This window comes from Rhizobium sp. 05N49, assembly GCF_056396805.1.
Window position 1 is genome coordinate 1 of the sequence record NZ_JBFTME010000019.1, and the last position, 57,671, is coordinate 57,671.

General features: G+C 58.6%; 46 protein-coding genes, 1 tRNA gene and 1 pseudogene (1 of these 48 running past the window's edge). 22 read left to right on the plus strand and 26 right to left on the minus strand.

What is annotated here, in order from left to right:
* Positions 1-4,103: N,N-dimethylformamidase beta subunit family domain-containing protein (locus AC1DF8_RS28370; RefSeq protein WP_478155848.1), on the minus strand; the 4,103-nt coding region annotated here is incomplete at its 3' end.
* A 627-nt stretch (positions 4,104-4,730) separates the two neighbouring features.
* Here AC1DF8_RS28370 and AC1DF8_RS28375 point away from each other — a divergent pair.
* Together AC1DF8_RS28375 and poxB are read left to right on the plus strand one after the other, a co-directional pair.
* Positions 4,731-6,590 (plus strand): TPR end-of-group domain-containing protein, encoded by a 1,860-nt coding sequence (locus AC1DF8_RS28375; protein ID WP_478155966.1) that lies wholly within the window; start codon positions 4,731-4,733, stop codon positions 6,588-6,590.
* Between the two features lie 225 nt (positions 6,591-6,815).
* On the plus strand, positions 6,816-8,543 hold the full coding sequence (gene poxB / locus AC1DF8_RS28380) for a ubiquinone-dependent pyruvate dehydrogenase (RefSeq protein ID WP_478155849.1): 1,728 nt from the start codon (positions 6,816-6,818) through the stop codon (positions 8,541-8,543).
* 101 nt (positions 8,544-8,644) lie between these two features.
* Here poxB and AC1DF8_RS28385 read toward each other — a convergent pair whose 3' ends face one another.
* The 5 genes from AC1DF8_RS28385 to AC1DF8_RS28405 form a co-directional block, all read right to left on the minus strand.
* Entirely contained in the window at positions 8,645-9,748 is a 1,104-nt protein-coding gene (locus AC1DF8_RS28385; RefSeq protein WP_478155850.1) for an ABC transporter ATP-binding protein, read from the minus strand.
* Positions 9,748-12,339 (minus strand): GH116 family glycosyl-hydrolase, encoded by a 2,592-nt coding sequence (locus AC1DF8_RS28390; protein ID WP_478155851.1) that lies wholly within the window; start codon positions 12,337-12,339, stop codon positions 9,748-9,750. The genes AC1DF8_RS28385 and AC1DF8_RS28390 overlap by 1 nt, the downstream gene beginning before the upstream one ends.
* 19 nt (positions 12,340-12,358) lie before the next feature.
* Positions 12,359-13,210: an ABC transporter permease subunit gene (locus tag AC1DF8_RS28395; RefSeq protein ID WP_018114471.1), complete on the minus strand. Its 852-nt coding sequence runs from the start codon at positions 13,208-13,210 to the stop codon at positions 12,359-12,361.
* A complete protein-coding gene (locus AC1DF8_RS28400) occupies positions 13,207-14,115 on the minus strand; it encodes a carbohydrate ABC transporter permease (protein ID WP_478155852.1) in 909 nt (302 codons plus the stop codon). Before AC1DF8_RS28400 ends, AC1DF8_RS28395 begins: the two co-directional genes overlap by 4 nt.
* A gap of 123 nt (positions 14,116-14,238) precedes the next feature.
* Positions 14,239-15,522, minus strand: a complete 1,284-nt coding sequence (locus AC1DF8_RS28405; RefSeq protein ID WP_113015581.1) for an ABC transporter substrate-binding protein — start codon at positions 15,520-15,522, stop codon at positions 14,239-14,241.
* Between the two features lie 207 nt (positions 15,523-15,729).
* Between AC1DF8_RS28405 and AC1DF8_RS28410 the strand changes: the two genes are divergently transcribed.
* Together AC1DF8_RS28410 and AC1DF8_RS28415 are read left to right on the plus strand one after the other, a co-directional pair.
* Complete coding sequence (locus AC1DF8_RS28410) at positions 15,730-16,755, plus strand: LacI family DNA-binding transcriptional regulator (protein WP_113145082.1); 1,026 nt, start codon at positions 15,730-15,732, stop codon at positions 16,753-16,755.
* A 134-nt stretch (positions 16,756-16,889) separates the two neighbouring features.
* Positions 16,890-17,723 carry an inositol monophosphatase family protein gene (locus AC1DF8_RS28415; protein ID WP_113117771.1) on the plus strand — a complete coding sequence of 278 codons (834 nt, stop codon included), beginning with the start codon at positions 16,890-16,892 and terminating at the stop codon, positions 17,721-17,723.
* Positions 17,724-17,729: 6 nt separating this feature from the next.
* Here AC1DF8_RS28415 and AC1DF8_RS28420 read toward each other — a convergent pair whose 3' ends face one another.
* The 5 genes from AC1DF8_RS28420 to AC1DF8_RS28440 all read right to left on the minus strand — a co-directional run bounded on the left by AC1DF8_RS28420 (position 17,730) and on the right by AC1DF8_RS28440 (position 23,257).
* Positions 17,730-18,809, minus strand: a complete 1,080-nt coding sequence (locus AC1DF8_RS28420; RefSeq protein WP_478155853.1) for an ABC transporter ATP-binding protein — start codon at positions 18,807-18,809, stop codon at positions 17,730-17,732.
* A gap of 23 nt (positions 18,810-18,832) precedes the next feature.
* On the minus strand, positions 18,833-19,654 hold the full coding sequence (locus AC1DF8_RS28425) for an ABC transporter permease (RefSeq protein WP_018115319.1): 822 nt from the start codon (positions 19,652-19,654) through the stop codon (positions 18,833-18,835).
* Positions 19,651-20,541 carry an ABC transporter permease gene (locus tag AC1DF8_RS28430; RefSeq protein WP_018115320.1) on the minus strand — a complete coding sequence of 297 codons (891 nt, stop codon included), beginning with the start codon at positions 20,539-20,541 and terminating at the stop codon, positions 19,651-19,653. The genes AC1DF8_RS28425 and AC1DF8_RS28430 overlap by 4 nt, the downstream gene beginning before the upstream one ends.
* Entirely contained in the window at positions 20,541-21,686 is a 1,146-nt protein-coding gene (locus AC1DF8_RS28435) for an extracellular solute-binding protein (protein ID WP_478155854.1), read from the minus strand. Before AC1DF8_RS28435 ends, AC1DF8_RS28430 begins: the two co-directional genes overlap by 1 nt.
* 233 nt (positions 21,687-21,919) lie before the next feature.
* Positions 21,920-23,257 (minus strand): epoxide hydrolase family protein, encoded by a 1,338-nt coding sequence (locus AC1DF8_RS28440; RefSeq protein WP_478155855.1) that lies wholly within the window; start codon positions 23,255-23,257, stop codon positions 21,920-21,922.
* Positions 23,258-23,507: 250 nt separating this feature from the next.
* Here AC1DF8_RS28440 and AC1DF8_RS28445 point away from each other — a divergent pair, with 250 nt between their 5' ends.
* Entirely contained in the window at positions 23,508-23,891 is a 384-nt protein-coding gene (locus AC1DF8_RS28445) for a nuclear transport factor 2 family protein (protein ID WP_018115323.1), read from the plus strand.
* A 69-nt stretch (positions 23,892-23,960) separates the two neighbouring features.
* Here the strand turns inward: AC1DF8_RS28445 and tkt are convergent, their stop codons facing one another.
* Both tkt and AC1DF8_RS28455 read right to left on the minus strand, forming a co-directional pair.
* A complete protein-coding gene (gene tkt / locus AC1DF8_RS28450; protein WP_478155856.1) occupies positions 23,961-25,991 on the minus strand; it encodes a transketolase in 2,031 nt (676 codons plus the stop codon).
* A gap of 167 nt (positions 25,992-26,158) precedes the next feature.
* Positions 26,159-29,185: an alpha-mannosidase gene (locus AC1DF8_RS28455; protein WP_478155857.1), complete on the minus strand. Its 3,027-nt coding sequence runs from the start codon at positions 29,183-29,185 to the stop codon at positions 26,159-26,161.
* Between the two features lie 212 nt (positions 29,186-29,397).
* Here AC1DF8_RS28455 and AC1DF8_RS28460 point away from each other — a divergent pair, with 212 nt between their 5' ends.
* Positions 29,398-30,534, plus strand: a complete 1,137-nt coding sequence (locus tag AC1DF8_RS28460) for an ROK family protein (protein WP_478155858.1) — start codon at positions 29,398-29,400, stop codon at positions 30,532-30,534.
* Between the two features lie 16 nt (positions 30,535-30,550).
* Here the strand turns inward: AC1DF8_RS28460 and AC1DF8_RS28465 are convergent, their stop codons facing one another.
* Positions 30,551-31,597 carry a Gfo/Idh/MocA family protein gene (locus AC1DF8_RS28465; protein WP_478155859.1) on the minus strand — a complete coding sequence of 349 codons (1,047 nt, stop codon included), beginning with the start codon at positions 31,595-31,597 and terminating at the stop codon, positions 30,551-30,553.
* Between the two features lie 276 nt (positions 31,598-31,873).
* Here AC1DF8_RS28465 and AC1DF8_RS28470 point away from each other — a divergent pair, with 276 nt between their 5' ends.
* The 6 genes from AC1DF8_RS28470 (at position 31,874) to AC1DF8_RS28495 (ending at position 38,257) form a co-directional block, all read left to right on the plus strand.
* Positions 31,874-33,172, plus strand: a complete 1,299-nt coding sequence (locus AC1DF8_RS28470) for an extracellular solute-binding protein (protein WP_018115328.1) — start codon at positions 31,874-31,876, stop codon at positions 33,170-33,172.
* 68 nt (positions 33,173-33,240) lie between these two features.
* On the plus strand, positions 33,241-34,170 hold the full coding sequence (locus AC1DF8_RS28475; RefSeq protein ID WP_029616497.1) for a carbohydrate ABC transporter permease: 930 nt from the start codon (positions 33,241-33,243) through the stop codon (positions 34,168-34,170).
* On the plus strand, positions 34,167-35,009 hold the full coding sequence (locus tag AC1DF8_RS28480) for a carbohydrate ABC transporter permease (protein WP_018115330.1): 843 nt from the start codon (positions 34,167-34,169) through the stop codon (positions 35,007-35,009). The genes AC1DF8_RS28475 and AC1DF8_RS28480 overlap by 4 nt, the downstream gene beginning before the upstream one ends.
* Positions 35,010-35,049: 40 nt before the next feature.
* Entirely contained in the window at positions 35,050-36,288 is a 1,239-nt protein-coding gene (locus AC1DF8_RS28485) for an ROK family transcriptional regulator (RefSeq protein ID WP_112971509.1), read from the plus strand.
* A 31-nt stretch (positions 36,289-36,319) separates the two neighbouring features.
* Positions 36,320-37,174 carry a sugar phosphate isomerase/epimerase family protein gene (locus AC1DF8_RS28490; RefSeq protein ID WP_478155860.1) on the plus strand — a complete coding sequence of 285 codons (855 nt, stop codon included), beginning with the start codon at positions 36,320-36,322 and terminating at the stop codon, positions 37,172-37,174.
* Positions 37,175-37,195: 21 nt separating this feature from the next.
* The gene (locus AC1DF8_RS28495; protein WP_112971511.1) at positions 37,196-38,257 is read left to right on the plus strand and encodes an ABC transporter ATP-binding protein; all 1,062 of its coding nucleotides are present in this window, start codon (positions 37,196-37,198) and stop codon (positions 38,255-38,257) included.
* A 198-nt stretch (positions 38,258-38,455) separates the two neighbouring features.
* Here AC1DF8_RS28495 and AC1DF8_RS28500 read toward each other — a convergent pair whose 3' ends face one another.
* Positions 38,456-38,839: a hypothetical protein gene (locus AC1DF8_RS28500; protein ID WP_478155861.1), complete on the minus strand. Its 384-nt coding sequence runs from the start codon at positions 38,837-38,839 to the stop codon at positions 38,456-38,458.
* 205 nt (positions 38,840-39,044) lie between these two features.
* Between AC1DF8_RS28500 and AC1DF8_RS28505 the strand changes: the two genes are divergently transcribed.
* The 6 genes and pseudogenes from AC1DF8_RS28505 (at position 39,045) to AC1DF8_RS28530 (ending at position 43,829) form a co-directional block, all read left to right on the plus strand.
* A complete protein-coding gene (locus AC1DF8_RS28505) occupies positions 39,045-39,974 on the plus strand; it encodes a J domain-containing protein (protein WP_112971513.1) in 930 nt (309 codons plus the stop codon).
* A gap of 2 nt (positions 39,975-39,976) precedes the next feature.
* Positions 39,977-40,306 (plus strand): chaperone modulator CbpM, encoded by a 330-nt coding sequence (locus AC1DF8_RS28510; RefSeq protein WP_478155862.1) that lies wholly within the window; start codon positions 39,977-39,979, stop codon positions 40,304-40,306.
* 225 nt (positions 40,307-40,531) lie between these two features.
* A pseudogene (locus tag AC1DF8_RS28515) lies at positions 40,532-40,705 on the plus strand (alcohol dehydrogenase catalytic domain-containing protein); the annotation flags it as partial.
* A 306-nt stretch (positions 40,706-41,011) separates the two neighbouring features.
* Entirely contained in the window at positions 41,012-42,034 is a 1,023-nt protein-coding gene (locus tag AC1DF8_RS28520; protein WP_113015597.1) for an ABC transporter substrate-binding protein, read from the plus strand.
* Positions 42,031-43,071 (plus strand): FecCD family ABC transporter permease, encoded by a 1,041-nt coding sequence (locus AC1DF8_RS28525; protein WP_113202788.1) that lies wholly within the window; start codon positions 42,031-42,033, stop codon positions 43,069-43,071. The genes AC1DF8_RS28520 and AC1DF8_RS28525 overlap by 4 nt, the downstream gene beginning before the upstream one ends.
* A complete protein-coding gene (locus AC1DF8_RS28530; RefSeq protein WP_478155863.1) occupies positions 43,068-43,829 on the plus strand; it encodes an ABC transporter ATP-binding protein in 762 nt (253 codons plus the stop codon). The genes AC1DF8_RS28525 and AC1DF8_RS28530 overlap by 4 nt, the downstream gene beginning before the upstream one ends.
* Positions 43,830-43,912: 83 nt before the next feature.
* On the opposite strand, the gene AC1DF8_RS28535 is transcribed toward AC1DF8_RS28530, so the two are convergent.
* Together AC1DF8_RS28535 and AC1DF8_RS28540 are read right to left on the minus strand one after the other, a co-directional pair.
* Positions 43,913-44,491, minus strand: coding sequence for a hypothetical protein (locus AC1DF8_RS28535; protein WP_478155864.1), 579 nt, complete (start codon positions 44,489-44,491; stop codon positions 43,913-43,915).
* Between the two features lie 313 nt (positions 44,492-44,804).
* Positions 44,805-45,698: a DUF3313 domain-containing protein gene (locus AC1DF8_RS28540; RefSeq protein WP_478155865.1), complete on the minus strand. Its 894-nt coding sequence runs from the start codon at positions 45,696-45,698 to the stop codon at positions 44,805-44,807.
* Between the two features lie 285 nt (positions 45,699-45,983).
* Here AC1DF8_RS28540 and AC1DF8_RS28545 point away from each other — a divergent pair, with 285 nt between their 5' ends.
* From AC1DF8_RS28545 to AC1DF8_RS28555, 3 genes are all read left to right on the plus strand, one after another.
* Positions 45,984-46,190, plus strand: a complete 207-nt coding sequence (locus AC1DF8_RS28545) for a hypothetical protein (RefSeq protein WP_478155866.1) — start codon at positions 45,984-45,986, stop codon at positions 46,188-46,190.
* 2 nt (positions 46,191-46,192) lie between these two features.
* Positions 46,193-46,315: a hypothetical protein gene (locus tag AC1DF8_RS28550; protein WP_018115344.1), complete on the plus strand. Its 123-nt coding sequence runs from the start codon at positions 46,193-46,195 to the stop codon at positions 46,313-46,315.
* Between the two features lie 981 nt (positions 46,316-47,296).
* On the plus strand, positions 47,297-48,322 hold the full coding sequence (locus AC1DF8_RS28555) for an NAD-dependent epimerase/dehydratase family protein (RefSeq protein WP_478155867.1): 1,026 nt from the start codon (positions 47,297-47,299) through the stop codon (positions 48,320-48,322).
* Between the two features lie 14 nt (positions 48,323-48,336).
* Here AC1DF8_RS28555 and AC1DF8_RS28560 read toward each other — a convergent pair whose 3' ends face one another.
* Positions 48,337-48,951: a class I SAM-dependent methyltransferase gene (locus AC1DF8_RS28560; protein ID WP_478155868.1), complete on the minus strand. Its 615-nt coding sequence runs from the start codon at positions 48,949-48,951 to the stop codon at positions 48,337-48,339.
* 159 nt (positions 48,952-49,110) lie between these two features.
* Here AC1DF8_RS28560 and AC1DF8_RS28565 point away from each other — a divergent pair.
* A tRNA-Val gene (locus tag AC1DF8_RS28565) sits at positions 49,111-49,186 on the plus strand.
* Between the two features lie 240 nt (positions 49,187-49,426).
* Here the strand turns inward: AC1DF8_RS28565 and AC1DF8_RS28570 are convergent.
* The 8 genes from AC1DF8_RS28570 to AC1DF8_RS28605 all read right to left on the minus strand — a co-directional run.
* Positions 49,427-50,575 carry a Kelch repeat-containing protein gene (locus AC1DF8_RS28570; RefSeq protein WP_478155869.1) on the minus strand — a complete coding sequence of 383 codons (1,149 nt, stop codon included), beginning with the start codon at positions 50,573-50,575 and terminating at the stop codon, positions 49,427-49,429.
* Between the two features lie 180 nt (positions 50,576-50,755).
* Positions 50,756-51,442, minus strand: a complete 687-nt coding sequence (locus AC1DF8_RS28575) for a class I SAM-dependent methyltransferase (RefSeq protein ID WP_478155870.1) — start codon at positions 51,440-51,442, stop codon at positions 50,756-50,758.
* 285 nt (positions 51,443-51,727) lie between these two features.
* Positions 51,728-52,735, minus strand: coding sequence for a fatty acid desaturase family protein (locus AC1DF8_RS28580; RefSeq protein ID WP_113212122.1), 1,008 nt, complete (start codon positions 52,733-52,735; stop codon positions 51,728-51,730).
* A gap of 121 nt (positions 52,736-52,856) precedes the next feature.
* On the minus strand, positions 52,857-53,732 hold the full coding sequence (locus AC1DF8_RS28585) for a hypothetical protein (RefSeq protein ID WP_478155871.1): 876 nt from the start codon (positions 53,730-53,732) through the stop codon (positions 52,857-52,859).
* Positions 53,733-54,420: 688 nt separating this feature from the next.
* Positions 54,421-55,290 (minus strand): FkbM family methyltransferase, encoded by an 870-nt coding sequence (locus tag AC1DF8_RS28590; RefSeq protein ID WP_478155872.1) that lies wholly within the window; start codon positions 55,288-55,290, stop codon positions 54,421-54,423.
* A 32-nt stretch (positions 55,291-55,322) separates the two neighbouring features.
* A complete protein-coding gene (locus tag AC1DF8_RS28595; protein ID WP_478155873.1) occupies positions 55,323-56,054 on the minus strand; it encodes an FkbM family methyltransferase in 732 nt (243 codons plus the stop codon).
* On the minus strand, positions 56,051-56,827 hold the full coding sequence (locus AC1DF8_RS28600; RefSeq protein WP_478155875.1) for a class I SAM-dependent methyltransferase: 777 nt from the start codon (positions 56,825-56,827) through the stop codon (positions 56,051-56,053). Before AC1DF8_RS28600 ends, AC1DF8_RS28595 begins: the two co-directional genes overlap by 4 nt.
* A protein-coding gene (locus AC1DF8_RS28605; RefSeq protein WP_478155877.1) for a glycosyltransferase family 2 protein crosses the window boundary here: on the minus strand, positions 56,827-57,671 show its 3' portion. It continues 475 nt past the right edge of the window; 845 of the gene's 1,320 nt are visible here — the last part of the coding sequence; its start codon lies beyond the right edge, outside the window — the gene reads right to left on this strand; its stop codon occupies positions 56,827-56,829. The genes AC1DF8_RS28600 and AC1DF8_RS28605 overlap by 1 nt, the downstream gene beginning before the upstream one ends.

Genomic DNA, 57,671 nt, shown 5'->3' on the forward strand with positions numbered 1-57,671 from the left:
GTCTTGGTGTCGCCGGCATCCGGATCGGTGTCGTTGGTCAGCACGTTGCCGCTCGCAACCACACCGCCCGAACCATTGGCAACCCCACCCTTCTCGGTCGCGTCGCCAGCATCGGCAACCGCCGTTGGCGTCGTATTGCCGGGCGTCGATACGGCGATGCTGAAGGTCTCGTTGGCCGAAAGACCACCGAGGTCTGTCGCCGTTACCTTGACACCATAGCTTCCGCCTGTCGTCGGCGTGCCGGAGAAGGTCCGCGTCGTGGCGTTGAAGCTCAGCCAGGTGGGCAGCGCCGTACCGTCGGCGGCCGTTGCCGAGTAGGTCAGTGTCTCGCCGCTGTCGACATCGGTGAAGGTCGTCGTCGGCACCGCGAAGGAAAAGGCAGAGCCGACGGTGGCGTTCTGGGTCGCCGTCTGAACGGCGAGCACCGGTGCGTCATTGGCGCCATGGATGGTGATGGTCAGGCTGGCCGTGGCGGTGGCCCCGGCCGTGTCGCGCATCGTGTAGCTGAAGACATCGCTCAGCGTATTGGTCGACTGGCGCAGCCCCTGGACGGCGGCATTGGTCTCGTTGACGGCATAGCTATAGGCACCCGATGCATTGAGCACGAGGCTGCCATAGGTGCCGTTCAGCGCCGTGCCGAGCGTGCCCGATGCCGAGCCGAAGACCACGGCCGTGACCGTCTTGGTGTCGCCGGCATCCGGATCGGTGTCGTTGGTCAGCACGTTGCCGCTCGCAACCGCACCGCCCGAACCATTGGCAACCCCACCCTTCTCGGTCGCGTCGCCAGCATCGGCAACCGCCGTTGGCGTCGTGTTGGAGCCCGGCGTGGTGAACATCACGTCGACCCAATAGTTGGTCTGTTCGAAAGTGCTCGTAGGGAAGAGGCTGTTGCTGCCATAGGCATATACGCCGTTGCCACTGGCCGGCGCCGTCAGGGAGCCGCTCGTCACGTTGGAGACGAAGTAATTGGCGGTTGTCGAATAGTGGCCGGTATCGGTGTGGTAGGACGCCGTGTAGGTCTGACCGGCCGTCAACGCCACCGGGCTCGAAAAATAGGCGATCTGCCAGCCGCTGGCAGTTTCGTTCGTGAAGGTGAGGGTCGCAAGCCGCGTACCGGTGCTCGACCAGAGTGAACCGGTATGCGTACCGGTATCCTGGCTGCCCTTGTAAAAGCGAATGCCGGTGACGGTGCCCGCCGCGGAGGTCTGAAATTTGACCCCGAGCTCAACAGCCGACGTATCGTCGGTGTTGACGATAGCCGGCGTCGCCGAGCCGAAGAGCGACGTGTAGCTCGCCCCGGTGACGGTGACCGTGCGTCCCGCCGAAGGGGTCTCAAGGTTGATGCTGTCGTCGACGGCCCGTGACCGGATCGTATAGCTGCCCGCCACCTGCGGCGACCATGTATATGTCCAGTTCTCATCGCCCGTCGCCGGATGCCAGCTCGCCCCATTGTCGGTCGAGACCTCGACACCGGCAATGACCCCGCCGCCCGTGTCGGTGGCGGTCCCCGTGATCGTGACCGTGGAGCCAACGGTCGCCGTTGATGGCACGGTGATGATGGAAGTCGGCGCGACGTGATCGGTGGAGCCTGTCGTGGCGACAAGGCCGGACTGCAGCGTCCCGGGCTGAATGCCCATGTCGGCCAGCAGATTGACCATTGCCTGCTGTACGCGGGGATCGGTCGGGGTTGCCTCATTATCGTGATTGTTGCTTAAGCCCCATGTCCAGTAGACTGTACCGGCACCGAACACCAGTGCGCCGCTCGGCGCACGATAGAGCGTCAGATTGTGGGTCGCGGTCGCGTTGCCGGTCGTGTTTCCGTAATCAAGCAAATAGGTGCTGACCGGAAGCGTCGTCGACGACAGCTTGACGAGGCCGGCGGGATCAAAGCCGTTGTCAGGCGCTTCGTCCCATTCGTAACCAAGATAGTTCTTGGTCAGCGTTGCCGTCTGGCCGGGCTGAAGATTGGCGACGCTGGTATTGCGCCAGAAACGCAGGTTGGCATCATCATATCCAACGGTGATCGCGCTGAGATTGCTGCCGACATCATCGACCTTGAACAACTGTCCGGTCAGCGAGTTTTCCGGGTTTCCGCCGCCGATCGCGGGTGGGCTGAGACGCGGATCGCGGAAGGTACCCGTCCACTGGTTGGAAGGATCGATGCTGGCGCCGGGCGACCAGGTCTCCTTGTAGGAAATCAGGGTCCGATAAGGCGTGCCGTCGGCGCTGTAGGCATTGCCCCAACGGGTGCGCCAATAGACCTCGTTACCGCTCCAGAACATCAGGTTGACGCCCGCATCACGCGCGGCTTCGACATTCGTCCTCTGCTGACCGGACCAGTATTCGTCATGCCCGGCATCAATATAGGTTTTGTGATTGAGCAGCAGGCTGCCATAGCGGTCGACGTCCACACCTGACAGGTACGAAACATCGTAGCCGTTCTGCTCCAGCCAGTAGATGCCTGCATATTCAGCGCCGAACAGGTAGTCCTGCGGACCGGCATACGTGCCAACCCCGCCACGGGTCGCAATCGGCCTGTTGTAACTGACAGCATAGGCGCGACCAGCGCCCTGCCCCGTTGCCGGACCATTGCCGCCGTAGAAGTTTGCACCACCCCAGCCGTTATAGGCTTGCCAGGTCTGGTCAGCGGTCTGGAAGACGATATCGCTGTGGCTGTCGTCGTCGCGCACGATGAACGGGATCTGATTTTCGCCGAAGGTGCCGTCCTGTCGCACGAGCTTGGCGATATAAACGCCTGAAACGGCATCTTCAGGCACGGTCCAAGAGGCCGACACGGCCCAGTTGCCGGCATCCACGGTGCCGGTCGTGGCATTGCGCAACGGATTGGGTTGGTTCTGCACGCCGGTGTGCTGAATGGTCGTGACCTTGCGCGCACCCATGCCGCCATAATAGCCGAGGCGGTAGATATCGATCCGGTAATTGTTGGAATCGGTGTCGATCTTGAAGCTGATCGTCTTGCCGTTATCGACGCTGATATCGGTCGCGAATCCCTCGATATTGGAGCTGCCGGCGCCGTCGATGCCCCACTCGCTCTCCGGATTGCCCTGCAGCAGATTTTCCGCCACGACCTTGTTGGCGGGCGCCGCTGCCGCCGCCAGACTTTGCGTCGCCAAAGACCGCTGCGTGATCGGTGGGGTGGTGACCGAGCCGGAAAGGATCCCTCGACCCTTGGTGCCGGTTAACGTTCCCATTTCTCCGCCGCCGGGCAACGATCCGTTGAAGTTCGACAAATTCGTCGACGTAACGGTCGCCCGCCAGTTCGAGAGCGGGGATAAGTTGCGATCGAGAAGCGGGTCGCTGACCGATGCGCCGATGGCTCGCTTGATCGTGGCTACATAGTCCGGCCCTTCGGTCAGCCTTGTCCCCGGCAATTGACCATCCTGCTGAAGCATGGCGCCGCCATGGGCCCAATCGAGAATCCGCGTGGGGGATGTGAAGTAGCCACAGCCGCAGACACCAAAAGGCATGCCGAACGCCAGTGAATTCGATCCGCCGTGATGTGCAGCCACCGCTGCTGCCGACGGGCTCGATTCGAGAATGACCACCTTGCCGGAGTGAGAGCGCCCGCCTGCTACGGCAGCGGAACCTTGTCCTGATACTGCCGGTCCGGGGCTCTGCGGCAGATACGGGGCCAGGGGATCCTCGCCCATGGTGCCAATGCCGGCATAACTGCGGTAACCATTCGCGTTCTGCCCAAAAGCTGCAAAAACCGGTCCATGGGCCGACAGGACAGACGCGGCTAAGCCTCCGCTTCGAACGCCCGTTTCGCGCGCGGCCGCGAAAGCCTCGGCCAAGGATGGGGACACGGGGTCCAGATCGCTCTGAAGATCTGCTTCGCCGATCGCGTCCGCTCTTGATTCTTTATCGTGTCCGCCGAGCGCAGGATTGTCGTCGGGATTGCCGACAAGGGTGCTGCCCGTGGTTTCGCCCGTTGTCTGCACGGAGGTGGCAAGCTGAGCACTATCCTCGGGCCGCTCGGCGTTCTTACCATGCTTTGCCTTTCCACCGACACCCAACCAACGGGGAGCCCACGAATCCAGCAGAAGTGAGCGCGAAGCCCACCGGCGAGCGTTGCGATACATGGCGTGCCCTCTCGCGAAATTGTCAGGACCAAATCTATGAGGATCGTTCGATACGCGGACCTCCAATTATAATCGAAAATGGACGAGTATATCCTACCCATTTTGACCTACAGGCGGCATCCTTTAAGGCAAACGGGCTTTCGCGCAGAGCCGTGACTTGCCTTTCGCCGAGCGAAGAGCGGTGCGACCGTCGGATCTGCTTCGTATTACGAATCGTTGCTGGCAAACTCGGCAAAGCTTGCTGCCTTGGAGACTTAGTAACTGRCAATCAGTCGCTCTCCATTGCCAACTCCTCTTCTTCCGCGCAACGGGCACCGAGATGATGTCGGAGGCGGGTTCGAACGCTGTGTTGCGGATCCCTTCCTCCGAGACGCCGTCCAAAATCGATGCACGGCCTCAAAATTGAGCACGTCGGCAAACCCGGGGTCTTTCCCATCCGAAAGAGCTATCGTTTGGCGCAATCTTCGCCCGTTCGGAGTATTGATGCTGAGCCGTAACGATATAGGCTCTGCGCCGCCGTGACAGCATGCCGAATCGAAAGATTTCGGCTGCATGGGAGGGAGCCCTAGCGCGGTCAAAATCTGGAAAAAGCGAGACACTGACATGAGACAATCCATGGAGAGGATCATGGAGCGGCGATTGAGTGCCATCCTCGCTGCCGATGTGGTCGGATACAGCCGGCTCATGGGCATAGACGAGACGGGCACGCTGCAGGCTTTGAACCGCCATCGCTGCGAACTGGTCGACATCCGCATATCCGATTACAAGGGCCGTATCGTCAAACTGACCGGCGACGGCATCCTGGCCGAGTTTCAAAGCGTCGTGAATGCCGTGGCCTGCGCCGCCGAAATCCAGCGCACCATGGCCGTGCGCAATGAAAACGTGGCCAAGGAAGAGCGCGTCGAATTCCGCATCGGCATCAATCTCGGCGATGTCGTCGTCGAAAATGACGATATCTTCGGCGACGGCGTCAACGTTGCCGCGCGTCTGGAAGGTATTGCTCCGGCCGGCGGCATTGCGGTGTCGGCAATCGTGCGGGATCAAGTCGGCACACGCCTCAATCTCGGCTTCGATTTTTTAGGTGAACACGTGTTCAAAAACATCCGGCAGCCGGTGCAAGTCTACACGGTTTCCTTCGACAAGCCGAGCTCTGCCCGCTTCGTCGCGCAGAACCGCAATACCTGTTTCATCGCCGTCCTGCCCTTCACCAACATGAGCGGCGATGCCGATCAGGATTACTTCTCCGACGGCATCACCGAGGACATCATCACCGATCTTTCCAAGGTCTCCAGCCTCCATGTTGTGCCGCGCAACACCGTCTTCACGTACAAGGGCACATCGGTGAGGGTGAAGCAGGTCGCCCAGGAACTCGGCGTACGTTACATGCTGGAAGGCAGTGTGCGCATCGTCGGCACGCGGGTGCGCATCTCCGGCCAGCTGATTGACACGGCGAACGGTGATCATCTGTGGGCCGAACGCTTTGATCGAGACCTCACCGATATCTTCGCCATCCAGGATGAGATCACCAACGCGATCGTCAGCCAATTGAAGGTGCGGTTGCTGCCGGAAGAGCGCAAGGCCATTGCCGCCGAGCCGACGGCCAATGTCGAGGCTTATACCTACTACCTGAGAGGCCGACAGCTCTCCCATAGCTGGACCAAGTCCTATCTGCAGCTTGCCCGGCGCATGTTCTACAAGGCCGTCGAACTGGATCCGGATTATGGCCGTGCCTATGCAGGCATTGCCGATTGCGATGCAGCGATCCGCGACTGGGCCCCCGACGATGTGCCCCTGGAGCGCATCCTCGCCATGAGCGCCAAGGCCCTGGAACTCGATCCCGACCTCGCCGAGGCCCATGCCTCCCGCGGCCTCGCACTGCATCAGAAGGGCGAGGACGACGAGGCAACGGCATGCTTCGAACGGGCGCTATCTCTCGATCCCAACCTCTATGAAGCAAATTTCCACTATGCCCGCATCTTCTTCATGCACGGGAATTTCGCCGAAGCGGTGCACTACTTTAGCCGCGCCGCCGAAATCCGCCCCGACGACTATGTTTCGCCGATCCATCTGATGTCCTCATACCACTCTCTCGGACGGACGGCGGACCGGGAAAGTTGGGCGCGAAAAGGCATTGAAAGAGCCGAGCGGGCGCTCAATCAGAACCCGGAAAATTCCGGCCCCGCCCATCGCGGCGCGCTTGCCCTTGCCCATCTCGGCGAAGCAGCGCGAGCCTGCGACTGGGCCGCTCGGGCGAGCGCCATCGATCCCGATGATATCGTCGCCCAATATAATCTCGCCTGCGTCCACTCCGTGCTCGGCCATGTGGAACGTGCAATCGATATCCTGGAGGGCTTGCTGCCCCGCACCTCGGTCTACCATATCAAATGGTTCACTCATGATTCAGACCTGGACAACCTGCGCAAGGATCCGCGTTTCATGAAACTTGTCGCGAAAGCGATGAAGGGGCGGGAACGGATCGAGGCATAGGTCGCGGTAAAAGGACGCCAAGGGGAGAGCCTAGCGCGCCTGTGCGCTTGGCCGGCAGGCCGTTCCACGGGATATCAGGCAAGCGGCCTTTTCACGGCGAGCGCCTATACCAAGGTCCAGTTGGGTGTCTCCGCCACTCTGATATCTCTCCGGGTTGAGAAGCTCAGAGCGAGGCCTAGCTTCCTTTTACCATTCACCTGAAACCCAGAGCCCGGGAGCCTTTCGATGAAATCCAAAGTAGCTGATGTCCTGACAGAGGTGCTGCATTCGGCCGGCGTCAAGCGGATATATGGGGTGGTCGGCGACAGCTTGAACGGGCTCACGGAAGCGCTGCGAAAGAGAGGCGACATCGAGTGGGTTCATACCCGCCATGAAGAGACAGCCGCCTTCGCGGCCGGGGCCGAAGCCCATCTCAGCGGCGAACTGGCCGTGTGCGCCGGAAGCTGCGGCCCGGGCAACCTCCACCTCATCAACGGCCTGTTCGATTGCCATCGCTCACGCGTCCCGGTTCTCGCCATTGCCGCCCAGATACCGTCGGCCGAAATCGGCAGGGGCTATTTCCAGGAAACGCATCCGGACCAGCTTTTCCGGGAATGCAGCCACTATTGCGAGCTTGTCAGCCATCCCGAGCAATTGCCCGCAGTCATCGAAACGGCCATTCGCACCGCCATCGGAAAGCGCGGCGTTGCCGTCGTGGTTATTTCGGGCGACGTGGCATTGACCGATTTCACGGCGAAGATTTCGACACCAGCCGCACTCACGCTGGCCCAACCGAACGTCGTGCCGGCGAACGATCAGATCGATCGACTGTCGGAACTACTCAATAACAGCTCGAAGGTTACCCTTCTGTGTGGGCGCGGCTGCGAAGGGGCGCATGACGAGTTGATCGCCTTTGCGGACCGGCTGAAGGCGCCTGTTGTCCACGCGCTCGGCGGCAAGGAACATGTCGAGTGGGACAATCCCTTCGATGTCGGCATGACCGGTCTGATCGGCTTCTCCTCGGGTTACAAGGCCATGCTGGAGTGCGACACGCTTCTCATGCTCGGCACCGATTTCCCATACCGGCAGTTCTATCCAACCGACGCCAAGATCGCGCAGGTGGATATTCGACCGGAGAATCTTGGCCGCCGGGCCTCGCTCGATCTTGCAATCGTCGGCGACGTCAAATCGACACTGGCGGCAACGCTGCCGAAGCTGACGGAGCGAACCGACAGGGATCATCTCGATGCTTGCCTTGCCGCCTACAGGAAGGCGCGTGAGGGTCTCGACGACCTCGCCACAGGCCGAGAGGGCGGCAAGATTCATCCGCAATATGTGGCACGCCTTCTGAGCGAGCATGCGTCCGACGATGCGGTTTTCACCTTCGATGTCGGAACCCCCACGATCTGGGCGGCCCGCTACCTGAAAATGAACGGAAAGCGTCGCCTCATCGGATCCCTGGTTCACGGATCGATGGCCAACGCACTTCCTCAGGCGATCGGGGCGCAGGCAACATACAAGGGACGCCAGATCATCAGCATGTCCGGCGATGGCGGCTTTGCCATGCTGATGGGCGACTTCCTGACGCTCGTTCAGCAGAACCTGCCGGTGAAGGTTGTTGTATTCAACAATTCCGTTCTCGGTTTCGTGGCAATGGAAATGAAGGCTTCAGGCTTCCTTGAGACGGGTACCGAACTCAAGAATCCGGATTTCGCGGCGGTTGCTCGGGCGGCGGGAGTCCATGGCATTCGCGTTGAGAGCCCCGCCGAACTCGACGGTGCCATCAGGGAAATTCTGGCGCATCCTGGTCCGGCACTGCTCGACGTCGTCACCAATACACAGGAACTGTCGATGCCACCCCGGATCGAAGCGGCGCAGGTGAAAGGTTTCGGTCTCTGGGCCATTCGCGCGGTGATGAACGGCCGTGGAGACGAACTCGTCGACCTGACGGTCTCGAATTTCCTGTCTCGCTGACGGCGAATGCTGCCGTCGGTCGGTGCCGGAATAGCCTGCGGGAAAGAGCCCATCAAGGGCTCGGCACCGACCGATACGGCCGTAGCTGCTTTGAGCTTGGTTCAGTTCAGATAGGCATCGCGCCAATCACCGTTGGAACCGATCGTCACACCGGCCTCGTTGAACAAATGAACGAAAGGCTCGCGGATGACGATCGGTATTCGTGCGCCGGAGGCTGCCCGGCTGATGCCGCGCAGCGCCACGGTAAAGCCATTTCCGGTCGCAGTCTCGGCGTGGATGATCGTTTCCGATCCAAGGATTTCGGTGTCGCCGACAGTGATCTCCAGGCTGCCCTCCCCGATCTCGCAATGTTCGGGCCTTACGCCGAACGTGACCGGAGCGCCATCAGGCAGATCGACCTGCCGACCGGGCAAGGGAATATGGGTGCCGTCCTCCAGCGTGATCCCCATCAGGCCACCAATGCGCGCGATCCGGCCCGTGAGAAGGTTCATGGGCGGCGCACCAAGAAAGCGGGCGACGAAGAGGTTGGCCGGGCGTGCGTATAGCTCGATCGGCGGGCCGACCTGTTCGATCCGGCCTTCGTTGAGCACGACGATCTGGTCTGCCATGGTCATTGCCTCGACCTGATCATGCGTCACGTAGACCATTGTCGACTTCAGCCGCCGATGCAGGCTGATCAGCTCGCCGCGCATCTTCACACGCAGTTCGGCATCGAGATTGGAGAGCGGTTCGTCGAAGAGAAAGGCCTTCGGTTCCTTGACGATGGCGCGCCCGATCGCGACGCGCTGGCTCTGGCCGCCGGAAAGCTGGCTCGGACGACGGGCCATAAGGTGCTCGATCTGCAGAATATTGGCCGCCTTGGCGACGCGGGCAGTAATTTCCGGCCTGGCGAGCTTCTGGTTTTCCAGGCCGAATTTGAGGTTCTGCTCGACGCTCATATGTGGATAGAGTGCATAGGACTGGAAGACCATCGCCATGCCGCGCGCGGATGGCAGAAGATGGTCGCAGCGCATGCCATCGATCCGGATTTCCCCCGACGTGACTTCCTCCAGCCCTGCCATCATGCGCAGCAGGGTCGACTTGCCGCAGCCTGAAGGCCCGACAAAGACGGTGAACGAACCGTCGGCGATAGTCAGGTCGATGCCGTGTATGACTTCGAGACTTTGAAAGGCCTTGCGGACTGTCCTGAGTTCAATACCGGCCATTATGCCACCGTCTTAAGTTCGATCGACTGGCCCGCTGCGATGGACGTCCTGCCCGCAAGACGATGCGTCAGCCCGTCCACCGAGATTTCGGCGGCGTTGAGGCTGCCTCCGAGCACGGCGAGAATGAGGCCGTCACCTTCGCGGGTCAATGTGCCGAAAGCGCTTCCGGCTGACCAAAACAGACGATAATCGCCCTGCAGTTTCGGTGCGAAGGCGAGCGTGCCCGAGACGAAATCGGCGCTGAGGCCCGAGAAGGCATTGACCAACTGCCAGGCCGACATCGAGCGTGCGTAGTAGGAACCGCACTCGATGTCGTTCCAGGGATTGCGGCGGGAACCGTCATGCCGGTTACGCGCACCGCAGACGATATCCATGCCCTCTTCGACGAGGCCGTGCATGATGAGATGCGAAGCAGCCATATATTCGATGCCGGTCCAGACTTCTTCGGCATAGGGAGCCGCGACCATCGGCTGGCGGATGCCTTCAGGATAGGTTGCGATCAAAAGCCCTGCCTCGTCTTCATAGGCATAGTTGCGGCAGGGATTGAAGTGATCCTCAAGCGTCGGGCGGAAATTGTTCCTGTGCACCGATTTCAGCGCGGTCCTCACCTTGTCTGCATCAAGGAACCCGCCGATACCGGCGACCTCGGCATGCCACTGGCCGAGGATCTGATCGGAAATGCAGCCCTCGCCCATCTGATATTTGAGCTCCTGAAACTCCTCCGACCAGTAGGTTTCCATGAAACCGTCGGCGAGGACCCCGGCCGCGCGGCCGACATCGAAGGGTATCAGCACGCCCTTGTCAGAGAGGTCGACCTTCTGGATGAACCAGCGGCCGTTGAAGAGCTCGGAATTGATGTAGGCCGCACCAGCCTTGCCCATGCGCGCCGTCTTTTCCGACAGTTCCGTGTCGCCGAGGACCGCCGCCATTTCGGAAACACCGAGCAGGGCCGCCACATACATGGAGGCGAGCCAAGAATTCGGGCCGAACAGTTCCATGTCGAGCGTCTGATGCTGGCGGCCGGAGAGAATACCGGTCTGGTCGGGATCCCAGCGGTCAGGGTTTTCGGACGACCAGGCATATTCGATCGCCCGTTTGACACTAGGCCAGTAACGGCCGAGCCAATCGGTATCGCCGCATAGCTTCCAGTCCCGGTAGGTTTTGATGATCGCACCGAAATGGCCGTCTGCGCAGGGGCCGATAATATCGAAGCCGGAGCCCAGCGGCAGCTTCTGGCGGAAGGTCAGCCCCCCGGTCGGCAACTGATTATAGGTGAATTCGGTCTCACGCAGCGTCCGCTCAATGGCGGGAAAGAGGTGCGAGACCGCCTGCTGGTAATTCCAGACATGAGTGCAGGTTCCCTCACAGGAGCCATCCTGGCTATGCTGGCCTTCCCAGGCCCAGAGCGCGCCATTTTCCAGGCGGATGCAGGTGGCGGTACGCAGCAGCGCCAGCGTCGCACTCGCCGCATCCTTGACTTCCGCTGGAAGCGTTGTGTCGAACAATCCATCGCGAAAGGCCGCGGTATTCGCATGCAACGTGTCCCAACGTGTTAGCGCCTCGGTGGCGCTAGCGGTGGAATCTGCCCATTGCGTCGCATAATAGTTCGTCCAGCTCGGCGTCGGCCGATCGGGAATGGCGCCATCCGGCTTGTCGCGATAGGCCCAATAGACATCCCCATGCGGGAAGTTCCATGTGATGACGAAGCGCACCTTCCTGCGTTCGCCAGGGGCGACGGCGAAGCGGGCACCGAGCGTGCCGTGTTCCGGTTGCAGGCTCATGTGTCGAGAGGTGCGAGGCTCATCATAGTGCCGTTTCGGCAGGCGACCGGGTCTTGCAAACTCCTTCCAGTAGACAGAGAGATCATCGAACCATTGGCCCCGATAATGATGGTCCGTATGGTCGACATCGTCAGCGTCCGTTGCGATCGTCAGATCGCCGCGTTGTGTTGCCGACAACGACGTATCGGACGAAGTCAGATGCAGGCTGCTGATGCCGCCTTCCTGCCTGAAGGTATGGATACCGCTGTTCGAGCCGTAATTGCCGAGCGTGCCGGCAAGCGTGTAGGTCAGTTCGTCCGCCGTATCGTTGACGATCTCGAATTCGAACATCGCCACCGGCATCGAGGAATCGCGGTCGTTGTGGGGAATGAAGGGGCTCAATGCCGCCAGCCTGACACCGCCCGGAAAACGCTGATCCCTGAACACGAGATCGGCGGTCGGGAAGCGGCCGTAGAAATCGACCTCACGGAAATGCGGCACGCCGACCAGCGTCTGGCGGTTGGCGCCATGACCGAAGCCATCGAACATCTTGCGCAGCCCCGGCGCTCCGGAAGGGTTCAGGTCATAAGGCCCGTTCAGCACGCGGGCATCGACGAGTTCCCCATTCTTCTCGGCCTTGATGGCGAAATGCGAGTAGCCGTTATAGCCCTGCAGCGCAGGCCGGTTGCGGATTGACCAATCGATCAGCCGGCCGCTGCCGGAGATAGACAGGCCGCCGGAGCCGATGCCGCCGAGCGGAAAGGCGATATAGCGCGTGCGCTCGCCCTTATAGGCAAAGCGGGGTTCGATGGAGGCGAGATCATCCCACATGAAATCAATATCCCTGATGTTAGTTCTTGATACCGCTCATCGTGATGCCTTCGATCACGAATTTCTGGGCGAGGAGAAAGAGGAGAACGACGGGCAGGATGGACATGCTCATTGCGGCCATCACGACCGAGAGATTGCCTGACGCCATGTAGCCGCGCAGCACATCCATCGCGACCGGAAGCGTCAGCGATTCATTCGAGCTCAAAAGCACTTTCGCCTGAAAATAATAGTTCCAGGTCTGGGTGAAGGTGATGATGCCGAGCGCTGAGAGTGCCGGGCGAAGCTGTGGCAGCGATATCCGCCAGAAGATCTTGAAATAGCCGGCACCATCCATAAGCGCCGCTTCTTCCAGTGCCTTCGGCTGACTGAGCATGAACTGCCGCACCAGGAAGATGCCGAAGCTGGAGGTGAGGTACATGAGCGCCAGCCCGATCGGCTTGTCGAGCAGGCCGAGGCGCGCATAACCGAGATAAATCGGCAGGATCGTCACCTGTGCTGGAAACATCAGCCCGATGAGCAGGATGAAGAACAGGGTGTCGCGGCCGCGGAAATTCAGCCTCGCAAAGGCGAAGGCGGCGAGCGTGCAGGTCACCATCTGGCCGACGGTGACGATGACGGCAATCATCACCGAATTGAAGTAGATTTCCAGGAACGGCACACGCGAGGCCAGCACCTGCCGGTAGTTGGTGAGATCGAAATTCGGCGGCAGGAAGCTCGGCGGCAGCTTGTAGGCATCCGAAACCGGACGGAAGGACATCGAGAAAAGCCAGAGGAACGGCAAGAGCATGCCGATCGCCATCACCACCATGGTGGCGATGATCGCCCAGTCGATCCAGCGTCGGGCCGCGCGCGTCTGCATCATATTGTTCATTGCTGCACCCACTTGCGCGAGAGGATCTGCTGGATTGCGGTGATGATGAGGATGATCACGGTCATGACGACAGAGATCGAGGCCGCATAGCCGAGCTGGAAACTGCCGAAGCCTTCCTCGACGATCTGGATAGACAGCGAGCGCGTGGCATCGCCCGGACCGCCCTGTGTCAGGATGACGATCGATTCGAACACCTGCAGAGCACCGATCGAGGCATAGACGATGCAGAAGAAAACGACGGGCGAGATATAGGGCAGCGTGATGCGGAGGAACTGACGCCAGGCCGGCGTCCCGTCCATCACAGCCGCCTCCAGGATGTTCTTCGGTACACCTTGAAGGGCGGCGATGAAGATGATCATGAAGAAGCCGGTATTCTTCCAGACGTCCATGATGATGATCGAGGTCATGGCCTGGCCGGCATCGGTGAGCCAGCGCACGCCAGGAAGGCCAATGAGCCGCAGGTAATAATTGATGACGCCAAGATCATCGCCGTAGAAATAGGTCCAGACGATCGAGACGAAGGCGGCAGCGATGATGACGGGCAGGAAGAAGGCAAGCCTGAAGAAATAGAGCAGCCAGCCCGGCATGGCGCGGTTCAGTGCCAGTGCCAGCACAAGCCCGATAGACACGTTGAACGTGACGGCGAAGAGTGCGAAGCGCAAGGTGTTCCAGAGGATCTGAAGCGAACGCTGATCGGTGAAGAAGCGAATGAAGTTGTCGAAACCGACCCATTGCGAGCCGAGCATGGGATCGTAATAGGCAAAGGCGAGGATCGTCGTGACGATGACCGGCGCGATGACGAAAGTCAGATAAAGCACCGTTGCCGGCAGCACGAAGAGGTAGCCGGTTGCAGCCTGCGCACGGCGGAGCTGCGATGTCTGGCGTCTTTCAATGGTCGCGGTCATGGCACCTGGTTCAGATAGCGGACATGGTTTGTCATTCGCCGCGCCCGGAATGGCAGATGCCGTCACGGCAACCTGCCACCCGGCCGCGACGGCGGGAGGAAGATCGTGAGAACCCTTGATCGATCAGCCGCCCATGCGCTTCTTCAGCCGTTCGAAGGAAGCGTTGAGCTCGGCATCCGCCTGCTTCACGCCGTCGGCGATCTTGACCTCGCCGGCCATCATCGCCGTGTAATAGCGGATGAAGATCTTCTCGACCTCCTGGAAATTGGCAGGAGACGGCACGGCCTTGGTGTTTGGCAGCGTCTGGTAATAGAGCGCGGCACTCGGCGGGAAGCTCAGGAAGCCCGGCGTCTCGGCGGCCGACTTACGGCCGGGAACACCGCCACCCTTTTCGCCTTCCTCCTTCTGCGTCTCCTCGCTCGTCAGTTCGAGGATCAGTGCCTTGGCAAGATCCGGCTGCTTGCTCGTCTTGGCGACCGCATAACCGCCGAAGCCGATCACGGTCGTGTCGGTTGCCTTGCTCGGCGGAATGGCGACATCCATGTTGAGCTTGTTGTTCTTGGCACTCTGGATGATCCAGTGACCACGGCTGATCATCGCCACCTGGCCGGCCATGAACTGATTGTCCATCGTATCCTTGCCGGGGATTGGCGAGACGCCATCGACATGGATGAGGTCATGCAGGAATTGCAGACTTTCGGCGACCTTGGGGTCGAGCATGTTGGACGCCGTCCACTCGTCGTTGATGATGCCCGTACCATTCGAGAAGAACCAGGGCTGGATGAAGAAGTTCTGGTTCGGCACTTCATAACCGAACTGGGTAACGTTGCCGGAGGCATCCTTGATCGTCAGCTTCTTCGCGACATCGCGGAACTCATCCCAGGTCCACTTGCCGTCCTTCGGATAGGCAATGCCGGCCTTGTCGAACAAATCCCTGTTGTAGTTGATCATGATGTTGTTCCAGCCGATCGGGATATAGTTGATATCCCCCTTGTAGCTCGACTGCTTGAAGAGGCTCGGAGCGAAGTCCGAGAAGCCAGGATTGGCGGCAACGAAATCATTGAGCGGCAGAAAGAGGCCGCGCGACGAGAAGCTCTGGAAGGTCTCGATCGCCGTGCCATAGACATCGGCCTGCTGACCGGAATTGAACTGGCTGAAGACCTTGGTGACGTAGTCGCCCCAGCCCGTCGAAATCGGGTCGACGGAAAGCTCGACCTTGACGTTCGGGTATTTCTTGTTGAAACGCGCAATGGCGTTGGTCATGGCCGATAGCTCGGCGTCACCGCCGAAGCCCTGCATCTTCAGGGTCGCCGTGACATCCGATTGCGCGAAGGCGCGCCCGACACTTGCGCCGACGGCAAGAGCGGCAGACGAAATCAGCAGCGAACGCCGCGAGAACTCATGCATGTGATCCTCCCTGATGCGCCTCCTCCGGCGCGTTGCCACGTATCCCGGCCTCCACCGGTCGAAACGTTTCGTGTATTCCTACTGAAATATTGCGGACCCAGTTCCTCCCCGGTCCCGCATGGCGTCATTTGCTTAGTCGAAACGTTTCGTATAAGAGCATCAGAACGGCCCGGTGGCAAGAGGGCCTGAGAAAAAGCTGGAGGATGCATGGCCACCATCAAGGATGTGGCGAAACGAGCGGGTGTCGCCATATCGACGGCATCGGCGGCACTCAATCGTTCAGCGCCCGTCAGCGACGAGGTGATCGCCAAGGTGGAGGCCGCTGTCCGCGACATCGGTTATATCCCGCATGGCGGCGCGCGCAGCCTGCGCATGGGCCGCTCCCGGCTGATCGGTCTGATCCTGCCTGATATCACCAACCCGCATTTTGCCAAGGTCGCCAAGGTCGTCGAGTCCGCTTGCCTCAATGCCGGCTACATGGCGGCGGTCTATTCGACGAGCGAGGATCACGACCGCGAGCAGCAGATCCTGACCATGATGCGCATGCAGCGCGTCGAAGGGCTCATCATCATTCCGACACGCTCGGATGCCGAGCATGGCGCCCGCATGGTCGACAAGATCCATGTGCCGACGATCCTGCTCGACAGTTTCATCGAGGGCCTGCCCTATGACGTGATCAAGCTCGACAATATCGCAGCCGGCCGCATGGCCACGGAACATCTGATCAGCCTTGGCCACAGACGGATCGCCGTCACTGCCGGGCGCGCCAACATCATCACCGGTGAAGATCGTCTTGCTGGCTATATGCTGGCCCATGCCGCCCATGGCCTGCCTGTTGATCCGGGGCTGTTGCTTGAGGGGCGTTTCGACCAGGCGCGCGCGCATGACAGCACGATCCGCCGCATGCGCGAACCTGATCCGCCGACCGCGATTTTTGCATTATCGAACATGATGACGCTCGGCGTCCTGAATGCGCTGCGCGAATTGGGTTTCAGAGTGCCTGATGACGTCTCGGTCATCGGGATAGACGATTTCGATTTTGCTAACATCATGAACCCGCCGCCGACAGTCGTTGCCGCCCCGGTGCTCGATATGGCGCAGCAGGCCATCTCCACCCTTCTCAGCGAGATCTCCAGCAGGACGCCGCCAAGCGGTGCGCGGACGATCTTTTCCCCAAACCTGATCCTTCGTGAATCCTGCGCTGCACCGGCGGGTGAGCGGGCTAAAGCATGAGCTGAGAGGTCCAGAACGAAAGTCGACCCGACACCGCATGCCATTGCGCGCGCGCTTCATAAAAGCATCATGCGCATTTGCAATGAGAAACACCGAACCGCCTGCCATCCCCAGTCATCACACGGATTGTCTTCATGAAATCGTCTTCGACCGCCGCGCGCCTGTCGCCGGCAGCCTCGCCCCGCCTTCTCGTACTCGCCGAAACAGCCCTCAAGGCAGGGGAAACGGCGCGCAATGGCCTTAGACGGCGTACGGCCGCCGAGATGGTCCACAAGGCACCGCGCGACTACCAGACGGAAATCGATGTCGCGGTCGAGCGGATCATCGTCGAGGAAATGATGAGCGCGTTTCCGGCCTATGCGATCAAGGGCGAGGAAGAGGTCGGCAACCGGCAGGGCAGCGCGGACGCGCCGGTCATCTATATCGACCCGATCGACGGCACGACCAATTTCGCCTGGGGCATCCCGCATTTCGGCATGACGATCTCGATCGCCGAGGCCGGCCGCGTCGTCTCAGGCGTCGTCTATGACGCCATGCAGGACGAGCTCTTCAGTGCAGAGGCCGGCGGCGGCGCCTGGCTGAACGGCGAGCAGATCCATTGCGCTGAGGTGGCCGATATCCAGAACGTGCTCGTTGGCGCCGGCCTGCCGATCCCCGGCCAGGTCAAGGCGGTCCCGGAAGAGCTTTATTTCGACGCCGTCAAGCGGCTGATGGCCAATACCGCCGGCGTGCGTCGGCTCGGTTCGGCAGCGCTTTCGATCGCCTATGTCGCCTGCGGCCGACTGGACGGCTTCTTCGAGGACGGCCTGTCGGTCCATGACTTCGGTGCCTCGGCACTCATGGTCGAGGAAGCAGGCGGTGTCGTCACACGGTTTTCCGGCGCGGCTGTGACCGGCAAAGGCGACATCCTCGCAGCAAGCAAGCCACTCTATCCCTGGCTGCGGGAGGGTTTTCAGCCGAAAGCCTGAGACCGTTCAAGCCGTATGGAGCGGCTGCATTATCGCAGCCGCCTGTGCGCCAGCCGACTGGTGAATCAGCGCATTGTCACGGAAGGCGAAGAAGCCCGAGCAGCTGGGAGCGACGGTCATTCCGGCCCGGATCATATCGCCCGGCGCAACCATCGCCTTCAGCCTGATGCCATCGGCGAGATCGATATCGACGATCTTGTGCGTACCGAAGTCGGTGACGCGGTGGACGATTGCACCTGCCGCTCCGCTGGCCGGATGCACAGTCAGGGCTTCCGGGCGCATCGCAAGCATCACGGGACCATTTGCGACCGGAATGGAAAAACCGAAAAGCGGATGCGTGCAGATCCCATCTCGGATCTCGCTCTCGACGAAATTCATCGAGCCAATAAAGCCGGCGACGAAAGCCGTCTGCGGTTCGCGGTAGATGACGCTCGGCGGCGCCACCTGCTCCGTTCGGCCGTCGCGCATGACGACGATGCGGTCGGCAAGCGCCAGGGCTTCATCCTGGCCGTGGGTGACGAACAATGTCGTGATGCCGAGGCGCTGCTGGATGTCGCGCACTTCCTCACGCAGCCGCTCGCGCAGATGCTGGTCGAGACTGGCGAAGGGTTCATCGAGCAGCAGGATCTTGGGCTCGAGGACGAGCGAACGGGCAAGCGCGACACGCTGCTGCTGGCCGCCGGAAAGCTGAGTCACCGCGCGCCTCCCGTAATCTGCGAGACCGACGAGAACGAGGGCGTTCTCGACGCGCTCTCGAATTTCGGTCTTTGGCAGACGCCGCAGTTTGAGGCCGAAGGCGATGTTGTTGAAGACATCCATATGGGTCCAGAGCGCATGGCTCTGGAAGACCATGCCGGTTGGGCGCCGCTCCGGCGGCAGGGTCGTTACATCCTTTGCGTCGATGCGGATGCTGCCGCCGGTCGGCCGCTCAAAACCGCCGATCATACGCAGCAACGTCGATTTGCCGGAACCTGACGGGCCGAGCAGGCAGACGAGCTCACCATCACCGACCTCAAGCGAAAAATCGCTGACGGCAAAGGTATGGCCGAAGCTCTTCGAAACGCCTTCGATCGCCAGATGTGCCATTGTTATATCCTTTCTGCCGGCGCTCAGGCGCCGAAGCCCCGCGCAAACGCGCCGGTCCCGATGACGCGCCGCGCAAACATCAATGCCGCAAAGGACGGCACCCAAAGCATCACGGAGAGAACCGCACCATATTGCACGACGATCTGGTTGTTGATGAAGCTGATCATCAGCACCGGCATGGTGCGGATCTCCGGCGCACCGATCAGCCAGGCGCCTTCCGTCTCGTAAAAGGTGCCGACGAAGGTCAGGAGCAGGGCCGCTGATATGGTCGGAGCGGCCTGCGGCAGCGTGATCGACCAGAAGACGCGAAGCGGCGTGGCGCCGGCGTCGCGCGCGGCCTCCTCCATGCGCCGGTCGACATTCTGGAAAGCCGCGACCGGGATCCAGATCATCAGCATCAGCGTGCCGACGAGCTGGATCAACACCACACCCCAGAAGGTACTGATCAGACCGAGTTGCAGGAAGATGCCGGCAATCGCCACCAGCAGACCGAATTTTGGAAAGGCATGGGAGGCAAGAAACGAGAGAAACAGGATGTTGCGGCCGGGAAAGCGCATCCGAGCAAAGGCATAGGCCGCCGGAAGACAGATGATCGCAGAGAGCAGCGTTACCGTCGCCGTCAGCCGCAAGCTGAGGAATAGCGCATCCCAGACATCCTTGCGAGCGAGCGTCTGCGACCAGAAACGCAGGCCGAACTGCTGGGGAATGACGGAAGGGTAGCGCCAGATCTCGGTGAAAGCCCAGGTCGCGACGACCAGCAGCGGCAACGCGATGAAAAGCGTCAGCAGCAATGCCAGCAGCAGCCCCGTCCAGTCGAATTTCAGAGCTGGCGACTGAGGCATCATCGGCCCTCGCGGTTGCGGGCGATCGACCAGACATAGAAGATGCCGAAGAGAAGGCAGAAGCCGAAGCTGATGACCGCCTGTGTCAGCGCGTTCAGCGGGTCATTCATATCCGCGAAGGTGCGCTGCATGAAGGGTCCCATCATCTCTGGCGAGGCGGGGCCGAGCACGTAGGGCAAGGTGAAAGCCGAGAATATGCCGAGAACGGCAAAGGAAGCGGTCACCAGCAGCGAGTTGCCCATGCGCGGCAAGATGATCGAGATGAAGACCCTCGGGGGCGTCGCGCCGACATCGCGGGCCGCCTCGATGGAACTGTTGGAAACGGACGTGAGCCCGGCCGTCAGCATCAAAACAGTCAAAGGCAGATTGTCCCAGACAAGGCCGATGACCGGCCCCCAGGGCGTCAGATACGGGCTCGGCAGCTTTGGCAAGCCGACGGCATTGAGCAGGATGTCGACCGTGCCGTTCGGTCCGATCGTGCGGATCAGCGCATAGGAGAGAATGATCGAAGGAACGAACATCGGAAAGATCGCGAGACCCTGCACATAGCCGGCAAGGCGACTGCCGGAAAAGCGCAGATAAAGCGCAATCGGAAGGCCGATCGCAAGCAGGAGCAGGCCGCAGACAAAGGTCGTCCAGAGCGTCAGCCAGAGATTGTTCAGGCTGTAGGCGTCGCTGAAGAAGAAATGGTAGGAGGCGAGCGAAAACGCAGTCGTTCCGTCAGGTTGACGCACGAAAATGGTCGTGGCGACCGCCGAAAAGATCGGAAAGATGATCAGCCAGCCGACCAGAAAGACCGGCATGCCGACGAGGAGGAGCCCGTAAAGGCTCCCCCTGCTGAGAGGCTGAGCACGGTCTATGACCGCAGGCTGCGCCGTATCGACCGTCATCAGGTGCGGCTGATACCGGGAGCGACGGTACGGTACCAGCCATCGTTGATCGCCTTTTCCCAATCGCCGCCCGGGAAGGTCGGGATGGTCGCCGGGATGACGTCGGCATATTTCTTGCGCAGATCTTCGGAAATGTGATCCCAGGAAACGCCCGGGAAACCACCGATTTCGGTAATGATAGCTTCCTGCATCTCGCTCGTCAGCATGAAGGCGGCGAGCTTGAGGGCGGCATCCTTGTTGGCGCCGTTGGTGAAGATCGTCATAGCCGAAAAACCGCCGCAAAGCGCGAGGTCAGAAAGCTGCACAAGGCCGGTCGTCTCGGGCAGAACGCCCTGAGAAATCGCCTGCAGGACCTGGTCGGACCAGACCGGAGCCATGGTCACGACGCCCTGGGAGAGCAGCTGGATCGACTGCGTGTTGCCGGCGGTATAGGCGCCCTTCTGATAGAGCGACGGCGCGAGATCGTTGAGGATCTTCCAGGCCGGCGTCAGCGACTRCTCGGCAAAATCGGCAGTGAAGTTGTCGATCTTGAATTTCTTCGGGTCGCGGCCGTTGGCTTCATGAATGGCGCGGCGAACGAAATTGCCGCCCGAACCGCCCTTGTCCGGACGGTTGTAGATGAACTGGCCGGGATTGGCCTTGATCCAGGCCGTCAGCTGCTCCCAGGTCTTCGGCGCATCCTTCGGGTCGAGCTTGGTCTTGTCATAGGCGAGCAGAACCTGCGAGCCGCGATAGGGCAATGAGTAGGGCGTGTCGATAGCGAGCGGATTGACGCGGTCGAAGCCGGGCACATTCTCAGCGGAGAACTTTACCCAGAGACCGGCATCGATACCGCCGGCCGGAAGGCGCGGATCGAAGGATTCGAAGAGGTCGGCCTGCGGATCGGTTTTGGTCTTAAGCGCAGCGAGAGCGCGGTCGCCGATGGCGCGAAGGCCGTTGTTGTCGCCGGCATCGGTAACCTTCAGCGCGACTTCCGGATGCGCCTTTTCGAAAGCCGGACGGATGATGTTGTTCCACAGGTCGATGATATTGGAATCCGACCCGCTGTAGAGGTCGATCGTGCCTACGGCGGCCGAGGCAAAGCGCGGAAGGGCGAGAAGGCTCGCAGCCGCCGACGATGTGATCAGAAATTCGCGTCTATTCATACCCTGTCTCCCTTCACTGTCGAGGCCGCGCCCCTGATGAGTTCTGAGACTTGCTAGCCCCGGCGCGTAACACCGGAATGACAGGAGGAAACAAAATGCACACGTGTGCTAAGCTGCTTTCCGATTTTTGCCAAAGCCACTGATGACGGCATCTGGGCGAAGAGGGCGTGAAATTTTCAGGTCACCTGTTCGGCTGGGGTGGCCCTCGCGTGAGGGCCACCCTTTCGATATTGTCAGCGTACGGACTTGAAAGCGGCTCTTACTTCTTCGGCGAAGAGCTGCGGCTGCTCCCAGGCCGCAAAATGCCCGCCTTTCTCGACCTGATGATAGTAGGTCAGCGAGGGATAAGCCTGCTTGGCCCAGCTTTCCGGCGCTTGATAGATCTCCTTCGGGAAGACCGTGATGCCGACCGGGACCTTGATGTCCTTCGTCTTCTGCGTTTCGGCACTGAAGTTGTTGTTGTTGTTTTCCCAGTAGAACCGCGAAGACGATGCGCCGGAGTTCGTCAGCCAATAGAGCGTGATGTCATCAAGCATTTCGTCCTTGGAGAATACGCGTTCAGGAACGCCGCCGCTGTCGCTCCACTGGGCAAACTTCTCGTAGATCCAGGACGCCAGGCCAGCCGGCGAGTCGGAAAGCGAATAGCCGATCGTCTGCGGCCGGGTCACCATTATCGCGCCATAGGCAGCGTTTCGTCCGAAGAAGGTGCTCAGGGAATTATAGGCGTCCCGCTCCGGCGACGACAGGCTCGCAGGAGCCGGGTCCCCGCTGTTGATAGCCTTCATGAGGTCGCCCGGCACCGTCGCGGGCATATTGAGATGGATTGCCAGCAGACCCTTCGGCGCCTGACGCGCCAACGCATCGGAGATCACCGAACCATGATCGCCACCCTGAGAGACATAGTGGTCATAACCGAGCCGTTTCATCAGGACATCCCAGGCGCGGGCAACCCGGTCCGGGCCCCAGCCCTGTTCGGTCGGCTTTCCGGAAAATCCGTAGCCCGGTATCGATGGGATGACGACGTCGAACGCATCTTCCGGCCGGCCGCCATATGCGGTCGGGTCCGTGAGAGGGCCTATGGTCTTGATGAATTCAAATATCGACCCCGGCCAGCCATGAGTCAGAATGATCGGGAGAGCGTTAGGATGGCGCGAACGAACATGGATGAACTCGATGTCGACACCGTCGATCGTGGTGACGAATTCCGGCAATGCATTGAGTTGCGCCTCGGTCTTGCGCCAGTCGTACTCTGTACCCCAATAGCGAACAAGATCCTGAACGCGTGACAGTTGAATACCCTGGGAGTCGTCGCCGACCRTCTCCTTGTCCGGCCATCGGGTGTCGGCGATGCGCCTGCGCAGGTCGTCAAGCTGCGACTGCGGCACGTGGACCTGAAACGGGCGGACACTTTCGTCCGCGCTCACCGCTGTTGTGGCAACACTCGACGCAAGATCGGCGGCATCGACCGGAAGTGCATAGATCACCGGAACGAGCAACAGAGAGCCAAACGCCATGGCGATCGCTCGATCGGAAACACTACGCCGAATTGAAACATTGTCGGCCTTGGTCATGAAACACTCTCCTTCAATTGCTGCCACATTCGCGGCGCCTGTTAACGGAGAGTGATTTCAGGGGTCCACGTGTCCCAGATATTTCGAAAATCGGCTGAAATGTATCAGCGTGTACCGGCCCCGCGCTGATACGCACAATCAGCAAATTGCCGGCAGCTCTCGGCAAGCGTATCCTTCGAACGATCAGCGATCGAACTCACCATTTCGGCGCCCTGAGGATGAGGGCGGCAAACGAAGGTTGGAGATCCCATTGAAAGATCAAACGGTGCAGGAAAGATTGGAGCGCCATTGGCGGGCTTCGGACGCGAGCGATTTCGATGCCGAACACGAGATCTATCACGACGACGCCTTGCTGGATTATCCGCAATCAGGAGAGCGGATTCGCGGTCGGCACAATATTCAACAAAGCCGGTTTGTTCAGCCAAACAAGAAGCGGTTCACCGTCCGACGAATTGTCGGTAACGGCGATCTTTGGGTCACCGAATTTACACTCACCTATGACGATGTACCCTCATACGTCGTCAGCATCATGGAATTTCGCGACGGGCTGGTGGCCCATGAAACGCAATATTTCGCAGATGGTTTCGAACCATCGCCGTCGCGAGTACATCTTACAGAGCGGATGACGAAATAGTCTTGTCCCTGATAATGCATAAGCGCCGAGAGCAGTTGGGATCACAAATCGTCCGCGATCGCCAACAACTCACCGACGGCGGAGACCCAGCGTTCCCCGCGCGGCTTTCACAACTGCGTCGGTGGTGATGTCGAATTTCCTGTAGACATCGTCGATCTTGCCGGACGCGCCGAAGCTGTGCATGCCGACGAATCGGCCATCGAGCCCGATATATCGGTCCCAGCTATCCTGGACGGCGGCCTCCACCGCGACGCGCGCGGTCCCGTCTCCGAGAACCTCACGCTTGTAGTCCGGTGCCTGCGCCTCAAACAGCAGCTGGCACGGCATGGACACGACCGCGGTCGGAACGCCTTCCGCCTGAAGCCTCGTCCTTGCTTCGACAGCAAGGTGCAATTCCGATCCCGTCGACATGATGGTCAGCTCGCGCGCGCCCCCTTCAGCCTCGAGCAGAACATATCCGCCCTTTGCCGACAGGTTGAGTGGGCTCGGCTGCTTCCTCAGAAGCGGCATGGGCTGGCGGGACAGAGCGATCAGGGCTGCCTGCCGCGGGGCATCGAGAATGGCCTGCCAGCATTCCGCCGTCTCGATCGGGTCGCCCGGACGGAACACGGCAAGGCCCGGAATGGCGCGCAGCGCCGTCAGATGTTCGACGGGCTGATGCGTCGGTCCATCTTCGCCGAGACCGATCGAATCATGCGTCATCACGAAGATCGAACGCACCGCCATCATTGCCGCCAGCCGGATGGACGGACGAGCGTAGTCGGAAAAGGTCAGGAAGGTGCCGCCGTAAGGGATCAGCCCACCGTGAAGAGCAATTCCGTTGATGGCCGCGGCCATTCCATGCTCGCGCACGCCATAATGGATATAGGATCCATTATACTGGCCCGGCGCAATTTCGACCATGGATTTGGCTTTCGTATTGTTCGACGGTGTGAGGTCCGCCGATCCGCCGAGAAGCTCCGGCAGGGCTTCGGCAAGGTGGTTGAGAACAATCCCGCTCGCCTGTCTGGTCGCCAGATCCTTGTCGGCAGACAGAAGCTCCTGTTTTGCTGCTTCTATTGCGCTGGTCCAGTCTGAAGGCAGCTCGCCTTTCATGCGGCGCTCAAAGTCAGCGCGAACATCCGCCTTCGCGGTCTGGACCCGGACCGCCCAGGCCATCCGGGCGTTGCGTCCCTTGGCGCCGATCTTCCTCCAGTCTTCCAGCAGGCCGGACGGGATCTCGAAGGGAGGCGCGGTCCAGCCCAGAATCTTGCGGGCGCCGGCAATCTCCTCTTCGCCCGGCGCGTCACTATGAGCCTTCTGCGTACCGGCGCGCGTCGGAAAGCCGAAACCGATTATGGTCTTGCAGGCAATCAACGACGGGCGATCGGTGACCCGCTGCGCTTCGACGATTGCGTCGCGGATGGCGTCCGTATCGTGTCCGTCAATCTCCTGCACATGCCAGTTCGATGCACGGAACCGCGCCGGCTGATCGTCGGATTCCGCCAGACTTGTCGCCCCGTCGATCGAGATCGAATTGTTGTCCCAGAATGCGATCAGCTTGCCGAGCTTCAAGTGGCCGGCGAGCGATATGGCCTCCTGGCTGATGCCTTCCATCAGGCATCCGTCACCCAGGAACACATAGGTGTAATGACTTGAAAGATCGTCGCCAAACCTGGCGTTCATGATGCGCTCGGCAAGCGCAAAACCGACCGAATTGGCAATGCCCTGGCCGAGCGGCCCGGTGGTCGTCTCGATGCCCGTCGCATGGCGATATTCGGGATGACCTGCCGTCCTGCTGTCGATTTGACGAAAGTTCTTGATCTGGTCGATCGTCATATCCTGATAGCCGGTCAGGTAGAGCAGGCTGTAAAGCAGCATCGAACCGTGCCCATTGGAGATCAGGAAACGGTCCCGATCGAACCAGTAGGGGTCCTCGGCATCGAACTTCAGGAATTCGGAAAAAAGTACGACGGCAATGTCCGCCATGCCCATCGGCATGCCGGGGTGCCCGCTCTTGGCCTTCTCGACGGCATCCATCGAGAGAAACCGGATGCAATCGGCCATGTCGCGAAGGTGCTGATCGCGGGGCGCCGGTACGGATTTTACGGATTCCGTCATGATCGTTTCCTCGGGTCTGGTGAAAGGACAGACCCGAAGATAGTGCCCGATACGAACTGGGCCACTGCGACATGTTGAAATCCGACCAAGAACATCATCATCCGGTCGTCATCTAGCCGCCGAGGCCTCCTGTCCGCATCCTCTCCGGACAGGCGCTGCGATCGCGATCAGCTTTGTTGCAGCCGCCAGGTCCGGATTTCAAACGGCATGATGTCGGCAGGGCCTGCACGTTCGATCGGCTCTTCGAGGATGTTCAGAGGTCCCGAAGACTGCCAGCCGGAGGGCAGGGCAAGCGAAAGCTGCCCGCGGCGGCCTGCCGGCTCGTAAAGCCGCAGGATAAGGCCCTCTCCATCCTCCGCCGCTTTCAGTCCCGAAAAAGCGACCGGTATGCCCTCGACGCCGAGCGGCGACAGCGTGCCTGCCGAGAGCCCGGTTGACTCGCCGGTAACGAGCGGCTGGTTGAGATCGATCGCCTCCTGCAGGACCCCGCCTTCATGCCAGGCGCCCTCATGCGGCATCAGCGCATAGGTAAAGCTCTGCTCGCCTTCGTCGGCGAGCGGATCGGGATAAATCGGTGAGCGCACGAGGCTCATGCCGATGACATTGCCGCGTGCGCTATGCCCGTATTTGGCATTGTTCAGCAGCGCGACACCGAAGCCCGGCTCGCTGAGATCGACGAAACGGTGCGCCGCAGCTTCGAACATCGCCTGTTCCCAGGAAGTGTTCGTATGCGTCTGGCGCTCGACGATACCGAAGGCGCATTCGAAAGTGGCTGTACGGGACCGCACGGCGACAGGGTTCAGTGTTCTCAGCAGAGTGCGCCGGTCGTGCCAGTCGATCGTCGTTTCGATATCGAGCCTGCGGCCATTCGCGGTCAGCACGTAAAGCTGGGTGACCGTCGAGTTCCGGTATCGATGGACGACACGGATCGCCGCGCGATGCGGCCCCTGTTCGACAAGTGTGATGCTTTCGGGCTTGTCGAGGCGGACGGCCTTTTCCGCATAGTCGGCGTCGACATCCCATGCGTCCCAGTTGCGTGGCTTATCGGCCGGATAGACCCAGAGCTGATTGGCGCCGCCTTCGACCGCCTCCCTGCCCGTTGCCTTGTGGACGAGGCTCGAAACGGCGCCATCCTTGCCGATGACGACAGACAGATGTTCGTTCTCGAGGCTGTGCGCATCGGCTTTCAGCATGCCGGCCGGCTTCAATGCCCTGCGATCGAAGACTGCGACGGAAAGCGGAGCGACAATATCGGCAGATGACAAGACCGTTCCATCCGAAAGCCTGGCTGTCAGGGGTCGCGGCGCGAGCGACGGATTAACGGCAATGACCGCGTCCGTCAGTCCGCCTGCCGGAAGCTGGGACGACAGCGCCTTCAAAGCCCTGGCCTGATCTGCCCCGGCATTGACGATCACGCCGTCAAGCTCCTGCTCGGCATCTATATAGACCTCGCGAATGCTCGAGCCCGGCAGGATGTCATGAAACTCGTTCTTAAGGACGACACGCCAGTCCGCTTCCAGGCTTTCCGGCTTACCGGCACCCAGCAGATGCGCAAGTGAAGCGATCGTCTCCGCCGTAATGAGCGCCCGCTCGGCCTGCCGGTGCTTGCGCTTGACGCCGCTTTGCGAGGTCAGCGTCGCACGGTGCAGTTCAAGGTAGATTTCCCCGTCCCATACCGGAAGCTCTTTTTCCTCCGCGGTACGGTGGGCCTTTTCGTAAAAGCCCTTCACCGTGCCCCAGCGCGCACTCGGGATCGCCGGAAAGTCGCGCAGTTGCACTTCGCGCTCGACCATTTCAGGTGTCACGCCGCCGCCGCCATCGCCATAGCCGACTGCCAGGAGCGACGTGTCGTGCTGCGTCTTGCCGCGGAAATTCTTCCAGGTCGGCACGAAGCAATCCGGCTGCACGAAACCATTATAGCCATGCATGGGATTGTCGAATGTGTGTGTCAGAACCTTGCTTCCATCGAGGCCCTTCCACCAGAAAAGATCGGATGGAATATGATTGGTCTCGCTCCAGTTCACCTTGATGGTGAAGAAGCTGTCGATTCCGCCGAGCTTCAGGATCTGCGGCAAGGCGCCCGAAAAGCCGAAACAGTCAGGCAGCCAGCAGACCGTGTGGCGCAGGCCGAAATGTTTTTCGAAATAGCGCTGCCCATAAAGCACCTGCCGCGCAAGACTTTCGCCGGTCGGCATGTTGGTGTCGGGTTCGACCCACATTCCGCCGACCGTTTCCCATTTGCCCTCGGCGACCTTCCTCTTGATACGCTCGAGAAGCTCCGGATCGTCCTCTTCCATCTGCGCATAGTAATGAGCGGTCGATTGGTTGAATCGGAAGTCGTCCGACCGCTCCATCAGCGAAAGCGCGGTATTGAAGGTGCGGCGCATCTTCCGGCGGGTCTCGCGATAGGGCCAGAGCCAGGCAAGGTCGATATGGGCATGGCCAGTCAGCAACAGCTCGCCATTCGGCGGGAATCGCTTCTGAAGCTCTTTCAGACGCGCGACCAGCTGATCATAGGCCGCTGCGGCCGAAGCACTTTGTGTTTCCGTCAGGCCGGCCGGGTTTTCCTGCAGTTCCGGCAGTTCCCAGATCTTCTGCTGCATGACCGCACCGGATGTGCGCGAAATATAGGCTGACGTGTCCGAGGGCCAGTCGAGGCTGCGCAGCACCTGTTCGGCCGCCTCGATGAGGTGCGGCAAGACCTCATGGTTTTCCAGCACATCGGCGGCTTCGCCGAGCTGCCGCAACAGAAGGTGCAGTTTATGGACCGGTTCATCCAGCCAGATCAGCCGCGCCCTGTTGAGCTTCGGCGCCCGGTTCGGCTCACCGAAGGGAAAGCGTGCAACGCTTTCGGTCGCAATTGAAAACTCCCTGCCCTTGATCGGGAATTCCTGATGGTAGGGGTCGAGACCGAATGTCTCGGCCTCACCGCCCGGATATTGCAATGTGATCAAGCTTTCGCCGCCGAGATCGAGCTGCAGCCGAACCTGTTCGACTGGCCAGTCGCGCGGTGTGGCCGCGGATGCCGCGAAATGAACCGTTCCGTTGCGGTGCGGCCAATCCTGATGATGGGCGATCGGCTCGCCGTCGAAGGTCCAGCCGTCGATCACAACGCTTTGCCGGTCGCGCCAATGAGCAAGCTCTGCTGTGCGGACTTTCAGACGATCGAGACGTTGAGCGATAGTGAGAGACATGACGGGTCCTATTGGAAAATAAGCAACTGACGGGCGGGGAGAAAATCAGGTCGCGCAAATGAGCCGCAGGCGCCGCGTCCCGTCTCCTCCAACCGAAACGCGTGGCGGCTCTTAGATTAAGTAACTTTGTTTTCACGTCAAGCGCACAAGAAATAAGTTGCTAGAGTTTTGCCTGTGATACACAAGCATTCAGGTGCTTAGGGAAGACGGTCATGCGGTATCTTCGATCCGGGCCGCGGCGACGTCAGGCAGAGGAAACGGCCGTTACGCGGGGTAAAACAATCGGTCTGCGGTCGGGAGAAATCGCCGACAGAAATATCCGCGTCATCCTGGAAGCGATCCGCCGACATGGTCCGTTGACCCGGACGGAACTTGGCCAGCATTCCGGGCTTACCGGTCCGGGCATCACCAATATCCTGCGACGCCTGAGTGACGGAGGATTGGTGACGTCGCACCGCCGCAACGGCGCGGGCAACAGCGCCACGGCGGCGGAATTTGCCCTGCGGCCGGATGGAGCCTTCTCGATCGGTATCAGGGTTCGCCAAAGCCGAGGCGAAGCGGTGCTGATCGATCTCAGCGGCCAGGTCCATGATCGCGAATATTTTCCCCTCACCCCGGCAACGCGCGTCCCGTCAATCCTTTCGGTAACGGAAAACATGATCGGCCGGCATGTCGGCTTGCCGATCATCGGCCTGGGGATCGGGTCCAATGACTGGACGGCAGCGGAAAGCGATGAACTCGACGCAGCATCGACGCTTCCGGCCAGCCACGTGGAAAACGAGTGCACCGCAAGCCTGCTTGCCGAGCGCACCATCGGCGCGCCTGCCCCCGAAGGCGGACTGGCGATGATCATAATCGATGAAGATGTCCAGGCCGGCTTCCTCGTTCGCGGTATCCCCTATTCCGGTGTTCACGGACGCGCGGGCAGTATCGGCGAAATGCTGACCGGCCCCGACAATGTCCGGCTGAACGCCGTGGTCGGCTTCGGCGCCCTGCGCGCACTGGTCAGCGCGGACGAGTTCGGGCGGCTCGTCGCGGGCGAGGAGCCGTCTTCGCCTCAATTGACGCAGTGGATCCGCGATGCCGCAAGCCACCTGCTTGATCCCATCATCGCCATGGCCGGCTTCATTGCGCCAGGTGTCATCATGATCGGCGGCGACCTGCCGCGAAGCGTCATCGAAGCGCTGATCCACCAGCTCTCCGTCGAACGGCGCGACACATCCAAGCGTCCCTTCCTGACGCCATGGATTTCGCCGATGAAGCCGGCAAGCTTCAGTGGCGGCGGCGTGGCGCTAGGGGCGGCATTGCTGCCCTTCCTCAACACTCTGCTGCCGCCGGTATCAGCCTGAACCGGCCCAAGTCGGCTCAGCCAAGCGCCTCGTCTCCGTGACTGGCATCCGAGGCAAGCGCCTTGTCGAGCACCTTCTGGATATTCGCTGCGCGGCGGAACGACGGTTCCTGCGTCTTGCCCGCCCTCACCGCCTGCACGAAGCGCTGGTAATTGGTCTCGACCGGGTCGAAGGGAATATCGCGCCATGTGGCGGTGTGAACGTCTTCACCAAGGCAGGCGCGAAGCGTCGACTTTCCTGTATCGTAGATCATCTCGACCGAGCCTGTCTCGCCATAGACCCGGAGACGCAACTGATCCATCTGGCCGGCAGCGGTTCGCGTCGCCTGGATGGTGCCAATCGCCCCGGTCGTGAAGTCGACATTCATCGTGAAGCTGTCATTCGCATCGAGATCATATTCACCGATCTTGTGGCCCGGTGCCTTGTTGAAGGTCTTGAGCCGCGCAAAGACATGGGCGACGTCCAATCCCGACCCGTAGGACGCGAAATCGACGATATGGATGCCGATATCCCCGAGCGCGCCGTTCGAGCCGTGCTTCTTGCTGAGCCGCCACAGCCATTTGCTTTCTGTTTTCCAATCGCCCCAATGGCGCCCGACGAGCCAGCTCTGCAGGTGCGATGCCTCGACATGTCTGATCTCGCCGATCTCGCCGGCAAGGACCATCTGCCGGCCTTTCTGCAGGGCGGGAGAATTGCGATAGGTGAAGTTGACCATGCCGACCTTGCCGGCCTTTTCGATAGCATCGGTCATTTCCATCGCCTTGGTGGCGTCAGTCGCCAGCGGCTTTTCGCAGAAGACATGTTTGCCGGCCGCGATCGCCTGGAGTGTCGTCGGGTGGTGAATGCGGTCAGGCGTGACGTTGGCAACGGCATCGAACTCGCCCCACGCAAGAGCTTCTTCCAGCGAACTGAAATGGTTGGGAATGCCGTGTTCCGAACAGAAGGCCGCCAGCCGTTCCGGAACGACGTCGACGCCGCCCACCACGCTGACGCCGTCGATCGCCTTGAAATTTGCAGCATGCTGGTTGGCCATCCCGCCAGTGCCGAGAATGAGTAAGCGCATCTTATCCTCCATAGATGTCAGGTTCGGCCACCTCACGCAGCCGGGCAAAGAACTCACGACGCCATTGCGGACGCCCGAAATGGCTCGATTTTCTGTGATCGGGAAATGCGGCTGGCGCGCGCTAACTTGTGTTGAATGTCGCCGGCATCTCAATCCTCCCAAGCTGCGGCTTGACATCAAATCAAAGTAACTTAATCTAATTAATGCAGCATGGAATTGAGGAGAGGTCAACTGACCACCAGGCTGTATCCGTTTAAAATGGGGAGGAGACCCATCATGAAGAGAGCGTTCATCGGCGCATTAGCGCTGAGCACAATGTTATTTTCAGTGCCTGCCGCATTTGCCCAGGAGCTTGCGACAAAAGACAGAATCGGCGCTGCCGACGCACCAAAAACCCTTGTCGTCCGGCTCACCAACGACAGTCCCAACAATGCCGATCCGGCAATCGCCGAAGGCTATCAGAAACTTTTCGTCGACTTCATAAAGAAGCATCCCGACTGGAAGCTGCAGATGCAGTTCATGTCGGCCGATATCGGCACCGAACAGGCCAAGATGCTGGAACAGGCCAAAGCCGGCAACGCTCCGGATTGCGCCGCAGTCGACTCCTTCGTGCTCTCGCAGTTCATGGTCAACCATGTGCTTGCCGACTTCACCCCCTATTTCTCGAAGGAAGAAGTCGCCGACCTGTTCCCCTTCATCCGCGACGGCATTACCGACAAGGACCAGACGATCCGTGCATGGTGGTGGGATACGGATCTTCGCGTGCTTTACCGCAATAAATCCATCGTTGCCGATGCGCCGCAAACCTGGGACGACCTGAAGAAGGCCGGGCTTTCCTCTGTCGAACAGGGCATGGAGGGCATCCTCTTCAATGCCGGTCGCTATGAAGGTTCCACCTTCGATTGGCTGGCGAACTACTGGGCGCTCGGCGGCAAGCTCGTCGACGATTCCGGCAAGCCAATCTTCGGTGAAGGCGAAAACAAGGAGAAATTCCTCAAGGCCCTGACCTATTACAAGGACCTCGTCGATTCCGGTGCAGCGCCCAAACGCGTGACGACCATCGGCAACTATGACGACCTCAACGCCGCCGCGGCAGCCGGAACCACTGCGCTCTTCATCGGTGGCAACTGGCAATATGCCCAGCTGAAGGTAACGCTCGACGAAGAGGAGTTCAAGAACTGGACCTTCTCGCCGATCCCCGGCCCGACCGCAGATCAACGTTCGACGGGCACCGGCGGATGGACGATCGCCTCCTTCAGCAAGGACAAGGACAAGGTGGAAATGTGTGCCAACCTTGCCCGCGAGGTCTATATGGGACCGGCCAATGCGCTGCAGCAGCAGCTCCCGACGCGCAAGTCGCTCTTCGACAAATATGATGTCTTCGCGACCGAAGCCAACAAGACCTTCGCCGGGGCTCTCGTCGATGGTCAGGCTCGTCCGGGCGCCCCGATCTATCCGGAAATCTCCAACCAGATCCAGATCATGATGGGCGACGTGCTGTCCGGCACCAAGAAGCCGGAAGAGGCACTGGACGGCGCGTTCAACGCGACGATGGAGGCTTACAAGCGTCTCTGACGATTGAGATCATGGCGGCGCCCGTGACGGGCGCCGCCGGTCATGTCAAACCCGGACAGAGAAGCCCAATGAGCCCCATTGCCATCGAGGCTGCCAGCCCGCCTCACAGCAGATCGTTCATGCGCCGTTTTGCCGGGGCGCCTTTGCCCTGGATCATGCCCGTGATTGTCGTCATCGGCATCTTCTATCTCTACCCCGTGATCGACGTTTTTCGCCTGTCCTTCACCAATGCGACGCTGATCGGCGACAATCCGGTCTACACACTCGGCACGATATCGAATGCGCTGAGCTCACCGCAATTGCCCGACATCATGTGGGCGACCCTTATCTTCGTTGGCGGCAGTGTCATTGGACAGCAGATCTTTGGTCTCGCCGTCGCCGTCGTCGTCATCAGAGGTGAAAAACGCGGACTGTTCGGCACGACGATCCTACGCACCACGGCGCTTGTCGCCTGGGTGGTCCCGGGCATTGCCGGCGGCATCATCTGGCAGATGCTGTTTTCGGAAGCTCCGTATGGGGCGCTGAACAGCATATTGCGGCTCATGCACCTGCCGACCGTCGCATGGCTTTCCGATCCGGCGATCGCGCCATGGTCGGCGCTGATCTCGAACATCTGGCGCGGCACGGCCTTCTCGATGGTCGTCATGTACGCCGCCCTCAAATCGATCGACCCTTCGCTCTATGAGGCGGCTGATGTCGACGGCGCGACAGGCCCGCAACAGTTCTTCTTCATCACCCTCCCCCAGCTGCGTGCAGCCATGCTCGTCAACATGATCCTCATCACGATCATGACGCTCAACACGTTCGATGCGATCATCACGCTGACGGGCGGCGGACCCGGACGTGCGACCGAGGTGATCTCGCTTTACGTATTCAACATCGTCTTCCGCAATTACGACCTTTCCGGCGGCAGCGTGCTTTCCGTGCTGATGCTGATCATCAGCCTCGGGCTTGCCGTCGTTTACGCATCGTTCCTGCCGAAGGAGGAAGAGCAATGAGCAGGCGTACCGGCACGCGCTTCGGCGACTTCCTGAGCTACCTCTTCATGCTGGTGATGTTCATCTTCTTCGCCGGTCCACTCTCTTATCTCCTGTCGATGGCCGTGCGTGACAAACGCGAAATCTATCGCGGCGTGGCACGCTACATACCGCACAACCCGACGATCGATAATTTCGTTACGGTCCTCAATAACAGCTACTTCCCGATTTATCTCTGGAACGGCCTGAAGCTCGCAGCACTCAGCGGTTTCGGCGTTCTGGTCGTCGCCCTGCCGGCGGCCTATGCGTTCTCCCGCTTCCAGTTCCGCGGCAAGGGCCTGTCGATGATGGGGCTCTTGTTGTTCCAGATGATCTCGCCGCTCGTGATCATGGTGCCGCTCTACCGCTACATGAACCGTCTCGGCCTGCTCGATACGCATTTCGCGGTGACGATGGTCTATATTGCCCTCGGTGTGCCTCTCGCAACATGGCTGCTGAAGAGCACGATAGACGGCATTCCGCGCAGCCTTGATGAAGCTGCGATGATCGACGGATGCAATCGGTTCTCGGTCTTCTGGCGGATCGTCCTGCCGCTTTCGGCGCCGGGCATTGCTTCCGTCTTCATCATCACCGTCATCGCCGGCTGGTCACAATTCCTCGTGCCTTTTCTTCTGCTGACGCAAAACAATCTGATGCCGATCGGCGTCGGGATCTTTAACTTCCGTGGCATGCAGACCGACTCGTCCATCCAGCTGCTTGCGGCCGCCTGCCTGATCTCCGTCGTACCGGCGATCGTGGCGTTCCTGTCGCTCCAGCGGCTGATCCTCGGCGCCATGACTAGCGGCGCGGTGAAAGGGTAAGGTCGGTTTGCGTGTCCGTGGCTGATAGAGGATCCCGACCATGAATCAGATGACCGGCACCAGACTGTCCCCCGATCTGACGGGGGCCAATGTCGAGGATGCGGGCGAGCACAACAGGGCCGTCGTGCTGCGTTGTGTCCATCGGCAGGCACCGATTTCGCGTGCCGAAATTGCGCGGCAGACCGGGTTTACCAAGCCGGCGATCGCACGGATCGTCGATCGCCTGCTCGACGAAGGCCTGATCATCGAGGCTCGCCGGCGCCATGGGTTGAGAGGCCAGCCGGCAATCGAGCTCGAAATCAACCCCGATGCGTTTTTCGCCATCGGCATCAATATCGATCGCGATCACCTGACGATTGTCGCCGTCGATGCCGTCGGCAACGTGCGCGCCCGCGTTCACCATGAAAAGCGCTATGTGCGCCCTGCCGAATTCATGCAGCTGACGGCCGATGCAATATCGCATTTCCAGCGAAGCCGGCTGATCGACGACGCGCACCTGGCCGGCATCGGGCTCGCCATGCCCGACTGGCTCGGGGAGATCCCCTTCCTCGGCATGCCCGAAGACTATTCGGAATGGATGGAATTCGACGTACGCGCAGCACTCGAAAACCTGACGCAGCATCCGGTTTTCATCGAAAATGAGACCAATGCGGCCGCACTTGCGGAGCTCGACTATGGCCTCGGGGCGGAAAGCCGCAGCTTCTTTTACATCGCCATCAATGCCTGCCTCGGCGGAGGGCTCGTTCTCGACGGCAATGGCCATCGCGGCGCCATGGCGCTGAGCGGCGAAATCGGCTGGCTGCCGATTGCCGACGACCGGGACAAGACCGCACCGAAGGTCGATCTTCTCGGCGAGGTGGTGACGATGTTTTTTCTCTACAAGTTTCTTGGCGAGCACGGCGTCCGTGCAAGCGTGCCTCAGGATCTCCTGACGCTCGATGCGCGCGGCAAGGCTCTGGTGTCGAAGTGGCTGAAGGAAATGAGCGCTCACCTTGCCGTCGCGGTCAAGCATATCGGCATGATCGTCGATCCCGACGCCATCATCATTGGCGGCCGGCTGCCGATCCGCATGATCGATGAGTTGCTGCGCTACGTTCATGAGCATCTGACGGCTGGAGACAACACTCTGCCTACGCTGCATCGTGCCTCGATCGGCGAGGATGCTTCAGCACTCGGTGCGGCGGCAATGCCGATGGCAGCGGCCTTGATGCTGGCATCCGCCGATGCTGTGCAACGCACCCGATCGCCCCTCAAATTCATGGATCGCTTGAACAATTAATACGGCCGGCAGGGCCGCAGGGAGGATTTTGATGAAGATTGGCTTTTATACGTCGACATTCAACGACCGGCCGCTCGAGGAAGTGGTGCATTTCGCGGCCTCTGCAGGTTTCGACGCGATTGAAATCGATGTCGGTGGCCATATCAAGACGCCGGACAAGGTGCAGGCTGCCGTCGCACTTGCCCGCGACCACGGCCTCTTCGTCTCCTCGATTACCTATTTCGGCAACCAGCTCGATGCCGACAGCGGCAAGCGCGGCGCGCTTCGCGTCCGAACGGAGGAATTTGCCCAGGCGATCGGCGAAGCGGGCGTGCCGATCTTCGTGATCTTTCCTGGACGCGACGACAGTGCCGATGACGAAGCCAACTACGATGATTTTGCCGCGTTTGCCAACGAGCTGATTGCCAAGACGACATCAAGCGGTCTCGTCTTCGCAATCGAAAACTGGCCCGGCCCCAAGGATAATTTCGTCGGGACGACGCCGAAGGGCTGGCAGGAGCTCTTCAAGCGCATACCAAGCCGACGCTTCGGTCTTGAATTCGACCCGTCCCACCTCATCCGCATCGGCGTCGATCCCTATGCGGCGATGGACGCGGTCAAGGATCGCATTGCCATTCTCCATGCCAAGGATACCGCAATCGATGCCGCCACCCAGCAGGCCGTCGGCTATCACGGCAAGGGCTGGTGGCAATACAAGCTGCCGGGCAAGGGCCTTCTCGACTGGCAGCGTTTCCTGCGCCAGGCGCGGAGCAACGGCTTCGACGGTACGCTTTCAATCGAGCATGAGGACGCCGCCTACGGATGGCCGGGCAAGGATCTCGAAGCGCGAAAAGAGGGGGAACGCCTCGGCCTCGCCTACCTCAGAAACGTGTTGGACAAGCTCTGAGAGCGACTGGGGAGGACAAAAATGGCTCATGTTAGAGTGAACGATGCGCGCAAGGATTACGGTGCGTTCAAAGCCATCAAAGGTGTGTCGGTCGATATCCGTGACGGCGAGTTCGTCGTGCTCGTCGGCCCCTCGGGCTGCGGAAAATCCACCCTTCTCAGGATGATCGCGGGTCTGGAAGACATCAGCTCGGGCCAGATCCAGATCGGCAAGCATATCGTCAACGAGCTGGCGCCGAAGGATCGCGACATCGCCATGGTGTTCCAGAACTATGCCCTCTATCCGCATATGACGGTCGCCAAGAATATGGGTTTCTCTCTGCGGCTGAAGCGTATGGCGAAGACGGAGATCGATCAGCGCGTCGGCAATGCCGCCAAGATCCTCGGCCTTGAGGCCCTTCTGGAACGCTATCCGAAGCAACTGTCGGGCGGTCAGCGGCAACGTGTTGCCATGGGCCGCGCGATCGTTCGGGACCCTGCCGTCTTCCTGTTCGACGAGCCGCTGTCGAACCTCGATGCAAAGCTCCGCGTCCAGATGCGCACGGAGATCAAGGAACTGCATCAGCGGCTGAAGACAACAACGATCTACGTCACACACGATCAGATCGAGGCGATGACAATGGCGGACAAGATTGTCGTGATGAAGGACGGCCTGATCGAGCAGTCCGGCTCGCCGCTCGAACTCTACGACCGGCCGAGCAACCTCTTCGTCGCCGGTTTCATCGGCTCACCCGCCATGAACTTCATCAGGGGGAACATGACGAATGAAGGTTTCCGGACGACAGACGGGCTTATCCTGCCGAGCGAGCGGCGCCCTTCCGGCGCCGTCACCTACGGCATTCGCCCCGAGCACCTCGCGCTCGATCCCAACGGGATCGAGGTGACGACTGCCGTGGTCGAGCCAACGGGATCCGAAACATTGGTAATTGCCCGTCTTGGCACCCAGACCATCAGCTGTGTGTTCCGGGAGCGGATCAGAGCAGCCCCCGGCGATATCCTGCGGATCGCCCCGCTCCACGATGCCGTCCATCTGTTCGACGAAGGCGAGCAACGCATCACCGTTGGCGAACCGGTCTTGAACTGATTGCATTTGACGGGGCGGACGGCGTGATCGAGCGGACGCCCCCCCGAAATCAGCAATTTGATCTTCTTTCACGGAGCGGTGCCAACGGGCAAAATGAAACTGAATGCAGATTATGCCGTGGAAGCGGCATGACCTCGAGAACCCGGGAAGAATCACAAGCACACAAAAGCCTTGTGTCCGGTGCTTAAAAAGCTCTCGTCAGAGATCGAGAAGCAGATCACCACCATTGTGATCGTTGCCCCCGCTACGAATCTCCCGCTGCTTTTGGCTCGCCGCCTCCTTGCCCTTCCTGGTACCCGTCTTTCTGCCCTTCGGAGGGAGCTCCGCTGATAACTCAAGGAGTTTTGCGGCGGGCTTGGCAGGTCCCGGTATCGTGGTGGCAGTCTGCGCTTCTATCCCGTCGGTTTCCTTCTCAGCAGTAGTGCTGGACGTGTCCGATAGCTCGATCTCGGATCGTGGTCTGACGTTCGGCTTTGCAATTTTGATCGATGGGGCAGCGTCCTGCAGTGTCTTCGGCGCGAAACGTATCATAAATGCGTACCTTTTCATCTGTTCTATTTTTGTTCTCATTGAAAGGCGCATTTGTCAACCTGGCTGGCGGCGCAGGGCGGTCAGAAAATGTTCGACTTCGAAGCGGTCGGAGGGCGTGGCGAGCCCTTTACAGGCCTCCAGATAGAAGGGGGCACCGTTCAAGCCTCCGCGCATCCCCTCCCCGACAGCCAAGCCGCAACCTATATCAAGGCGGATTCCGATCCGCAGTATTGGCTACCCTTGCACGGAGACATGTATGAGCCAAGATCCATACGAGCTTCTCGGCGTGAAACGGGAGGCCACCCAGAAGGAAATTCAGGGGGCATTCCGCAAGCTTGCCAAGAAGCTTCACCCAGACCTGAACCCGGGCGACAAGAAGGCCGAGGCGAAGTTCAAGGAAATTTCTGCCGCCTATGAAATCCTGAGCGACGAGGAAAAGCGGGGCCGCTTCGATCGTGGCGAGATCGACATCACGGGAGCCGAACAGGCGCCCCGTAGCTATTATCGCGACTATGCCTCCTCAAGCGGCCCCGGCAGCGCCTATCACAACGGCGCGGGCTTCGCCGATTTTGGAGACGCCGACGATCTCTTCTCAAACTTCTTCTCCCGCCGCTCTGGCGGCGGCAGCGCCGGCGGTGGTCAGTTTCGCTCCCAGGGCCAGGACCGGCGCTTCTCGATGGAGGTGGATTTCCTCGATGCGGTGAATGGCACGCAGAGCCAGGTGAGGTTGTCGGAAGGGCCGGCGCTCGACGTCAAGATCCCGCCCGGCACGCGGGACGGCCAGACGCTGCGCCTGCGCGGCAAGGGCGAACCCGGTTTCGGCGGTGGGCCGGCCGGCGATGCGCTGATCGATATCCGTGTTCGCCCGCACCGTTTCTTTACCCGCGACGGCGACGACATCCGCCTCGATCTGCCTGTCACGTTGAGAGAAGCGGTACTCGGTGGAAAGGTGCGCGTGCCGACCCCTTCAGGGCCGGTCAACCTGACCCTGCCCGCCAATTCCAGCAGCGGCAAGGTCCTCCGGCTCAAGGGCAAGGGTGTCGCCAGGCGTGGCGGCGACGCAGGTGACATCTATGTTACGCTGAAGATCGTGCTGCCCGAGCAACCAGACGAACAACTGACCGCCTTCGCAAAGGACTGGGCGGCAGCCGACACACAGGATCCGAGAAAGAACATGGAGGCTTGACCATGGACGATCGCGAATTCCGTCTCTACCTGAAAATAGACGTGACCGAGCTCGATCTATGGGTCGAGCAGGGTTGGCTCGCTCCCGATATTTCCGAGGGGCGGCGTCGCTTCCGGGATGCCGATCTTGCCCGCGCCCGCCTGATCCTCGACCTCACGCGCCAGATGGGCGTCAACGAGGCCGGCGTCGATATAGTCATGGAGCTCGTCGATCAGCTCCATGGCATGCGCGGCTCGATGCGCAGCCTTGTTCTCGCGATCAGCAGGCAGGAGCCCGCAATCCAGCAACGTCTGCTCGACGCGCTCGAAGAGCTCGACGACGGCGTCCGCTGATAGCTTCCTTTATGGCCATGAAGATCAGACTTTGCACGGCATGAAGGACGGCTGAGCGGGCAAGCCAGCCTCCCTGTTCTGGCGGAGAGCTTCTCTGCCCTGGCAGGTCCCTCATTGAATAGAAGTAGAAGCAAAGGAGCGCGGGCGTGAGCCGTCTTTGACAAACGTCAATGCCGGTTTGCCGCGATTTCAGCATCATAGCATCATGACGATGAGGAACAGGTCATGAAAGCTATGATCCTGGAAGCGCTTGGGATGCCTCTGCGCCCGGTCGACCGACCGGAGCCCTTACCCAGTAGAGGACAATTGATGCTGAGGGTCGAAGCCTGCGCGGTGTGCAGGACGGATCTTCATGTCTGCGACGGCGATCTTCCGAACCCAAAACTGCCGCTCGTTCCCACACCAAAACCCGTCAGCTCAAAGATGCGAATGCAGCACTTGACGGTTTGCGTGCCGGCCGCCTCAGCGGAGCGGCTGTCCTGACGCCTTGACCGAACGCGGTCCGGTTCCGGCGGCACGTTTGGGAGCCGCTTCCAACGGGCCTTGCCCGCGCTTTCTCAATCCGCTCAGCCGATAGGAGATGGAAGCCAGCATCTGCGCCTCAAAAGATGACTATGTTACTCTTGTTTTTTCTCGGGCAAGCAGGTTATACCGCCGGCACCCTCAGAATCCTCATGTTGGGTTCTCGAAGAACAGGAAGTTTTCATGAAGGTTTTCAAGTCCCTTACGGTGCCCGGGCTCGCAGCCATGATCGGCCTGATCGCGACGCCGGCATTCTCCGCACCGACCCAGTATCCGCTGACGCTCGACAATTGCGGCGCGAAGGTCACCGTCACCAAGGCTCCAGTGCGAGCCATAGGACTTGGCCAGAACAGCGCGGAAATCATGTTGCTTCTTGGCCTGGAAGACAAAATGGCGGGTACTGCGTTCTGGCCAAGCAAAGTTCTGCCTGAGCTCGCCGAGGCCAATGCGAAGGTCAAGCTTCTGTCCGTCGAGTTTCCGACCTTCGAGTCGATTCTGGCGCAAAACCCGGATTTCGTGGCAGCTGCCTTGCCAAGCCTGGTCGGACCGACGAGCAAGGTCGCCAAGCGAGAGGACTTCGACAAGGTCGGCGTGCCAAGCTACATTTCGCCCAGCACCTGCCTCAGCACCGAAAAGGTCAAGGATCAGTATGGCAGCCGTGACCGGCTCTGGAACATGGATCTGCTTTACCAAGAGATCGACGAGCTTTCGCAAATATTTGACGTCGCCGATCGTGGCCAGGCGCTGATTGCCGACTTCAAGAAGCGTGAAGCGGCATTGCGCGCCAACGCATCCAGGGACGGCAAGCAGCTTTCCTACGTCTTCTGGTTCTCCAGCCAGTCCCCTTCCGCAGACGCCTATCTCGGCGGCAAGAATGCCGCCTCCGGCTTCATCGCCGATCTTCTCGGCGGGAGGAATGCCATTAGCGCGGATGCCGAATGGCCGACGCTCGGGTGGGAAAGCATCATCGCAGCCAATCCCGATGTTATCGTCGTGGCCACTCTCGACCGCAACCGCTGGGAACTCGACAAGCCGGAGGCCAAGATCAAGTTCCTGAACAGCGACCCGGCCGTCAGCCAGATGCCAGCAGTGAAAAACAAGGCAATCGTCATCATGGACGGCCAGGCCATGAACCCGACGATCCGCACGATCTACGGCGCCGAACAGGTGGCCGAACAACTGAAAGCGCTCGGCCTGACCAAGTGACCGCCGCAAACCGCCTCCTCCGGCAGGCTACGCCCTTCGCCCTGCTCCTGTTGGCCTCCCTTGCGGCGGTCGGCCTGGTCATCGGCATCAGTGTCGGGATCGGCGATCTGCCGATCCCGCTGACCACGACGTTTGCCGCCGTCACCAACAGGCTGGGATGGACGGCGGTCGAACTCAACCGCATCCACGAAACCGTGATCTGGGATTATCGGCTCAGCCGCGCACTCGTGGCGGCTTTCTGCGGCGCGGGACTGGCGCTTTCGGGTGCGATCATGCAATCGCTGCTTCGCAACCCGCTGGCCGAGCCCTATGTGCTTGGAATCTCTGCCGGTGCGTCCACCGGCGCGGTTGCCATCGTCATCCTCGGCGTTGGTGCAGGTGCGGTTTCGTTGTCGGCCGGAGCTTTTGCCGGCGCATTTGCGGCCTTCTTTTTCGTGGCCCTGCTATCCAACGGCACGCGTGGCGGTACCGACCGGACAATTCTTGCCGGCGTTGCCGCTTCGCAGCTCTTCAACGCCGCCACATCCTACGTGGTTACGACATCAGGCAACGCGCAGCAGGCGCGCGATGTCATGTTCTGGCTGCTCGGCAGTTTCGGCGGCGTGCGCTGGCCGGAATTCATGCTCGTTTCTGCTGTCGTCGGCTTTGGGCTTGTCGTCTGCCTGCTGCATGCCAGGGTTCTCGATGCTTTTGCCTTCGGTGATGAAGCGGCCGCATCTCTTGGTGTCAACGTCGGCCGGGCGCGCATCGTGCTGTTTGCGCTGACCGCAATGATGACGGCCACGATCGTCAGCATGGTCGGCTCGATCGGCTTCGTCGGTCTTGTCGTGCCGCACGCGGCCCGCTTCGTCGTCGGGCCGCTCCATATCCGGCTTCTGCCAGCCTGCGCCGTTGCCGGCGCAATCTTCATGGTCCTTGCCGACATCGCTTCGCGCGCGCTGATCCCGCAGCAGGTCCTTCCGATCGGGGTCGTCACGGCGCTGGTTGGCGTTCCCTTCTTCTCCGTGATTCTCTACCGGTTCCAGCGCGCATCATGAGCATCAAAGCCGAAAATCTCGTCTGGAAAATTGGCAGGAAGACCATTCTTGATGGCGTCTCCTTCGAAGCGAAATCGGGAAAGATGCTCGGCCTGCTTGGCCCGAACGGTTCCGGCAAGACCTCGCTTCTGCGGCTTCTCGCCGGCCTGAAACAACCCAATTCCGGGCGCATCTCACTCGATCTGCAGGATATAGGGACCATCGGACGCCGCACGATCGCTCAACGCGTCGCCTTCGTCGAACAGAATGCGACGACCAACGCCGATCTGAAGGTCATTGATGTCGTCAAGCTCGGACGCTTTCCGCATCGCTCGATGTTTTCCGGCTGGACACTCGCTGACGATCACGCCGTTGAGGAGGCCTTGACGCGAGCCGGCATGACCGACAAGCGTCATGATTGCTGGCAGAGCCTGTCCGGTGGGGAAAGGCAGCGCACCCACATTGCACGGGCCCTGGCGCAGTCGCCGAAAGAACTGATCCTCGATGAACCAACCAACCATCTCGATATCCAGCACCAGATCAGCCTCATGCGGCTCGTCTCCGGTCTGCCAGTCACCAGCATCATCGCGCTGCACGATCTCAACCATGCGGCCATGTTTTGCGACGAGCTGATCGTCATGCAGAAGGGGACGATCGTCGCCTCCGGCACGCCGGCCGAAGTCTTGACCGAAGAGGTTCTCAGGGAGGTTTTCTCGGTGGATGCGCGCGTCGAAGTCTCAGCCTATCACGCCCGGCCGCACATCCACTATCTCCGTTGACGACGCGGCTTCGCCGAGACAGGCCTTCGCATGGCCCGCCTGCAGGGCGATCACGTTGCCTTGCTTGACCTATCGCTCCGATTTCAGCTCGCGCAGAGCTTCTTCAGCGCCTTCTCCACGCCCTTGCGAAGGGCAGCCGAAATTTCGGGTTCGAACGTCGTGACAACGTCGCCGAACTCTCCCCTTGCCTCGATGATATCGATCGAACTTGCGTTCATCGCACAGGTCGTAAGATTTGCCTGCAGGTGAATTCGAGCCTTCGCCGAAAAGCCGCCCTTCAGAGGGGAGCTGTCCGACGTCTTGCATGCGAGCGTGCCGAGTGCGCTTGCCTCGGCCACATCACCAGCCACTCTGATCTCGATCGTGTCGATTTTAACGAAGTCGAGCTTGTCGATACCCAGTTCGACCTTCACGCCCAAAACCGGCTGACTGACCTTCAAAGGCTTACAGGGTTGGGCGGCCTCGATCGCTCGCTCGAGGACATTGGCGGCGGATGCGGGAGAGTTCAGAGATGGGGCAGCGACAAGGGCCATGCCGAGCGCCGTACACGCCAGATGTCTCCAACCGTTCCTGTATCCCTTGCCGCGGTGCTTCATGTTGCCGGGCGAACCAGCCGGCCAAGATACGGTTTTCGAACCGATGTCAAATTGATCGACAGGCATACTCTTCCTCAAGTCGAAGTGTGTCTGGCGACATCAGAATACAGGGTCTCCACGCAAAGGAAAGAACGTTGCATCAGGTCGTCCCCCTGTAGCGCCTTGCCCGTGGTTCGGTCACCCGTTCACAGAGGCACGTCGCCGTTCGGCGAGATCATCAGGATCGGACGCTTCCCGCAGACGAAGGACAGGCGGGCGGAGTAATGCCGCGGGGTTCCGGCACTATCTCCGCCCGTCCTCGGCCAAAGCGGCCGGCCGATTTCGGGCGCCTGTCAAACATTCGCGTAGCGACTGCACGACGCCGGGGCTACCTCTTCCGTCAACGTGCCATTGCAGGCTTCGACTTCTTTTCCGTCCACTGTGGCGGAGCCCCATACTTTGAGGCAAGCGCGCCGAGCAGCCCGGGTGCGCGACCGAACGCATCGCAGGCAGCATATTTTGGCTTTCCGCCAAGCCAGGAGCGAGCGCGTTGCCTCGACGGAAGTGAAAAGTTCAGTCCCTTCGGTTCCTTTCCGGCGATCAGTACCCGTGAAAAATCGCCGGCAAATTTTGTTGCGAGACCATAGGCGTCCCCGACCTCGGAAACGCGGGGATTATCCTGAATGGAGTTTGCGCCACGCGCCCACAGCATTGCGGCATTCTGCATTCCCGTGGCATCGACAGCTTCGGCTTCGATCGCTAGGCCGCCGAGACCGAAGGGGAGGCGCGGTACGCTCACAGGCAGGGCAAAGCCCGAACCGACACTGACGACGGTCGCAACCCCGGCAACGGCCTTGTTGGTGGGAACGATGTCGGCGACGACCGAGCGAACGGTCAGATCCGCAGGCTGGCCGGCCGGGACCATCTGGTATTTATCACTCAGCGCCACGCAAAGCGCCCTGTCGAGAGCATTGGAAACCAGGGACCGGTCAGCTTCGGACTTGATCTTGGACGCAGCACCGAACGAAAAGACGGTCGGGACGATGGCGACGGTCTTCACACGTGCCAACTGCTGCCCATCGACATAAAGCCGCTTCTTGGCAAGCGTCCCCTTCGATGGACCGAGATTGTTGTAGGAGACGAGCGTTCCCGCTTCCTTGAGTGGCACGGCAGCGCATCCGGAAACGGCTGCTGTTGTCAGTAACGCAAAAAACCCCAGGAGCGACACCCTAGACGGCTGATTGAAAAGTGGCTGGCTGAAAAATCGACGACGTGAATGCGAATTGCTGGGCATGTCTCTCGTTGGCCTCCGGTCATGACGATGACCGGACACTCGAATCAAACAATTGCGACACAATTACATTGCCCGCCGCTCACCATATCTTAGCTGTGGATGAACCCGGCGCGCGAGCGCTCCAACGTCCATCCGTCGTTGCCGCCGCTCTTTCGCCTATCGAAAGCATTACAAGCGGAAACGCAAATCCAGTCATGCTTCCGCAATTATCGGAGCCCAAATGAAGAGCCATGCTGGCTGAAAATGGCAGGCATGACCTCATCGGCTTTCAACTAGGAACAACGCATGGCTTCAAAACGAACGGCAAGACCAACCGCGGCATTCGCGGTTATCGCATCCATTCAAAATGCCGTCGTGATCGGCATCGGCACGGCGCGAAGTCTGATCATTCTCTTCGGGAGGCTCGTCGATGCCGAGACAGCAAAGGCGCGGATGGCGGGCACGAACCTGGGACCCGAATTGTTTGAATCCGCAAGACGGATCGGCGTTTAGCCATGAGGCGCAAGACCATGCTTCACCTGCTCGCGAACCTGTTATTCGCGACGATCCTATTCGGTGCACTTCTCGGCGGACCGATCGTGATGCTCATTTTGCTTTCGGAGCGGCTTGCACTGTGAGGATGCCCAAATGATAATTTGAATATCAGATGCATGGCGATCGCACCTGCCTTCGCAATCACGCAGCATGAACCGGCACGTAACGGTTTATGCGGAGAGATAGTGCCGGGCGCGATGGAGAATAGCTCCACAAATCACCGGCGGCATCAGGATATCACCACGTTCTCCCCGCTCACTTTTCTCCTCAATCGCGACCCGCCTGAGAGGGTCATTCTCACACAAAGGAACACCGAATGCGCATAGTTCGCTTGCTGCGCGATTACTCTACTTGCCGATTTTTCATACCATTGATCGCCTTCTCGATTTTCGCCGGCGCGCCAGCGCAAGCCGAAGAACCTCTTTCCAGCGTGATCGCCGACGGCAAACCCTGGGAAATGGTTGTCGTCAAACGAAGAGCCTCGAACATTCTTGTGTTTCGTCCGGATGGCGGCGGGACCATCAGCGACAGCCTGGTGAGCATAAGCCCAACGTGGAGGGCCGCTCCGGGCGGGATTTGCATTAGACCCCGGCCAGGGGATGCCGAGAAATGCCTTCAATTGACGCGGACGAAAGCCGGCATCGAAGCATCGCAGAGCGGCAAGACMGTTTGGGTGCTCAAGCGATGAAGATATTCGCCAATCAGGATTCGATATTAATGGCGGGGGTCCCCATACGCCACCGACGCTCCGTCCCCGAGCCTGAACCTATCCTGTTATGGGTAATGCCGCTTTGACCTCACCCCATCGATCTGCTCTACCGGATCTCCGGCAGATCGACGATGAACAACGGGATTCAGCCGGCTGTTATTGATGACCGGCATCCTAAGAAGGCTTTAGAACCGTTGGCTTGCTCATGACATGCGCTTGCGCTCGTCTTGAAACCTTTAAAAGTCCCGAAGATCCAGATGATTGTTGATCTCGGGAGCGTCTATCCGATAAGTGAGGCGGTCAAATACGGATTCGGTTACTTTGCCATCGGCAGGCGCCCGAGAAAAAGGTAGAAATGCGCTACTTCATTACGGGAACGGCGGGCTTCATCGGCTTCCATCTGGCACGCCGGCTGTTGCAGGATGGACATGAGGTAACCGGCTTCGACGGCCTGACACGCTATTATAATGTCAGGCTGAAGGAGATGCGTCATGCCGCGCTGGCGCAATATCCTGCCTTCCGCCCCGTCATCGCCATGCTCGAAGACAAGGCAGCGCTGGAAGCCGCAATTTCGGCTGCAAAGCCGGATGTTCTCATTCACCTCGCCGCACAGGCCGGCGTGCGTTACAGCAACGAAAATCCGCACGCCTATCTGCGTTCGAATATCGAGGGCTCCTGGAACATTCTGGAGATCGCCAGTCGCATCGAGCTGCGCCATCTCATGCTTGCTTCGACCTCATCGATCTACGGCGCCAATACGACTGTCCCCTTCCGCGAAACCGACCGCGCCGACGAGCCTCTGAGCTTCTATGCCGCCAGCAAGAAGTCGATGGAGGTGATGGCGCACAGCTATTCGCATCTCCACAAGATTCCCACCACGGCCTTCCGTTTCTTTACCGTCTACGGCCCCTGGGGCCGGCCCGATATGGCGCTCTTCAAGTTCGTCAAGAACATGATCGAGAACAAGCCGATCGAGATATACGGCAACGGCAATATGAGCCGTGATTTCACCTATATCGACGATCTGGTCGAGGCCGTGGTCAGGCTGTCCGGTATCATTCCCTCGGAAACCAACCGCGTCGCCGATGCGGGAATTGAAACCCTTTCGCATCAGGCCCCCTTCCGCATCGTCAATATTGGCGGCGGCCAGCCGGTCAGCCTCATGGACTTCGTCGAAAACGTGGAAAACGCGATGGGGCACGAAGCAAAACGTGTCATGCTTCCCATGCAGAAGGGCGACGTGCCGCGCACCTTTGCAAGCCCAGACCTCCTCCACGCCCTGACGGGCTATCGACCGGAAACCTCTTTAGAAACGGGCACCAAGGCTTTCGTCGAGTGGTATCTGGAAGCCAGGCGGGAACTCGGCACGATCGACATCTAAGTCGCTGACGGCCATCACGGTACCCCGATGCGCTTCAGGCAGTAGGAAAAATGCGCGTCAGGCTCGAGCGTCAGAAACTCGAAACGCCAGCCATGCTCGACGCAGAACTTGTTGACCGCCTCCACGACCCCGTAAACCACCGGTTTGACGGTGTTCCCCGTGCAGAAATCGTGCCCGGCAATCCGGCCGTTCTGCTTCACTTTGCGATCTGCGAGCAGAAGCTCCTCCCATGTCAGCGCAAAGGAATGATCGGTATCGATATAGACCCAATCGAAGGTCTCATCATCGAATCGTGACAACATGTCGAGCGACGTGCCCTGTCGAATCACAACACGGCCTTCGGTGATTTCCGACCCGAATTTGCCATTGATGATCTCGAGGCCTTCTGAGTATCGATCCATGTTCCAGGGATCGATGAGGTGGAGCTGCCTCGGCTGGTTCCGTGCCAGTATCTCCTCGCTGAAGGCACCCTCCGCCACACCTAACTCGGCAACGACCCCACCTTTCGGCAGATTGTCGAGAAGCTTGCCACGATCGGGCAGCAATCTCGCATTCTCCGTGTGGACATATTCTAAAAAGGTCCGGGGGGTGTTTTGCCGAAGGGCCGCTCGCTGCTCTCGCGTCGTCATTTTCGCTCCGAATTTTTTCAACCGCACCTCTACAGAGAATGCCAGCGGTGGGGAAGAGCGGCGCCCACAAGCAAATTGCAGAGAAACTCAAAAAGAGGCTTGCGGTTCTTCATCAATATCGTTAGAGACGCTTCACCGAACGATGACACAGAGCATCGAGGGCGATTAGCTCAGTTGGTAGAGCGCCTCGTTTACACCGAGGATGTCGGGAGTTCGAGTCTCTCATCGCCCACCATTCTGGTACTCTCTATCATGGTTTCTTGACCCTGAGCCACATCCTTGGCGGTCGAAGATTTGTCATTGGTCTGGATGCTCGACAGTTTTTATTTGACTAGGAATCAAGTCGTATCGGCTGCAGCCCGAATAAGCGCTCCCGATATCGAAGCGCCGAGCCACGTGGCAGCAGAATTGCGAAAGTTCATGCCAACCTGACTCGAATTCGCTCTTGAAGCTAGGCCTGTGGCAGCGCGTAGTTTTATAGATGCAGGCGAGAAGTCAGATCTGCGATCCAGTCAAACTTTAACCAAGATGAAGGGACATTCAGCTCCCAAATTTCATTAGTGAGAGGATCCGCGTGGCCTCCAGCCAGCAACACTTTTCCATCAAAAACATATGCGGACTGCTCGTGCCTTGCCCGCCAACTATCCGACAAGGATAGGCGTTTCCAATCAACGCCATCATCCGTGTACCAGATGCCGTTGCGGTTGAGCGTCTCCTTGCTCCATCCACCGATCACCCACATAAAGTTATTGTAGGCGATAGTCGAAAACCAAATCCGGCCGTGCCAGGGCGCATTCGAGACTTTCGTCCAGTTCACACCATCCGTAGAGTTCCAGACGTCATTCAAAGCGACATAGTCTGGTGTATAGGACCCCCCGCCCATAACCCATAGCTTCCCTTTATAGGCCACAGCGCCGTGAAACGCGCGCGGCGACCATGCTGCGTGTTCGGTTGCCTTTACCCAATTGACTCCATCAACCGAACTCCATACGTCATTCTTGAGCGTTTGCTTGCCGTTAAACCATTCGAGGCCACCGAGAATCCAGAGCCGACCATTCAGCTCGACAATAGGCGTCGCCGTCCTCGGGCTCCACGCCGCGGATTGCTGGACCTTATTCCAGTTCACTCCGTCTTCGGAATTCCAAACCGTGTTGGTGGTTGGGTTTGCAGGATCAGAAAGTGTCGTGCCACCCATCACCCAAATTCGATCCTTGAAAACAATCGACATCGGCAGGTCGGTGTGATGAAATGGTAACTTCGCCTGAACGAGGTTCCACTTGACGCCATCAACGGAGTTCCAAACATCCCGAAGCAATTCAGGCGGATTGGTTTTCCAACCACCCAATATCCAGAGCTTATTCTTGAATACAAATTCGCCAGCGGAGTCACGTGGTTGCCAATCGGCAGCACCTATTCGCTTCAAACTTGGTAGCGGCAATCCCGGCGCGCCGCTGACAAACCAAACAAGGAAAAGACAGAGTGTAGTAAAAAGGCTCAAAACGAGCAGCTTGCTAATCCTAAAATGCACAGCGGAAACCCTATAAATTAGCGGGGCCGATCGGTCGCAGCCCGTTTGCTTCGAACATTGTAGCTCCAGCCAGTCCGACACGGCCATGTTGAACACGAGAAAGCTCTCGTCACACTAGCAGCAAGCGTTTCGGCAACCATCCCTCAAATTTAAAGGAGTTGGCCGCGTACTGAACATACACTAGCTGCTTTTGGCCAGATCTCGGCTTGCGGATCGCTGAGATCTCAAGCATGTTCCGCATGTATTTCGGGAAGCTTTATACTGACCGGAAATAGCTTATGCTTTCTTAGCAACCGTTTGCTGGTTCGAGGTCGTGAACCCTATCGCGATCGACACGCTGTCGATGAATGCAAACAGCGCGACAAGCGGCAAGTTTTTCACTCCTACCAGCTTCGTCACAGTGCTTTTCCAACCGAAACGCGCCTGTATTGCGGCTTGAAACGAATACACCCAAATCAACGGCGCTGGCAGGCTCCGTTGAGTTTCAACGACCATTCCCGCCTTGCGCAAAAGCGAGCCTAGTCGCTCAAAATTGTATAGATTGAGATGCCGCGGAAAGTAGTAACCTCCCCAAGCACCCTCTGAAAAAAGTTTTCTATCCCAGCCATCAGTATTCGGCGTTTCGATAAGCAGTCGCCCACCATCGCTCAATGCAGCGATAAGCTGACTCAAGCTTTTTTCCGGTTCCCATAAATGTTCGATCAGTTGAAGCAAAATGATGAGGTCAAAGGGGACAGGCGGTAATTCAGCAGTTTCTAGTGCGGACTCGATCAGTTGGATTCCCTTACTTTCAAGAGCCTGACGCGTGGTCGAGGGGAAGTGCCAATCCAAGCCAAAAAGCTCAAGATCCGGACGGGCCTCCCGGAGCGCAATCAAGAGCTCGCCATTTCCACATCCGACATCGAGTATTCTGCCACCCGTCGGAAGCACGGCCAGCACGTTCTTCAGCCGTTTACGATTCACTAAGGTTTTTATCCTGGCGAGAATATTAGCTCGCCCCTGGAATCTATTTGAAAATGTACCGTAATTTGCAGGGTACATAAGAGACAATTGATCAATCGCCGGCCTCGGATTCAAATAGAAATGCTCGCAATCGTTGCATCGTACATACGTAAATGTATCTTCTGTGCCATGATAGATATAGTCAGGCCCCCGCGCGATGATAGAGAAAACTGTACTACCGCAGTTTGAACAAACTGTGGATGAGCATTTCATTTGACCGGTCATGGCAATCGTAAACTCGGATATTCAGAGCGCAAGCGCGTCTTCGACAGAATCTGAGAAATCATCATTCCTGCGGTTTCTTGACAAGTGAATGAACTTAACGAACCCGCTTCGTTGAAGGTTTCCCGGAAACTGATTGTAGAACCCCTTATCGAACAGATGCTTGTGCAATTTTGCCAGATTATGCTGAGGAACCGCTGGGAAAAGGTGATGTTCGACATGATAGTTGAAATTGGCCTGATACATGAGCCATTTTTCAAACCAGATTGGGACGGTTGTGCGTGCAACCGGTACCATCGCCATTTCTTCGCCATCTGCATAGCTCGGATAGTCCTCCGGCTGATGTTCAGCGATTGTGCGAATGATATTGAGCGCTATCGCAACGCCGGCGATGGGGTAACCCCACAGCAAAATATATAGATACCAACGGTCGGCCAATACGCACAGGATCAATAGGACACCGTTGAAAACTAGTGTGACGAGCGGCGCCACCCACGAGGGCGATACCGAGCTTCCTGCAGCATCTTTGCGCGCAGCCCCCCCATACTTGTCCACGGCGAGCCACAGGCCCATGGTACCGCTAAGCGCCTTCACCATGACCCAAGCCAGTGCACGAAACCCCTTGATCGGCTGCCGGTAGGGGTATCCATCTGCATCTTGCTCGCTGCCGAGGTGAGCGTGGTGGCTCATATGACGAAATCGATATGCGGCAACCGACATACCGACAGGCGCAGCGAAAAAGACATCGCACCAAAGATCGTTCTTTCGGCGGCTGGAATACAGATGGAAATGCGATGCCTCGTGAACCCAAAGCAGCATACCTTGCGTGACAGCGCAATTAATGACGAAAGGGAGCCAAACGAGCCACCACGGGCCTAGAAGTGCGACCGCCCAGGCAGCTGTAATCTGGAGCCAGATCAGCGCAGTTGCGGTTACAATCGTAAATGGTTGCGGCTTTCTAAGTGATTCCAACGTAGCGGAATCGACATATTTCCTCGCAACCTTCATGCATTCGTTGAATCGTGCATCCATGCAGAAAACAAATTCTCAAGTCTGTCAGCTAGATTGATGGCATATAAACTGGTTCATGGCGTCTCAAGCAGCATAAGAAGCAGCTCGGAGGAAGAGCAAGATCGACCGCAACACATCGTAGCTACACACGCCTTCCAGCGGAAAACTGCCGTACACCAATAGAAGTGGAAAGTATATAGAGCGGGAGAAGCGGCGCCGCATATCTGGTATTTCCAACTGGAAAAAGAAAAGCCGTGGCGAACGCGATGGTGACGACACACAACATTAAAACGGGCACGATCGGCACCCTCCTGACCAGCAGCGCGCAGCCGAGACAAGACAAAATGATCCAGAGGTCGGGCGGCACTATGCCCAGTTTGAGTGGATCACGGAAATGGTTCGGGAGTGTCGTTATATAAGCGGAAAACGCTTGTCGAATTTGAACATTCGCTGCGCCATCCTCGGCAGCTACAACAGGATCGTTTCCATTTCCATTGTCAAAAAATCTGACGAATAGAGCGCGATAATCGCTGTCATATATCCACGCTTGCCATTGATAATAATAATATTGATGATCGAACAATGCCCGAGCCGTATACCCCCTGAATATCACCCTCTCAGGTCCAGCCATAAGATGCGGAATAATCATCCCGATTGAGGCAAGGCTGTAGAGGAATCGGTTGGCTTGCACGCTAATACCATCGTTGCTGAGAGCCTGGCCCAAAACTATCGCTTGACGGTTAATTGCTGTATTCTCAAGCCCCTCGTCATGCCAGAATTGCGCCAGTTTGAGGACGTCATCCATCGCCATCCCCTTTTCGATCTCCTGGTCTCGCGAGAGTGAAGATGGAAAATCGACGGTATAAAACAGGTTGCGAACATCAATTGATGGATGAGGATTGATCTGGAAACCAGCGACCAGAAAATTCAAACCTCCGGAAGGCATAAAGAATCTTCCAGTCTGCAGGAACCGATAGGCAGGATAGGCCCCAACGGCGGAAATGGAGACGATGATCAAGATAGGCAACCATCGCGACCAGAGCCGCTTCCTGGACAATAAGCAGCAAAATAGCATTGCTGCAACAATAGCTCCCCAATAACTTCGGAATTGTGTTACCACCAATAACGCTGCGAGCGCCGCATATAAACAAGGTCCTCCAAATTCGGCTCGAACTGACAACCGCAAGCAACAAGCGAATGCTATCAAAACCAAAGAGGACGTAACGGACTCTGTCAGAAGTGCATTGTGGAATGACTGGTAGGCAGGCAAAAACAGTAGAACAAACAGCGAGATCAGATGGAGCCGAGATGGCCAGAGCTCGCAAATCGTACGGAAGGCAAATATAAGTGCGGAAGCGGCAAGCGCATGTTGAAAAATTGCAAGTGTCGGCCATTGCCAGGACGAAGGAAAGTTCTGAAGAAAGAGCCAGATTGCTGGCACCCCGGGTCCAAGGTGACTGTAAATCCATTGTCCAGTCGTCGCGTAGAAAGCAGTCAGGGATGCCTCTGATCTCATAGCCGACGCAAGTTCGACATAATCCCTGCCATCAACCCAATAAGTCGCTCCAAAGACTACCAAAGCATAAATATGAACGATAACGATCGCTAGAGACCCAAATAACACATACCTATTTGGGCGACTTGTATTCACTCCGCTATTCATCAACCTTACTTTCCATAAGATGCTTTGATTGGGTTTCGGGCCGCTAAACAGCGCCGGTAAGCTCAACTCCCTTTTGTGAAGCTATGACGTTCATCCCGCCGGACTCAGGAATTGCTTTGCGCACCGCATCAGGACTTCTCGGCAGCTGGCGCCCTGAGTCCACGGAGGAAATCTCGTAGCCAGAGCTCCATAAAACTTGAAGAAGCTCGTCGAATTTTTGCGGTTGCTGATCATATACATACGGTGCAAGTTCCAGCATGATACGTGGTTTGCTACGTTTAAGGACAGCTTGCGCCCCTAACAGAACATCGAGCTCGTTCCCATCCACATCGAGCTTGATGAAATCAATCCTTGGATTGCCAAGACCCATGACATGGCGGTCGACAGTATCCATCAACGCGCCGTCGGTAGACATCAAGCGCCCAAAATGCTCGCCATGCAGATCGTCCGCCTTCTCCAAAGGCCAACTGGAATAAACCGCGGCCGGCACTATGCTTTCCGCACTCGCCATAAGCATCATCTGGTTCGCGCGGATGCGTGATTGAAGGACCGGATTCAAAGCAATATTGGCACATTGCTTCGAGTACGCATGCGCCGTTGGTTCAAAGGAATGTACTCTTCCAGAGTCGCCAACGAGCAATGCAAGAGGGAGGGTGTGAGCGCCAACATTTGCTCCGATATCCAGAATGATATCGCCTGTCTTAATCAGGGTCGCATATTTCCGGAGGGTTCTTACCTCAAAGCCCCCGAGCAGATAAATCGCGAAGTCGATACCATCCTTTAGGTCGAGTGACCACCTAACGCCTCTCCGGACTACCACGACGTCGTCGGGAAGGCCGAAGACGTGTCTGATAGACAAGACGATTGCGGAAAGGCAGCGCGCTATTCGGATCTTCGTTCTTGTTGAAAACATTGCTGATTTTGTTATCCTAAAACTTCGCCAAGCTATTTTCGAGATATCAGTACATTACAGTAGCTGGTCGCAGAAAAACATTTCAGTTCGTCGGGACTGAATTCCTCATCTGGGTATCCTTCGATGCTTACTATCGAAAACCCGAGAGATTTTAAGAGAATGATCACATCATCAGCATTCACGGATGCCTTTTTCAACCCAAAAGGCCAGAATTCCATCAGAATCTTAACATCTGTATTCTCTGTTAATATTCTCTTCGCGCCGAGCAGCACATTCATTTCGTAACCCTGAACATCGATTTTGATAAAATCTATTCGTTGTCCTGAAGGAAAATAATCATCAAGGGCGACCAACGGAACATCGATACTTTTGCGGCCGTCACCACTATCGAATGTCCGATGATCCACATTCATTTCATCTGATGTGTAAAGCTTTACACTGCCAGTACGCTCGCCGACCGCGCTTGGAATCGCCAGCACGTTCCTGAGGCTCCCTACATTCCTCTTAAGCCGATTGAAATTGATCGAATCGGGCTCAAAACAGTGAACCGTGCCTTCCGATCCTACGAGGCGGGAAAAAAATCTGGTATAAACACCAATATTTGCGCCGATATCGACAACTATCATACCTGGTCGCAAAATCAGTTGAACTATCTTCCGCTCCTTGCGGTCAGCGATGGCTTTCCAATGTTTGTATAAAAAATAATAAAACGGGTAATTCGAGGAATAGAGCCAATTTGCCACGCGAAACAGAAACAGCTTCATTTTTCACCCAGGGCAAAAAGACGAACTATGAAAAAAGAAGCGAAAAGCTTTGGCGCTGCGCTGGCCATCGTCTGATCAAGCTTGAAACACATTTTATAGATGGATGGCGGCACGGGAATCCGTCGGGATATGCCACCAGTTGCCATATACGAAAACGCAGAGAAATAGCTCCGCTTTGTGCGGGATAGATCATAGCAGTCCGCAATTTCGTTTTCCCAGTTATTTCGCGAGAAGAACAACATGTGCGGAAGTGCTTGGTTCGACGATGAGAGAGGGCCGTCAATCTTGTCTAAAATCGGTCGCTTGATCGAGAAATCCACAGGCTCGTGATGCAAGAGTTTGTACAATGGGTAAGACATCAGAGAAAAATATGGCTCGACCATATAGACGCTGCCATTCGCACGGAGTTTCCGTGTCGCACCACGGAGAAATCTTATGGGATCACGAAGGTGGTGCAGCACGTTGGTCAGCGTGATCGCATCTAGACTGTTATCCGGAATTTCGGAGAAGGTAGCAATGTCGTGACAATCAAAGACCAAATCCAGATAGTCCAGATTAAGGACGTCCGATGTAATGATATTCGGAAAGTGTAGCTTCAGTGGCGAGGTCCCGCTCCCGATTTCAAGGACGCGCCACGAGCTAAAACCTGGCTCGCTGGCAAACAGCTGGCGATAAAGCTGTTCATACCAGTACATCAGATTAACATTTGCTTTCAACTTGCTTCTGTTGGCAAGCGTCGCCCTAAGGTCGTGTTCGTAGAGATCATCGGCCATCACAAGAACTTTATCTTCCGAGCCGCAAAAACCAGCATCGCCAATAGAATAGCACCATGCCTCCAGCGAGAGATGTTAGTATCGCCGTAGACACGTTCGCGATAGGATATTGGCACTTCAACGATTTTCAGACCCATTCTTGCGGCGCCAAAAATCAGGTCGAAGTCACCAAAGGGATCGAACTCCCCGAAATAGGAGCGGTTGGCTTCAAGCTTCAAATAGTTCGCTCGGCTAATCACCTTGGTGCCGCAAAGGGTGTCTTTATACCTCTGCCCAAGAACGAAGGAGAAAGCGATTGCAAAAAACTTGTTCCCGATAAGATTAAAGAAGCGCATGGCGCCCTTTTCCATCGGATAAACAAGTCTCGTACCGTTGATGAATTCGCCTTTATCAGCGACAATTGCCTGATAGAATTTTGGAAGGTCCTCCGGCGGCACGGTCATATCTGCATCTAAGATCATAAGTATATCTTTCGTTGCCAAACTGAACCCCTTGCGGACCGCCTCCCCTTTTCCCTTCGCATCTTGTTGAGCGGTTATTATTCTGTATTGATCGCCGTAGCGGCTGCTGACCGTCTTTATGGTCTCCCAGGTCTCGTCGGTAGAGTTTCCTTCAACAAAGATGATCTCGTCTTCTGGTCCCATCGCGGGAATACGGCGGACAATTTCTTCGATATTGCCGGCCTCATTTCTAGCTGGAACGACAATCGAAACCGATGGCTTGGATTTGTCAACGACGGCCACTTTGGGGCGAGCGATCGCGATGTTAAGAAGGCAAAAGATCCTGAAGAACGGCAGCGGCGCGATAAAGCGGTTTATGACACTGCTGAATAGAGGGATGTAAA

Excerpts from the sequence above, each read along its gene's own strand:
- AC1DF8_RS28375 (WP_478155966.1), top strand. The coding sequence starts at position 4,731 with ATGGAGCGGCGATTGAGTGCCATCCTCGCTGCCGATGTGGTCGGATAC.
- poxB (WP_478155849.1), top strand. The coding sequence starts at position 6,816 with ATGAAATCCAAAGTAGCTGATGTCCTGACAGAGGTGCTGCATTCGGCC.
- AC1DF8_RS28385 (WP_478155850.1), bottom strand. The coding sequence starts at position 9,748 with ATGGCCGGTATTGAACTCAGGACAGTCCGCAAGGCCTTTCAAAGTCTC.
- AC1DF8_RS28390 (WP_478155851.1), bottom strand. The coding sequence starts at position 12,339 with ATGTGGGATGATCTCGCCTCCATCGAACCCCGCTTTGCCTATAAGGGC.
- AC1DF8_RS28395 (WP_018114471.1), bottom strand. The coding sequence starts at position 13,210 with ATGAACAATATGATGCAGACGCGCGCGGCCCGACGCTGGATCGACTGG.
- AC1DF8_RS28400 (WP_478155852.1), bottom strand. The coding sequence starts at position 14,115 with ATGACCGCGACCATTGAAAGACGCCAGACATCGCAGCTCCGCCGTGCG.
- AC1DF8_RS28405 (WP_113015581.1), bottom strand. The coding sequence starts at position 15,522 with ATGCATGAGTTCTCGCGGCGTTCGCTGCTGATTTCGTCTGCCGCTCTT.
- AC1DF8_RS28410 (WP_113145082.1), top strand. The coding sequence starts at position 15,730 with ATGGCCACCATCAAGGATGTGGCGAAACGAGCGGGTGTCGCCATATCG.
- AC1DF8_RS28415 (WP_113117771.1), top strand. The coding sequence starts at position 16,890 with ATGAAATCGTCTTCGACCGCCGCGCGCCTGTCGCCGGCAGCCTCGCCC.
- AC1DF8_RS28420 (WP_478155853.1), bottom strand. The coding sequence starts at position 18,809 with ATGGCACATCTGGCGATCGAAGGCGTTTCGAAGAGCTTCGGCCATACC.
- AC1DF8_RS28425 (WP_018115319.1), bottom strand. The coding sequence starts at position 19,654 with ATGATGCCTCAGTCGCCAGCTCTGAAATTCGACTGGACGGGGCTGCTG.
- AC1DF8_RS28430 (WP_018115320.1), bottom strand. The coding sequence starts at position 20,541 with ATGACGGTCGATACGGCGCAGCCTGCGGTCATAGACCGTGCTCAGCCT.
- tkt (WP_478155856.1), bottom strand. The coding sequence starts at position 25,991 with ATGACGGAATCCGTAAAATCCGTACCGGCGCCCCGCGATCAGCACCTT.
- AC1DF8_RS28455 (WP_478155857.1), bottom strand. The coding sequence starts at position 29,185 with ATGTCTCTCACTATCGCTCAACGTCTCGATCGTCTGAAAGTCCGCACA.
- AC1DF8_RS28460 (WP_478155858.1), top strand. The coding sequence starts at position 29,398 with ATGCGGTATCTTCGATCCGGGCCGCGGCGACGTCAGGCAGAGGAAACG.
- AC1DF8_RS28465 (WP_478155859.1), bottom strand. The coding sequence starts at position 31,597 with ATGCGCTTACTCATTCTCGGCACTGGCGGGATGGCCAACCAGCATGCT.
- AC1DF8_RS28470 (WP_018115328.1), top strand. The coding sequence starts at position 31,874 with ATGAAGAGAGCGTTCATCGGCGCATTAGCGCTGAGCACAATGTTATTT.
- AC1DF8_RS28475 (WP_029616497.1), top strand. The coding sequence starts at position 33,241 with ATGAGCCCCATTGCCATCGAGGCTGCCAGCCCGCCTCACAGCAGATCG.
- AC1DF8_RS28480 (WP_018115330.1), top strand. The coding sequence starts at position 34,167 with ATGAGCAGGCGTACCGGCACGCGCTTCGGCGACTTCCTGAGCTACCTC.
- AC1DF8_RS28485 (WP_112971509.1), top strand. The coding sequence starts at position 35,050 with ATGAATCAGATGACCGGCACCAGACTGTCCCCCGATCTGACGGGGGCC.
- AC1DF8_RS28490 (WP_478155860.1), top strand. The coding sequence starts at position 36,320 with ATGAAGATTGGCTTTTATACGTCGACATTCAACGACCGGCCGCTCGAG.
- AC1DF8_RS28495 (WP_112971511.1), top strand. The coding sequence starts at position 37,196 with ATGGCTCATGTTAGAGTGAACGATGCGCGCAAGGATTACGGTGCGTTC.
- AC1DF8_RS28500 (WP_478155861.1), bottom strand. The coding sequence starts at position 38,839 with ATGCGCCTTTCAATGAGAACAAAAATAGAACAGATGAAAAGGTACGCA.
- AC1DF8_RS28505 (WP_112971513.1), top strand. The coding sequence starts at position 39,045 with ATGAGCCAAGATCCATACGAGCTTCTCGGCGTGAAACGGGAGGCCACC.
- AC1DF8_RS28510 (WP_478155862.1), top strand. The coding sequence starts at position 39,977 with ATGGACGATCGCGAATTCCGTCTCTACCTGAAAATAGACGTGACCGAG.
- AC1DF8_RS28520 (WP_113015597.1), top strand. The coding sequence starts at position 41,012 with ATGAAGGTTTTCAAGTCCCTTACGGTGCCCGGGCTCGCAGCCATGATC.
- AC1DF8_RS28530 (WP_478155863.1), top strand. The coding sequence starts at position 43,068 with ATGAGCATCAAAGCCGAAAATCTCGTCTGGAAAATTGGCAGGAAGACC.
- AC1DF8_RS28535 (WP_478155864.1), bottom strand. The coding sequence starts at position 44,491 with ATGCCTGTCGATCAATTTGACATCGGTTCGAAAACCGTATCTTGGCCG.
- AC1DF8_RS28540 (WP_478155865.1), bottom strand. The coding sequence starts at position 45,698 with ATGCCCAGCAATTCGCATTCACGTCGTCGATTTTTCAGCCAGCCACTT.
- AC1DF8_RS28545 (WP_478155866.1), top strand. The coding sequence starts at position 45,984 with ATGGCTTCAAAACGAACGGCAAGACCAACCGCGGCATTCGCGGTTATC.
- AC1DF8_RS28550 (WP_018115344.1), top strand. The coding sequence starts at position 46,193 with ATGAGGCGCAAGACCATGCTTCACCTGCTCGCGAACCTGTTATTCGCG.
- AC1DF8_RS28555 (WP_478155867.1), top strand. The coding sequence starts at position 47,297 with ATGCGCTACTTCATTACGGGAACGGCGGGCTTCATCGGCTTCCATCTG.
- AC1DF8_RS28560 (WP_478155868.1), bottom strand. The coding sequence starts at position 48,951 with ATGACGACGCGAGAGCAGCGAGCGGCCCTTCGGCAAAACACCCCCCGG.
- AC1DF8_RS28580 (WP_113212122.1), bottom strand. The coding sequence starts at position 52,735 with ATGGATGCACGATTCAACGAATGCATGAAGGTTGCGAGGAAATATGTC.
- AC1DF8_RS28590 (WP_478155872.1), bottom strand. The coding sequence starts at position 55,290 with ATGTTTTCAACAAGAACGAAGATCCGAATAGCGCGCTGCCTTTCCGCA.
- AC1DF8_RS28595 (WP_478155873.1), bottom strand. The coding sequence starts at position 56,054 with ATGAAGCTGTTTCTGTTTCGCGTGGCAAATTGGCTCTATTCCTCGAAT.
- AC1DF8_RS28600 (WP_478155875.1), bottom strand. The coding sequence starts at position 56,827 with ATGGCCGATGATCTCTACGAACACGACCTTAGGGCGACGCTTGCCAAC.